53 protein-coding genes (1 of these 53 running past the window's edge) are annotated in these 57,671 nt (G+C 33.9%); 38 read left to right on the top strand and 15 right to left on the bottom strand.

Annotation, left to right across the window (positions count from 1 at the left end):
- The 17 genes from JOD96_RS11570 to JOD96_RS11490 all read left to right on the top strand — a co-directional run.
- Window positions 1-250, top strand: the end of a protein-coding gene (locus JOD96_RS11570) for an NAD(P)H-dependent oxidoreductase (RefSeq protein ID WP_209564425.1). The gene continues 383 nt to the left of window position 1, outside the view; the window shows 250 of its 633 coding nt (coding positions 384-633); the start codon falls outside the window, past its left edge; its stop codon occupies window positions 248-250.
- Between the two features lie 31 nt (window positions 251-281).
- Window positions 282-848 carry a YceI family protein gene (locus tag JOD96_RS11565; protein WP_209564424.1) on the top strand — a complete coding sequence of 189 codons (567 nt, stop codon included), beginning with the start codon at window positions 282-284 and terminating at the stop codon, window positions 846-848.
- 200 nt (window positions 849-1,048) lie between these two features.
- Entirely contained in the window at window positions 1,049-2,329 is a 1,281-nt protein-coding gene (locus JOD96_RS11560) for a hypothetical protein (protein WP_209564423.1), read from the top strand.
- Between the two features lie 299 nt (window positions 2,330-2,628).
- Entirely contained in the window at window positions 2,629-4,029 is a 1,401-nt protein-coding gene (locus JOD96_RS11555; protein WP_209564422.1) for an anthranilate synthase component I family protein, read from the top strand.
- Between the two features lie 60 nt (window positions 4,030-4,089).
- On the top strand, window positions 4,090-4,539 hold the full coding sequence (locus JOD96_RS11550; protein ID WP_209564421.1) for a hypothetical protein: 450 nt from the start codon (window positions 4,090-4,092) through the stop codon (window positions 4,537-4,539).
- 115 nt (window positions 4,540-4,654) lie between these two features.
- On the top strand, window positions 4,655-5,221 hold the full coding sequence (locus tag JOD96_RS11545) for an anthranilate synthase component II (protein ID WP_209564420.1): 567 nt from the start codon (window positions 4,655-4,657) through the stop codon (window positions 5,219-5,221).
- Between the two features lie 64 nt (window positions 5,222-5,285).
- Window positions 5,286-6,278: an anthranilate phosphoribosyltransferase gene (gene trpD, locus JOD96_RS11540; protein ID WP_209564419.1), complete on the top strand. Its 993-nt coding sequence runs from the start codon at window positions 5,286-5,288 to the stop codon at window positions 6,276-6,278.
- 73 nt (window positions 6,279-6,351) lie between these two features.
- The gene (gene trpC / locus JOD96_RS11535) at window positions 6,352-7,137 is read left to right on the top strand and encodes an indole-3-glycerol phosphate synthase TrpC (RefSeq protein ID WP_209564418.1); all 786 of its coding nucleotides are present in this window, start codon (window positions 6,352-6,354) and stop codon (window positions 7,135-7,137) included.
- A 142-nt stretch (window positions 7,138-7,279) separates the two neighbouring features.
- Complete coding sequence (locus JOD96_RS11530) at window positions 7,280-7,891, top strand: phosphoribosylanthranilate isomerase (protein ID WP_245188399.1); 612 nt, start codon at window positions 7,280-7,282, stop codon at window positions 7,889-7,891.
- Between the two features lie 10 nt (window positions 7,892-7,901).
- The gene (gene trpB, locus JOD96_RS11525) at window positions 7,902-9,083 is read left to right on the top strand and encodes a tryptophan synthase subunit beta (protein WP_209564416.1); all 1,182 of its coding nucleotides are present in this window, start codon (window positions 7,902-7,904) and stop codon (window positions 9,081-9,083) included.
- Window positions 9,084-9,210: 127 nt separating this feature from the next.
- Entirely contained in the window at window positions 9,211-9,531 is a 321-nt protein-coding gene (locus JOD96_RS11520) for a gamma-glutamylcyclotransferase family protein (RefSeq protein ID WP_209564415.1), read from the top strand.
- 12 nt (window positions 9,532-9,543) lie between these two features.
- Window positions 9,544-10,281 (top strand): carbon-nitrogen hydrolase family protein, encoded by a 738-nt coding sequence (locus JOD96_RS11515; RefSeq protein ID WP_209564414.1) that lies wholly within the window; start codon window positions 9,544-9,546, stop codon window positions 10,279-10,281.
- 103 nt (window positions 10,282-10,384) lie between these two features.
- The gene (gene trpA / locus JOD96_RS11510) at window positions 10,385-11,146 is read left to right on the top strand and encodes a tryptophan synthase subunit alpha (protein ID WP_209564413.1); all 762 of its coding nucleotides are present in this window, start codon (window positions 10,385-10,387) and stop codon (window positions 11,144-11,146) included.
- A 287-nt stretch (window positions 11,147-11,433) separates the two neighbouring features.
- Window positions 11,434-12,063 (top strand): TetR/AcrR family transcriptional regulator, encoded by a 630-nt coding sequence (locus tag JOD96_RS11505; RefSeq protein ID WP_209564412.1) that lies wholly within the window; start codon window positions 11,434-11,436, stop codon window positions 12,061-12,063.
- Window positions 12,053-13,375: a TolC family protein gene (locus JOD96_RS11500; RefSeq protein ID WP_209564411.1), complete on the top strand. Its 1,323-nt coding sequence runs from the start codon at window positions 12,053-12,055 to the stop codon at window positions 13,373-13,375. The genes JOD96_RS11505 and JOD96_RS11500 overlap by 11 nt, the downstream gene beginning before the upstream one ends.
- Window positions 13,376-13,386: 11 nt before the next feature.
- A complete protein-coding gene (locus JOD96_RS11495) occupies window positions 13,387-14,466 on the top strand; it encodes an HlyD family secretion protein (RefSeq protein ID WP_209564410.1) in 1,080 nt (359 codons plus the stop codon).
- Between the two features lie 3 nt (window positions 14,467-14,469).
- Window positions 14,470-16,059 (top strand): MDR family MFS transporter, encoded by a 1,590-nt coding sequence (locus JOD96_RS11490; RefSeq protein WP_209564409.1) that lies wholly within the window; start codon window positions 14,470-14,472, stop codon window positions 16,057-16,059.
- Window positions 16,060-16,268: 209 nt separating this feature from the next.
- Here JOD96_RS11490 and yaaA read toward each other — a convergent pair whose 3' ends face one another.
- Entirely contained in the window at window positions 16,269-17,027 is a 759-nt protein-coding gene (gene yaaA, locus JOD96_RS11485; protein ID WP_209564408.1) for a peroxide stress protein YaaA, read from the bottom strand.
- Between the two features lie 323 nt (window positions 17,028-17,350).
- Here yaaA and JOD96_RS11480 point away from each other — a divergent pair, with 323 nt between their 5' ends.
- Genes JOD96_RS11480 through JOD96_RS11470 form a run of 3 tightly spaced genes read left to right on the top strand, consistent with a single transcriptional unit; the run spans window position 17,351 to window position 20,171 of the window.
- On the top strand, window positions 17,351-18,781 hold the full coding sequence (locus tag JOD96_RS11480; RefSeq protein ID WP_209564407.1) for a CCA tRNA nucleotidyltransferase: 1,431 nt from the start codon (window positions 17,351-17,353) through the stop codon (window positions 18,779-18,781).
- Window positions 18,781-19,149: a hypothetical protein gene (locus JOD96_RS11475; protein WP_209564406.1), complete on the top strand. Its 369-nt coding sequence runs from the start codon at window positions 18,781-18,783 to the stop codon at window positions 19,147-19,149. Before JOD96_RS11480 ends, JOD96_RS11475 begins: the two co-directional genes overlap by 1 nt.
- Window positions 19,146-20,171: a COX15/CtaA family protein gene (locus JOD96_RS11470; protein ID WP_209564405.1), complete on the top strand. Its 1,026-nt coding sequence runs from the start codon at window positions 19,146-19,148 to the stop codon at window positions 20,169-20,171. The genes JOD96_RS11475 and JOD96_RS11470 overlap by 4 nt, the downstream gene beginning before the upstream one ends.
- Window positions 20,172-20,358: 187 nt before the next feature.
- Here the strand turns inward: JOD96_RS11470 and JOD96_RS11465 are convergent, their stop codons facing one another.
- From JOD96_RS11465 to JOD96_RS11430, 8 genes are all read right to left on the bottom strand, one after another.
- Complete coding sequence (locus tag JOD96_RS11465) at window positions 20,359-21,126, bottom strand: LytR/AlgR family response regulator transcription factor (RefSeq protein WP_209564404.1); 768 nt, start codon at window positions 21,124-21,126, stop codon at window positions 20,359-20,361.
- A gap of 23 nt (window positions 21,127-21,149) precedes the next feature.
- On the bottom strand, window positions 21,150-21,518 hold the full coding sequence (locus JOD96_RS11460) for a 2TM domain-containing protein (protein ID WP_209564403.1): 369 nt from the start codon (window positions 21,516-21,518) through the stop codon (window positions 21,150-21,152).
- A gap of 16 nt (window positions 21,519-21,534) precedes the next feature.
- Window positions 21,535-21,852, bottom strand: a complete 318-nt coding sequence (locus JOD96_RS11455) for a 2TM domain-containing protein (RefSeq protein WP_209564402.1) — start codon at window positions 21,850-21,852, stop codon at window positions 21,535-21,537.
- Window positions 21,853-21,896: 44 nt separating this feature from the next.
- On the bottom strand, window positions 21,897-22,190 hold the full coding sequence (locus JOD96_RS11450) for a 2TM domain-containing protein (RefSeq protein ID WP_209564401.1): 294 nt from the start codon (window positions 22,188-22,190) through the stop codon (window positions 21,897-21,899).
- Window positions 22,190-23,548, bottom strand: a complete 1,359-nt coding sequence (locus JOD96_RS11445; RefSeq protein ID WP_209564400.1) for a histidine kinase — start codon at window positions 23,546-23,548, stop codon at window positions 22,190-22,192. The genes JOD96_RS11450 and JOD96_RS11445 overlap by 1 nt, the downstream gene beginning before the upstream one ends.
- 20 nt (window positions 23,549-23,568) lie before the next feature.
- Window positions 23,569-24,192: a hypothetical protein gene (locus tag JOD96_RS11440; protein ID WP_209564399.1), complete on the bottom strand. Its 624-nt coding sequence runs from the start codon at window positions 24,190-24,192 to the stop codon at window positions 23,569-23,571.
- A 46-nt stretch (window positions 24,193-24,238) separates the two neighbouring features.
- The gene (locus tag JOD96_RS11435; RefSeq protein WP_209564398.1) at window positions 24,239-24,646 is read right to left on the bottom strand and encodes a DUF2141 domain-containing protein; all 408 of its coding nucleotides are present in this window, start codon (window positions 24,644-24,646) and stop codon (window positions 24,239-24,241) included.
- Between the two features lie 388 nt (window positions 24,647-25,034).
- Entirely contained in the window at window positions 25,035-27,200 is a 2,166-nt protein-coding gene (locus JOD96_RS11430; protein WP_209564397.1) for a TonB-dependent receptor, read from the bottom strand.
- A 163-nt stretch (window positions 27,201-27,363) separates the two neighbouring features.
- Here JOD96_RS11430 and JOD96_RS11425 point away from each other — a divergent pair, with 163 nt between their 5' ends.
- Genes JOD96_RS11425 through JOD96_RS11415 form a run of 3 tightly spaced genes read left to right on the top strand, consistent with a single transcriptional unit; the run spans window position 27,364 to window position 28,801 of the window.
- Window positions 27,364-27,822, top strand: a complete 459-nt coding sequence (locus JOD96_RS11425; RefSeq protein ID WP_209564396.1) for a DinB family protein — start codon at window positions 27,364-27,366, stop codon at window positions 27,820-27,822.
- A 14-nt stretch (window positions 27,823-27,836) separates the two neighbouring features.
- Window positions 27,837-28,412, top strand: a complete 576-nt coding sequence (locus tag JOD96_RS11420; RefSeq protein WP_209564395.1) for a sugar O-acetyltransferase — start codon at window positions 27,837-27,839, stop codon at window positions 28,410-28,412.
- Window positions 28,412-28,801 carry a VOC family protein gene (locus JOD96_RS11415; RefSeq protein ID WP_209564394.1) on the top strand — a complete coding sequence of 130 codons (390 nt, stop codon included), beginning with the start codon at window positions 28,412-28,414 and terminating at the stop codon, window positions 28,799-28,801. Before JOD96_RS11420 ends, JOD96_RS11415 begins: the two co-directional genes overlap by 1 nt.
- Window positions 28,802-28,946: 145 nt before the next feature.
- Here JOD96_RS11415 and JOD96_RS11410 read toward each other — a convergent pair whose 3' ends face one another.
- Window positions 28,947-30,128, bottom strand: a complete 1,182-nt coding sequence (locus tag JOD96_RS11410) for a hypothetical protein (protein ID WP_209564393.1) — start codon at window positions 30,126-30,128, stop codon at window positions 28,947-28,949.
- Between the two features lie 54 nt (window positions 30,129-30,182).
- On the bottom strand, window positions 30,183-31,148 hold the full coding sequence (locus tag JOD96_RS11405) for a hypothetical protein (protein WP_209564392.1): 966 nt from the start codon (window positions 31,146-31,148) through the stop codon (window positions 30,183-30,185).
- A gap of 886 nt (window positions 31,149-32,034) precedes the next feature.
- Between JOD96_RS11405 and JOD96_RS11400 the strand changes: the two genes are divergently transcribed.
- The 9 genes from JOD96_RS11400 (at window position 32,035) to JOD96_RS11360 (ending at window position 41,963) form a co-directional block, all read left to right on the top strand.
- Window positions 32,035-32,712 carry a S24 family peptidase gene (locus JOD96_RS11400; RefSeq protein WP_245188398.1) on the top strand — a complete coding sequence of 226 codons (678 nt, stop codon included), beginning with the start codon at window positions 32,035-32,037 and terminating at the stop codon, window positions 32,710-32,712.
- A gap of 235 nt (window positions 32,713-32,947) precedes the next feature.
- The gene (locus tag JOD96_RS11395; protein ID WP_209564391.1) at window positions 32,948-34,228 is read left to right on the top strand and encodes a chloride channel protein; all 1,281 of its coding nucleotides are present in this window, start codon (window positions 32,948-32,950) and stop codon (window positions 34,226-34,228) included.
- 83 nt (window positions 34,229-34,311) lie between these two features.
- Window positions 34,312-34,911, top strand: coding sequence for an HPP family protein (locus tag JOD96_RS11390; protein ID WP_209564390.1), 600 nt, complete (start codon window positions 34,312-34,314; stop codon window positions 34,909-34,911).
- Between the two features lie 283 nt (window positions 34,912-35,194).
- On the top strand, window positions 35,195-35,734 hold the full coding sequence (locus JOD96_RS11385; RefSeq protein ID WP_209564389.1) for an IS1096 element passenger TnpR family protein: 540 nt from the start codon (window positions 35,195-35,197) through the stop codon (window positions 35,732-35,734).
- 114 nt (window positions 35,735-35,848) lie between these two features.
- On the top strand, window positions 35,849-36,208 hold the full coding sequence (locus JOD96_RS11380) for a four helix bundle protein (RefSeq protein ID WP_209564388.1): 360 nt from the start codon (window positions 35,849-35,851) through the stop codon (window positions 36,206-36,208).
- Between the two features lie 42 nt (window positions 36,209-36,250).
- Window positions 36,251-37,309 (top strand): nucleoid-associated protein, encoded by a 1,059-nt coding sequence (locus tag JOD96_RS11375; RefSeq protein ID WP_209564387.1) that lies wholly within the window; start codon window positions 36,251-36,253, stop codon window positions 37,307-37,309.
- 301 nt (window positions 37,310-37,610) lie between these two features.
- The gene (locus tag JOD96_RS11370) at window positions 37,611-38,837 is read left to right on the top strand and encodes an NAD(P)/FAD-dependent oxidoreductase (RefSeq protein WP_209564386.1); all 1,227 of its coding nucleotides are present in this window, start codon (window positions 37,611-37,613) and stop codon (window positions 38,835-38,837) included.
- 39 nt (window positions 38,838-38,876) lie between these two features.
- Window positions 38,877-39,383: an RrF2 family transcriptional regulator gene (locus JOD96_RS11365; protein WP_209564385.1), complete on the top strand. Its 507-nt coding sequence runs from the start codon at window positions 38,877-38,879 to the stop codon at window positions 39,381-39,383.
- 210 nt (window positions 39,384-39,593) lie between these two features.
- On the top strand, window positions 39,594-41,963 hold the full coding sequence (locus JOD96_RS11360; RefSeq protein WP_209564384.1) for a GAF domain-containing protein: 2,370 nt from the start codon (window positions 39,594-39,596) through the stop codon (window positions 41,961-41,963).
- A 15-nt stretch (window positions 41,964-41,978) separates the two neighbouring features.
- On the opposite strand, the gene JOD96_RS11355 is transcribed toward JOD96_RS11360, so the two are convergent.
- A complete protein-coding gene (locus JOD96_RS11355) occupies window positions 41,979-43,157 on the bottom strand; it encodes a Pycsar system effector family protein (protein WP_209564383.1) in 1,179 nt (392 codons plus the stop codon).
- Window positions 43,158-43,183: 26 nt separating this feature from the next.
- On the opposite strand from JOD96_RS11355, the gene JOD96_RS11350 reads away from it, so the two are divergent.
- Window positions 43,184-46,918 (top strand): metallophosphoesterase, encoded by a 3,735-nt coding sequence (locus tag JOD96_RS11350; protein WP_209564382.1) that lies wholly within the window; start codon window positions 43,184-43,186, stop codon window positions 46,916-46,918.
- 169 nt (window positions 46,919-47,087) lie between these two features.
- On the opposite strand, the gene JOD96_RS11345 is transcribed toward JOD96_RS11350, so the two are convergent.
- Entirely contained in the window at window positions 47,088-47,948 is an 861-nt protein-coding gene (locus tag JOD96_RS11345; RefSeq protein ID WP_209564381.1) for a hypothetical protein, read from the bottom strand.
- 15 nt (window positions 47,949-47,963) lie between these two features.
- Entirely contained in the window at window positions 47,964-49,016 is a 1,053-nt protein-coding gene (locus JOD96_RS11340; RefSeq protein ID WP_209564380.1) for a hypothetical protein, read from the bottom strand.
- Between the two features lie 115 nt (window positions 49,017-49,131).
- Between JOD96_RS11340 and JOD96_RS11335 the strand changes: the two genes are divergently transcribed.
- From JOD96_RS11335 to JOD96_RS11325, 3 genes are all read left to right on the top strand, one after another.
- Window positions 49,132-50,043, top strand: a complete 912-nt coding sequence (locus JOD96_RS11335) for an ABC transporter ATP-binding protein (RefSeq protein WP_209564379.1) — start codon at window positions 49,132-49,134, stop codon at window positions 50,041-50,043.
- 3 nt (window positions 50,044-50,046) lie between these two features.
- Window positions 50,047-50,883 (top strand): ABC transporter permease, encoded by an 837-nt coding sequence (locus JOD96_RS11330; protein ID WP_209564378.1) that lies wholly within the window; start codon window positions 50,047-50,049, stop codon window positions 50,881-50,883.
- Between the two features lie 72 nt (window positions 50,884-50,955).
- Window positions 50,956-53,247: a T9SS type B sorting domain-containing protein gene (locus JOD96_RS11325; protein ID WP_245188397.1), complete on the top strand. Its 2,292-nt coding sequence runs from the start codon at window positions 50,956-50,958 to the stop codon at window positions 53,245-53,247.
- Between the two features lie 128 nt (window positions 53,248-53,375).
- On the opposite strand, the gene typA is transcribed toward JOD96_RS11325, so the two are convergent.
- The gene (gene typA, locus JOD96_RS11320) at window positions 53,376-55,172 is read right to left on the bottom strand and encodes a translational GTPase TypA (protein WP_209564376.1); all 1,797 of its coding nucleotides are present in this window, start codon (window positions 55,170-55,172) and stop codon (window positions 53,376-53,378) included.
- A gap of 168 nt (window positions 55,173-55,340) precedes the next feature.
- On the opposite strand from typA, the gene JOD96_RS11315 reads away from it, so the two are divergent.
- Both JOD96_RS11315 and JOD96_RS11310 read left to right on the top strand, forming a co-directional pair.
- Entirely contained in the window at window positions 55,341-57,053 is a 1,713-nt protein-coding gene (locus JOD96_RS11315) for a PAS domain-containing sensor histidine kinase (protein ID WP_209564375.1), read from the top strand.
- A 5-nt stretch (window positions 57,054-57,058) separates the two neighbouring features.
- The gene (locus JOD96_RS11310) at window positions 57,059-57,472 is read left to right on the top strand and encodes a response regulator (protein WP_209564374.1); all 414 of its coding nucleotides are present in this window, start codon (window positions 57,059-57,061) and stop codon (window positions 57,470-57,472) included.
- Window positions 57,473-57,671 lie beyond the last annotated feature (199 nt).

Genomic DNA, 57,671 nt, shown 5'->3' with positions numbered 1-57,671 from the left:
AAATATCTGGACAGCAAAACAAACTTACATTGCTTTAGGAACTTTGCTGGCTGCTGCTGCTGAATTAAAAATCGATGCAACTCCAATGGAAGGTTTTAATGCTGCGGCATTCAACGAAATTTTAGGTTTCGATAAATTAGGCTTAAACGCAGCTGTTATCGCAACTGTAGGTTACAGACATGATGAGGACGACGCTCAGCATTACAAAAAAGTTAGAAAATCACACGAAGAATTATTTATTACACTATAATTATTATTAATCCAAAATCAATTTTTACAACATGAAAAATTTAAAAACAATTGCAATAGCATTATTCGTAGCAGTGGCTAGCGTTTCTGTAAACGCACAAACAAAGAAAATCGACGTAAAAGCATCTACTATCAAATGGGTAGGTAAAAAAGTAACAGGAGAACATTCTGGAACTGTAAACTTTAAAGATGGTGCTGTAGTTTTCAAAGGAAAAAAATTAGTTGGTGGCAGCTTTACAGTTGACATGACTTCTTTAACTGCAACAGATTTAACTGGAGAATACCAAGGAAAACTAAACGGTCACTTAAAAGCTGACGATTTCTTCGGAACTGATAAATTCCCAACTGCAAAATTAGTTTTCAAAACTATCGGTGCTAAAGCAACTGACGTATATACTGTAACTGCAGATTTAACTATCAAAGGAATTACTAAACCAGTAACTTTTGACATCACTGTAGCTGGAAATACTGCTACAACTGCATTTAAAGTTGACAGAACTAAATACGATATTAAATACGGTTCAGGAAGTTTCTTTGAAGGTTTAGGAGACAAAACTATCAGTGACGAATTTGAATTGGCTGTAGCTTTAAAATTCTAATATTTCAGACTTACTAGTTCAAATATTCAGGAACCCCTAATAGTTTATGCTATTAGGGGTTCTTTTTTATGAAGTTTTCAAAAAAATAACGTTATTAATACTAGCGTAACGTTTTGGTAACAACGATCAGAGTTTTGATTAACATATGGCTTCTAATTTTGGGTAATTAAAAAAATCAAACTAGAAATCAAATTATAGTTATGAAAACAAAAATACAAATTGCCATTATTACTCTTCTCAGCAGTTTTTTTCTTCACGCTCAGCAACAGCAAAAAGGAATTATTGGAACTAATAACTGGATGAATAACTGGACTAATTTTAAGCCTGCTGCAAACGAATATAACGAAGCTACTAATATAATTGCCGGAATAATAGATAAAGATACCAAATTATTAAAACGCAATACTTATCAATTAGTTGGTGTTGTGTATGTTACCAACAATGCTACTTTGAGCATAGAGCCGGGAACTGTAATTCGCGGAGATGATAAAAGCTGCGGGACACTTGTGATAACCAATGGTGCAAAAATTATTGCCGAAGGTTTAGAAACTGATCCTATTGTTTTTACTTCAAATAAAGAAAAAACAGAAAGAAAACCGGGAGACTGGGGCGGTATTATTATTCTGGGAAAAGCACCAATTAATATTCTTGGAGGTGTGCACACATTGCCTTTTGATTTAGATCCAATATTAAATCATTACGGAGGTCAGGATGCAGAAGATAATTCCGGAATTTTAAAATATGTGAGAATTGAATATGCAGGAAGAAAATTAAGTGCTTTAAAAGAACTTAACGGACTTTCTCTGGCAGGTATTGGACGAAAAACCATTTTGAATAATATTCAGATCAGTTATTCGAATGATGATTCTTTTGAATGTTACGGCGGAGATTTGAATATGAGTAATTTAGTCTCTTACCGAACTACAGATGATGATTTTGATTTTACGCAAGGCGCCCAAATCAATATTAGTAATAGTATTGCAGTCCGTCATCCATTTTCGTCAGATGTTTCGGGATCAAGATGTTTTGAAGTAGACTCTTATGATAAAATTCAGAATACAGATATGAGCAAGAAAATGACCAAAATAACTGCAAGCAATATTACTTTGGTAAATCTGGAAGAAAACAATCAGGGATTGGTAAGAGAATCTCTTTTTATTAGAGAAAATACCTTTTTTAGCTTAACCAATACCATTGTTTCGGGCTTTACTCCTTTTGTTTTATTAGAAGGAAACGTGGGAAACAGTAATGAGAATTTATCTAAAATTACATTCAAAAATGTAGTTGTAAATAATTGCAATGGGGGAATTGTAAGCGAATCAAGCAGCATCAATTCTACATTGGATAACTGGTATAACAAACCTGAAAATGGGATTGGATATACTAAAATGAAAAATAATGAGCTTTTTTTAACACCAAATATTAAAGGGAGCCCAGACTTTAGAGCCAATGTAAACAATACAATTGCAATTGGAAATTAAGTACTTAAAGAGCAGGTAAAATTAAAATTTAACAAATTTTCAGATTTAGAAAAGTTTTTTTTGAATTTTTATATCTCTCAATTCAAATTACATTTATATCTTTGCTTCAACAAAAAAAGAAATGAGAACAATTTTAAACAATACTTGGTGGTGGAAGAATTTACGTCAAACGTCGTGAACAAAGCTTCCTATGGTATTGTAAAAAACTATAAATATAAAAGGCTTGTCATCACGACAAGCCTTTTTTTTTGGTCATAATCGAAACACAAAAAATACATTAAAATTAAAATCTATATACTTTGAAACCTTTTATACTCAACACACACTACAAACAAATTCTTGCAGATACTATTACGCCGGTAAGTATTTATTTTAAAATAAGAGATAAATTCCCTAATAGTTTATTATTGGAAAGTAGTGATTATCATGGAAATGACAACAGTTTCTCTTACGTTTGCTGTAATCCGATTGCAACAATCAAAATCGAAAATGAAGTAATTACAAAAACTTTCCCTGATGGAACTACTGAAATAATTCCAGTAGATGGTTCATCAAATATTCCGGAAATAATTCAGGAATTTTCAGGTCAGTTTAAATCAGAGAAAAACGATTTTAAATTTATCAATAATGGTTTGTTTGGATACATTTCTTATGATGCTGTTCGTTATTTCGAAAAAGTTACAATTGCCAAAAAAGACAATGCAACCTCAATTCCCGATGTTTTTTATGCAGTCTATCAAAACATCATTGCCATTAATCATTTCAAAAACGAAGCTTATATTTTTTGTCATAGTGTTGACGGAAAAAACAACATTGTAGAAATTGAGCAGCTATTGCAATCCAGAAATATTGCTTCATACAAATTCACCAAAGAAGGCGAAGGATTTTCAAACCTTACCGATCAAGAATTCAAACACAATGTGGCTTTGGCCAAGAAACACTGTTTCCGTGGAGATGTTTTTCAATTGGTTTTATCACGCCGTTTTACACAAGGCTTCAAAGGTGATGAATTTAATGTTTACAGAGCTTTAAGAAGCATTAATCCTTCGCCATATTTGTTCTTTTTTGATTACGGGGATTTTAAAATATTTGGTTCTTCTCCTGAAGCTCAAATCATTGTAAAAAACAGAAAAGCCGAAATTCATCCTATTGCGGGAACATTCAAAAGAACCGGAAATGACGAACGTGATGCACTTTTGGCAAAAGAACTTTCTGAGGATAAAAAAGAAAACAGTGAACATGTAATGCTTGTTGACCTGGCGAGAAATGATTTGAGCCGAAATGGCCATGATGTGAATGTAGAAAAATACAGAGAAGTCCAGTTTTTCTCGCATGTAATTCACCTGGTTTCAAAAGTTACAGGACATCTACATGAAAAAGCCACTACCATGCAGGTTGTTGCAGATACTTTTCCTGCAGGAACTTTGAGCGGTGCACCAAAACACAGAGCCATGCAGTTAATTGAAGATTATGAAAAAACAAATCGTAATTTCTACGGAGGAGCAATCGGCTTTATGGATTTTGAAGGCAATTTTAATCACGCGATTATGATTCGGACTTTCCTTAGTAAAAATCATCAATTGCATTGCCAGGCAGGTGCAGGAATTGTTGCAAGCTCAAACGAAGAAAGCGAAATGCAGGAAGTTTATAATAAATTAAGAGCGTTGAACACGGCTCTGGAAATGGCGGAGAAAATATAGTTTCAAGTTGTTGGAATGTGAAACCTGAAAACAAAACAAAACCAAAAAAACCAAAAAACAATGAAAAATATTATTCCTTTTGTTATTGCAATTTTGCTTTTCGCTTCATGCGAAACTAAAAAAGAATCAACAACAATTCCTTTAACAGGAACCTGGCGTCTTATATCAGCAGAAACAACAGAAAAAGATTCAACATTCTCGACTTTCAATTCAAAAACAAAAATGATTAAAATTATAAATGATACCCATTTTGCTTTTTTTAATCATGATCTGAATAACGGAAAAGACAGCACATCTGCGGTGTTTTTTGGCGGAGGTGGAAAATATACTTTGAAGGACAGTATTTATACCGAAAATCTGGAATATTTCAACAACCGTCAATGGGAAAATGGCAAATTTGAGTTTGTCGTTAAAATTAAAAATGACACGTTAACTCAAAAAGGAATTGAAAAAGTAGAAAAATTAGGAATAGACCGCATCATTACAGAAAAATACGTTCGGGAAAAATAAAAAAATAGTTTCAAGTTTCACGTTTCAGGTTTACTTCGTCCATTCGGCTTTCAGCCTCGGGTCACGTTGTTGGAACTTGAAACAAAAAAAACTTGAAACCTGAAACAAAAACAAAATGAAAAAGATATTAGTTATAGACAATTACGATAGTTTCACTTATAATTTAGTGCACTATTTAGAAGATTTAAACTGTGAAGTAACCGTTTACAGAAACGATGAATTTGACATTGATGAAATTGCCGCTTTCGACAAAATTTTACTTTCTCCTGGTCCGGGGATTCCGGATGAAGCAGGTTTATTAAAAGCGGTAATTGAAAAATACAGTCCAACAAAAAGCATTTTAGGAGTTTGTTTAGGACAACAGGCAATTGGAGAAGTTTTTGGAGGAACACTTTCTAACCTTGACAAAGTATATCACGGAGTTGCAACAAATGTGAAAACAGTAGTTTCAGATGAAATTTTGTTTGAAGGTTTAGGAAATGAATTTGAAGTGGGAAGATACCATTCATGGGTTGTTGACGCTAATTTACCAGATGTCCTTGAAGCAACATCAATAGACGAAAATGGGCAGATTATGTCATTAAGACACAAAACTTTTGATGTAAGAGGCGTTCAGTTTCATCCGGAAAGTGTTTTAACTCCAAAAGGGAAAAGAATTTTAGAGAACTGGATTAAGAGCTAATTTACAGTCTCAGTCAAAAAACTTAGCAACTTAGTTCCTTAAAACCTTAGCAACTTAAAAAAGAATGAAAACAATATTAAACAAATTAATCAACCACGAAGTGCTTTCTAAAGAAGAAGCCAAAGACGTATTGATTAATATTTCAACCGGTCAATACAATCCAAGCCAGATTTCGGCTTTTTTGACTGTATTTATGATGCGAAGCATTACAATTGATGAGCTTTCGGGATTTCGTGAAGCTTTGTTAGAATTGTGTGTTCGTGTTGATTTGTCGGCTTACAACACAATCGATTTATGCGGAACTGGCGGTGACGGAAAAGACACCTTCAATATCTCAACTTTGGCTTCATTTATCGCAGCCGGAGCCGGAATAAAAGTAGCTAAACATGGAAATTACGGAGTTTCATCGATTTCGGGATCAAGCAACGTAATGGAGAAAATGGGAATTAAGTTCAGCAATGATCCTTCGTTTTTAGAAAAATGTATCGATCAGGCCGGAATTTGTGTTCTGCATGCACCATTGTTTCACCCGGCAATGAAAAACGTTGGTCCTATAAGAAAAGAACTGGCTGTAAAAACCTTCTTTAATATGTTAGGTCCAATGGTAAATCCTTCTTTTCCTAACAATCAGCTGGTAGGTGTATTCAATTTAGAATTAGCCAGAATGTATGCGTATTTATATCAAAACACCAATGTCAATTTTACAATTTTGCATTCGCTTGACGGATACGACGAAATTTCCCTGACCGGTCCAACCAAAATTATAACCAGCCATATGGAGGGAATGTTGAAACCGGACGATTTTGGAGTGAGACTTTTATCCCAAACAGAAATCGAAGGCGGAAAAACAATCGAAGAATCAGCAGAAATGTTTATTAATATCATTTCAGGAAAGGGAACTGAAGCTCAGAATAATGTAGTTTTAGCAAACGCTGCAATGGCAATTTCAACTGTAACAAAATGCAGTCCGCAGGAAGGTTTTGAACTGGCAAAAGAAAGTTTATTTTCTGGAAAAGGACTGAAAGCATTGCAGATATTAAAAGAATTAAGTAAATAAAAAACAAACACAAATTTCACGAATTTGCACTAATAAATTTGCGCCTTTGTGTCTTTGTAGCAAAAATCACAAAATGAATATTTTAGATAAAATCATAATAGATAAACAACGGGAAGTCGTTCTCAAAAAATCAATCATTCCGGTTTCGCAATTGGAAAGTTCTGTTTTTTTTGAAAGAAAAACTATTTCTCTGAGCCAGAAATTAAAAGAAAGTAATTCGGGAATTATAGCCGAGCATAAACGCCGTTCTCCTTCAAAATCAATAATAAACAATAATTTTACAGTTGAAGAAGTAGTTAAAGGTTATGAAAATGCCGGAGCTTGCGGAATCTCGGTTCTAACAGACGGGAAATATTTTGGAGGTTCTTTGGACGATTTGATATTAGCAAGAGCTTCTGTAAATATTCCGCTGTTGCGAAAAGAATTTATTGTTGACGAATATCAGATTTTAGAAGCTAAAGCACATGGAGCCGATTTGATTTTATTGATTGCAGCAGTTTTAACCCGCGACGAAATCAAATCTTTATCTGAGTTTGCAAAAAAATTAGGTCTGGAAGTTCTTTTAGAAGTACACAATCAGGAAGAATTAGAAAAATCAATTATGCCTACTCTTGATATGATCGGCGTGAATAACCGAAACCTAAAAACTTTTGAAGTCAGTCTTGATTTTAGCAAACAACTGGCTTCGAAAATTCCGGATGAATTTGTAAAAGTTTCAGAAAGCGGTATTTCGTCTGTTGATGCTATTAACGAATTAAAACCTTATGGTTACAAAGGTTTCCTAATTGGAGAAAACTTCATGAAAACCGATAACGCAGGAAATGCTGCTAAAGATTTTATTAAACAATTAGATAAATAAAAGGTTGCCACGAATTTCAATAATTTTCACTAATTCGATTCGTGCTAATTCGTAAAATTAGTGGCAAAAAAAACAAAAAAACTTTGTGCCTAGCGCCTTAGTGGCAAAAACCATAAAAAAAATGAAACTCAAAATATGCGGTATGAAATATTCAGATAATATCCTTGAGGTAGGCGCACTCCTACCCGACTATATGGGATTTATTTTCTGGGAGAAATCCGCACGATATTTTAACGGAGAAATTCCGGAATTGCTTAAAACAACCAAAAAAGCAGGTGTTTTTGTGAATCAAAGCCAGGAAGAAATTCTGGAAAAGGTAGCAAAGTATGATTTACAGGCAGTACAATTACATGGACATGAATCGGCTGAATTCTGTGGAGAATTAAAAATCAAAGTGGGCAAAAAAACAGAAATTATTAAAGCATTTTCTGCAGATAATGATTTTGATTTTGAGGTTTTAAAACCTTACGAACCTGTTTGTGATTACTTTCTCTTTGACACCAAAGGAAAATTACCGGGCGGTAACGGAACCACTTTTGACTGGACAATATTAAAAAAATACAATTCGCAGAAACCTTTCTTTTTGAGCGGCGGTATCGGAATGAATGAATTAAAAGCTATCGAAGAAATTTCAAAAAGCAATTTACCTATTTATGCTGTTGATGTAAATAGTAAATTTGAAATCGAACCAGGGCTGAAAAACAAAAACCTATTAACCAATTTCAAACGAAAATTTGAAATTGCAAACTTTTAAATTTCAAAAAATGAATTTTAACGTAGACGAAAAAGGATATTACGGAGAATTTGGAGGAGCTTATATTCCCGAAATGCTTTATCCAAATGTAGAAGAATTGCGCCAGAATTATTTAAAAATCATGGCTGAGCCCGATTTTCAGTCTGAATTCAATCAATTACTGAGAGATTATGTTGGCAGACCAAGTCCGCTTTATTATGCCAATCGCTTATCTGAAAAATACAACACCAGGATTTATTTAAAAAGAGAAGATTTAAATCATACCGGAGCACATAAAATAAACAATACAATCGGTCAGATTCTCGTAGCCAAACGTTTAGGCAAAAAGCGTATTATTGCCGAAACCGGAGCGGGTCAGCATGGTGTTGCAACCGCCACAGTCTGTGCGCTAATGGGGCTGGAATGCATTGTCTATATGGGCGAAATCGACATTGCACGCCAGGCACCAAACGTAGCCCGAATGAAAATGCTTGGTGCAGAAGTTCGTCCGGCACTTTCAGGATCAAGAACCTTAAAAGATGCCACTAATGAAGCTATCCGCGACTGGATCAACAATCCCGTTGATACGCATTACATTATTGGTTCTGCAATTGGACCTCATCCTTATCCGGATATGGTAACACGTTTTCAGAGTATCATTTCAGAAGAAATTAAATCGCAGCTTAAAGAAAAAGAAGGACGCGAAAATCCTGATTATGTCATAGCCTGTATTGGCGGCGGAAGTAATGCTGCCGGAACTTTTTATCACTTTTTACACGAACCAAAAGTAGGAATCATTGCCGTAGAAGCAGCAGGTTTGGGAGTAAATAGCGGACATAGCGCTGCAACCAGCAAACTTGGCAAAATGGGCATCATTCATGGATGCAAAACTCTTTTGATGCAAACAACAGACGGCCAGATTACAGAGCCTTACTCTATCTCTGCAGGTTTGGACTATCCGGGTGTTGGCCCGATGCACGCTCATTTGGCACAATCCGGACGCGGCGAATTTTTCTCTGTTACAGATGATGACGCTATGATAGCCGGAATGGAGCTTTGCAAACTAGAAGGAATTATTCCTGCAATAGAATCTTCTCACGCTTTGGCAGTTTTGAATGATAAAAAATTTAAACCCGAAGATATTGTCGTAATAAGTCTTTCTGGTAGAGGAGATAAAGATTTAAATACTTATATTGATTATTTTAAATTATAGAAAAAAGTATAATTTTGGTGTTTTGCCGCAACGAACGGGTTGTCCGCTATATCTTTTTTATCCTAAAAGCCACAAAAAGATGCTGCTCTCATTCCCAGCGTAAACCAATAATATAAAAATAGTATTTATGGAAAAGATATTCTCATACGGAACATTACAATCAAGAGAAATTCAAATGCAGGTATTTAATAAAGTACTAACCGGAACAAGGGATCAGCTTTCGGGCTACAAACTAAAAGACCTTCAGATAGAAGAAGAATTTGGAATGACGGATTATTTTGTAGCTGTTCCCAGCGAAAATTTATCTGATTATATAAAAGGTATTGTTTTCGATATTTCTAGCTCAGATTTGGCAAAGGCAGATTTATTCGAATCTAACTCTTATAAAAGGGTTCAGATAACATTAAAATCAGGAACAATTGCCTGGATTTATATTGAGAATTTATAATTAATAAGGAAAATGATTTTAGCAGCGGCACAAACAAAACCAAAACGAGGAGATATTCATTCTAATTTATCCGATCATTATCAACTTATAAAATTAGCTGCACAAAAAGGAGCCGATTTAATCGTTTTTCCCGAATTATCAATTACAGGTTACGAAAGAGAAAATGCAGCAGACCTAGCCTTTACAATAGACGATTCCAGAATAGATCATTTAAGAAAACTGGCTGTTGAAGAAAATATTATAATTGTTGCAGGTGCTCCTATTGAGACAGCATCAGGATTGTTTATTGGAGAATTTATAATTTTTCCGGATAACTCGGTTTCGATTTATACCAAGCAGTTTTTGCACGAAGGAGAAGATGAATTTTTCCAGCCTTCTTTTGATTATAATCCAATGGTTACAATTGAAAATCAGAAAATTTCATTTGCCATTTGTGCTGATATTGATAATCCGCTGCATCCGAAAAATGCTTCCGAAAGAGAAACTTCAATTTATATTGCCAGTATTTTCTTTACTCCAAACGGCATTCCGAACGCATATAGAGATTTGCAAAGTTATGCTGAGAAACATAAAATGAATGTTTTGATGTCGAATTTTAGTGGAGAATCCTGGGAATATCCTTCGGCAGGTCAAAGCGCTTTTTGGAATAGCAAAGGAGAACTTGTTGGGCAAATGAATGATTCAGATTCTGGATTATTATTGGTAGAAAATCAAAATGATAATTGGACGAGTCGTGTTGTTCTCCATTAGCAAAGGTTCCTGCAAGGTTTAAAAACCTTGTAGGTATGAAATAAAGTATTAAGAAATACCTAACAGGTTATTGGAAACCTGTTAGGAGAAAAACATAAACGAAATGAACAGAATAACACAAAAATTACAAGAAGATAAAAAGATACTTTCAATTTATTTTTCTGCCGGATATCCTAATTTAAATGACAGTGTACAAATTATTCAGGATTTAGAAAAAAATGGTGTTGACTTAATCGAAATCGGGCTTCCGTTTAGTGATCCTCTGGCAGATGGCCCAACAATTCAGGCAAGTTCAACTCAGGCTTTGAAAAACGGAATGACAACACAAATTCTTTTTGACCAACTGAAAAACATCCGCGAAAGCGTAAAAATTCCGTTGATTATTATGGGGTATTTCAACCCAATGTTACAATATGGTGTTGAAGCTTTTTGTAAAAAATGTGCAGAAATTGGCATCGATGGCTTAATTATTCCTGATCTTCCTGTTGACGTTTATGCTGACGAATACAAAGCCATTTTTGAAAAATACGGATTAATTAATGTATTCCTGATTACGCCGCAAACTTCAGACGAACGTATTCGTTTTATCGACAGCGTTTCAAACGGATTTATTTATATGGTAAGTTCAGCAAGTGTTACAGGTTCCCAGTCTGGTTTTGGAAACGTGCAGGAAGATTATTTCGAGAGAATTGCCGGAATGAATTTAAAGAATCCTCAAATTATTGGTTTCGGAATTTCAAACAAAGAAACTTTTAATCAGGCTACTAAATATGCAAAAGGTGCTATTATCGGAAGTGCTTTTATTAAACATTTGAGTGAAAGTGGTTCTGGAAAAATTGAAGAATTTGTTGGAGCGATTCGATAATTATATCTTATAAATATTTAATGAACGCCTAGTTTGTCATTCCGACGAAGGAGGAATCGCACTAGAAACTCCCCAAGCAAATTCGCCAATCTTTGTCGAATTACGAGTGTGATTGCTCCTTCGTCGGAATGACAAAAAAACTAACAAAGCTGAAATACTAAGTGTTTCAGCTTTTTTTTGTCCAAAATTATCGAAACCGTTTTATGTTAATATTATGTTAAAATAAAATTAAACGAGTGTTTAAATTAAACAAGTGTTTAATTTTGTGTCCGATTAGAAACACTACTATGTCACAAGTCGAATTAAACGATAAAAAAATTCAGATTCTTGAGGTTGCTGAAAAATTATTTTCAGATAAAGGATTTGAGGGCACATCTATACGAGATATCTCAAAACATGCCAAGATAAACATTGCCATGGTTTCGTATTACTTTGGTTCTAAAGAAAAACTGCTCGAATCTTTGATTATCTACAAAACAGCTGATTTAAAATTACAAATCGAAAGTTTACAGCACCAAAATCTTGAACCTCTTGATAAAATAAATAAACTGGTTGAAATTTACATTAACCGAATTAATTGCAATAGAGGGATTTTCAGGGTTTTACATTTTGAACTTACAACAAAAAAAAGAGAACACAGTCTTGCCGTTTTCACAGAATTGAAAAAAGGAAATCTAAGGTCATTGGAAACAATTATTCACGAAGGCCAGTCTAAAGGGATTTTCAGAAAAGATATTATTATTCCGCTTATCACGCCGACGATTATGGGTACTTATTTTCATTTTCACATGAATAAACCTTTTTTTCAGGAACTTCTGAATTTAAAAACAGAAACTTTATATAACGATTATATAAAAGACAGTCTTACAAAGCACATTCAACAAACTATAAAAGCGCTACTTGTTTATGAAAATTAGTCAATTAATGCTCTTTGGAGTTTTCTTTATCGGAATATCTTCAATAGAAGCACAAGAAAAAACAAGTTTAACCTTAGACGAAGCCGTTAAAATGGCGTGGGAAAAGAGTAACGAAGTTACGCTTGCCAATACTAAGGTAAACTCAAAAAAGTATGAGTTACAAACCGTTAAGAACAATCAATATCCTGATCTTAAAATTCAGGGGCAATACCAACGTTTAGGAAAAGCTTCTATCGACATGCATAATGACGAAGCAAGTTCAGAGCCAACGGCTTCTCCGGATCGTGCTATGTTTGGTATGGCAAATTTAAGTCTTCCGATTTTTTCAGGATTTAAAATTCAGAGCAGTATTGATGCTTACGACAATCTTTATGAGGCAGAATCTGCAAATGCGGCTAAAACTAAAGAAGATGTAGCCCTACGTGTAATCACTTATTATACTGCTTTATACGAAGCTCAAAAAACGCTGGATCTTTTGAACGAAAACCAAAAGCAGGCTAAACAGCGTGTTACTGATTTTACAGAATTGGAGAAAAACGGAATCATTCCGAGAAATGACTTGTTGAAAGCGCAGTTACTGGTTTCTAAAACACAATTATCTATTGATGAAGCTAATAACAACATCAACAACATTAATTTTTATCTTGTCACTTTATTAAAGTTAGATCCGAGCGTAAAAATTGAAGTTAACGAAGATGATTTCTTTAGTTTAAAAACAAGTAATGCTCCAACGTCTGATGCGATTGCACTTGAAAACAGAAAAGATTTAGAGGCTCTTCGTTTCCAGCAAAAAGCCAGTGAGGCAAATATAAAAGTTGCAAAAGCAGGTTATTATCCATCACTTGCTTTGCTGGGTGGTTATACAGCATTAGATCTTAAAGATTTTATTACTGTAAAATATGCAATGAATTTTGGTGTAGGTTTAACGTATGACTTGTCGGGAATTCTAAAAAATAATGCTCATGTTCGTGAGGCAGAAAGCAGAGCACTGGAAGTGAAAAATACCGAAGCAATTATGACAGACCGTATTAAGGTTGAAGTTCAGAAATCTATTGAAGATTATAACCTGGCGATCAACCAAAGTGTTGTTTATGACGAAGCGCTTCAACAGGCAGCAGAAAACTACAGGCTTGTAAAAGATAAATTTGATAATGGTTTATCTGATACTAATGATTTGGTTGAAGCCGATGTTGAACATCTTAATGCAAAAATCAACACCGCTTTGTCTAAAGCAGCCATTATTCAAAAATATTACGAATTACTTTCAGTATCAGGACAATTATCACAATCATTCAATCTTTCTAAAATATAATCATAGCTCTCATGGAAAAGAAAAAGACAAATAAAAAATTCATCATCATACTAACCGTTTTGATTTTAGTGGGCGGAACTTACGGAATATCTAAATACTTACACTCACAGGCTCACGAAGAAACAGATGATGCTCAAATTGAGAAAAAAATGAATCCTATTATCCCTAGAGTTTCAGGATACATTAGCAAAGTTTATGTAAAAGATAATGATTTTGTAAAAAAAGGAGATACTTTATTTACTATCGATAAAAGAGATTATGAGTTAAAAATTGATGAAGCAAATGCTGCTTTACTAGGAGCTGAAGGTCAATATGAAGCAGCAAAAGCTGATATAGGAAGTGCATATGCAAGTATTTCGGTTTCTGATGCTAATATGAGATCTGCCGGCGGTTCTATCGAAAGTGCCAAAATCAGATTAAGACAATTGACAAACGATTTTAACCGTTACAACAATTTGTACAAAACACATACAATTACAAAACAACAATTTGAGCAGGCTCAGACTGCAAAAGACGAAGCAGAAAATCAGGTTCGTGTTTTAGAACAGCAACAAAGAGCAAGTTCTTACCAAAAATCGGTAATTGAATCTAAATCTAAAGTTTCTGACAAACAAACGGAAGTAGCTTCTGCAAACATCAAAAAAGCAAAAACGATGCTTGAGGTTGCAAAATTAAACCTTACTTATACTGTAGTAACTGCTGCTATTGATGGACAGGTTTCTAAAGTAGACATTCAGCCGGGACAATTGGTTCAGCCGGGACAATCTTTATTTTATATTATTAATAATAATGAAGCATGGGTTGTAGCCAACTTTAAAGAAACGCAATTAAACAAAATGGTTGTGGGTCAAAAAGTAAGCTTAAAAGTAGATGCTTATCCTAATTATGAGTTTAAAGGAACTGTGACTTCTTTTTCTCCTGCAACAGGATCTCGTTTTTCACTTTTACCTCCTGACAATGCAACAGGAAACTTCGTAAAAACAATTCAGAGATTACCAGTAAAAATCAGTTTAGATGAATCAAACGATCCTAAGAAAGTAAAATTATTACGTCCGGGAATGAATGTTGATGTAGACGTACATTTGAAATAAAAAATGGCAACAGCAGTACAAGGAGACGACGATTTAGTAGAATACGGTTACAGACGTGTCATTATCACGATTACAGCAGTACTTTGTGCATTGCTGGAAATTGTTGATACCACGATTGTAAACGTAGCACTAACAGACATGCGAGGTAGCCTTGGTGCTACTTTGACGGATGTGGCCTGGGTGATTACAGCATACGCTATTGCGAATGTTATTGTAATCCCGATGACGAGCTGGCTTTCTCAGCAATTTGGAAGACGTAATTACTTTGTAGCTTCGATTATAATATTTACCGTCTGTTCTTTTTTATGTGGAAATGCCAGTAATATATGGGAGTTGGTAGCCTTTAGGTTTGTACAGGGAATGGGTGGTGGTGCCCTTCTTGTAACCGCCCAGACTATTATTACCGAAAGTTACCCTGTGGCCAAACGTGGTATGGCGCAGGCTATTTACGGAATGGGTGTAATTGTGGGACCAACTCTTGGACCGCCTTTGGGAGGTTATTTAGTAGATAATTATTCATGGCCTTATATATTTTATATCAATATTCCACTGGGGATTATTGCTACTATTCTGGCGATTACTTTCGTAAGAAGTCCAAAATACGGAGAGAAATTAAAAGCAAATCAGGTTGACTGGTGGGGAATTATTTTATTAACCGCTTTTATTGGTTCATTGCAATTTGTTCTGGAACACGGTCAGCAGGACGACTGGTTTAACGATTCACTTATTGTAACTTTAAGTGTTGTAACTGTTTTAGGATTGGTTCTTTTTATCTGGAGAGAGCTGACTTACAAACATCCTATTGTAAACTTAAGCGTTTTAAAAGATGGAAATTTAAGAATCGGAACTGTAATGTGTTTTATTCTTGGTTTTGGTTTATACGGATCTACATTGATTATCCCGATTTATACGCAGTCAATCTTAGGATGGACCGCAACTGATGCTGGATTATTATTGATTCCGGGTTCTATTACTACTGCTATTATGATGCCATTTGTGGGTAATATGATTCAGAAAGGTGTTCCTCAGGGATATATGGTTGGAGTAGGATTTTTGATTTTCTTCTTCTTTACCTTTATGATGCAAACGCGCATGACTCCCGATACCGGTGTAGAACATATGTATTGGCCTTTAATTCTTAGAGGAGTTGGTTTAGGATTACTTTTTGTGCCTATTACAACTCTTTCTCTGTCGACATTAAAAGGAAAACAAATTGGTGAGGGAGCAGCTTTTACCGGAATGATGCGTCAGCTTGGCGGATCTTTTGGTATCGCGATTATCACCACTTTTATTACCCGTTTCAGCCAGGAACACAGAGTTGATTTGATTAATAATCTCGATCCTGCCAAACATGAAGTAAGCCAACGTGTTACGGGCATGCAACAGGCATTTATGTCTAAAGGATATAGTGCTGATGTAGCGCTTAAGAAATCGTATCAGGCATTAGAATATGCTGTGCTTAAGCAAAGTACCGTAATGGCCTACATAGATATTTTTATGTATTTAGGAATTATGTTTTTATGCTGTATCCCTATTATCCTTCTTATTAAAAAAGGAAAGAACAAAATTAATCCCGCAGATGCGATGCATTAATATTTAATAATTATTTATAATACGAAAAAGCCGGGTCAATTTCCTGTGACCCGGCTTTTTTATGTTTTTTGTTTTAGGTTTCAGGTTTCAGGTTTTCTTAACTTTGCGAACCTTGCGTAAATCTTTGCGCCTTTGTGTTTAAATAATCTCAAAGTGAAGAAACAACCTTTGTCCCTCTGCACCTCAGAACCTTAGAACCTCAAAAAAACCTATCTCGTAAAAACCAAATGATTTCCTTTAGAAAGATTAGCATCATACTGATATCCTTCGTAATTAAATCCTTTTAGGTCATCAACAGTTTCTGCATTGGTATCAATAATATAACGTACCATCATGCCTCTCGCCTTTTTTGCAAAGAAACTGATCATTTTTAATTCTCCATCTTTATAATCTTTAAAATCCGGCGTAATAACAGGAACTTTTAAAGCTTTTACATCTACTGCAGAAAAATATTCGTTACTGGCCAGGTTCACAAACAGCTCTCCTTTTTTCAACTCTTTATTTAATGCTTTTGTTACGGGAACTTTCCAGAAATCATGCAGGTTTTTATGTTCACCAATTGGAAGTTTGGTTCCCATTTCTAAGCGGTAAGCCTGCATTAAATCCAGTGGTTTCAGAACTCCGTAAAGGCCTGACAAAATTCTGAGTTTATCTTGCAAAGCATCTAATTTCTCCAACGGAATTGTATAGGCATCTAAACCTGTATACACATCACCATCAAAAGTATATACAGCCGGGCGTGCATTTTCTGAAGTAAAAGGTGTTTTCCATTTTTGATTGCGTTCCCAATTCAGATCGGCCAGTTTATCTGAAATTGACATTAATTCTGATAATTCTTTCGGTTTCTTTGGTTTTAAAACTTTATGAACCTGACGTGCTTCTTTAAGGAAAGAAGGTTCTGTATGCTGAGTTGTTGGTAATTCTTTTTCGAAATTTAATGACTTTGCAGGCGATATAACAATTTTCATTTGTGCATTTTTAATTGATTCAAAAATACAAATTGAATTTCTAAAAATATGGTATTGCAATTGATTTGTTTTATGACGTTATAAAAGTTTTTTTAGCACGAATTACACAAATTTCCACTAATTTTTATTTTTGCTTGTAAGTTCTGATTCGTGAAAATTTGTGTAATTCGTGGCAACATTTTCTCACTTTATAAAAATCCAACTCTCAAAATGCGAAATTGTTTAAAAAAGTCAGCAATAGATTATAATAGGCATTTTCTATGTTGTAAATTTGCAGTCGTTCATTCTTCCAGAATAAACATACTCTAAAAATTCGTGAATTCGTGGCTATACAAACAAATTATAAAACAGCTTTAAAAAATAAAATCTTCGAAATCATTTCGCAGGCGTCAAAAGAACTAAATGTTGATAGTTATGTAATTGGCGGATTCGTGCGTGATTTACTTTTAAACCGCGGTTCTAAAAAAGATATTGATGTTGTTGCTGTCGGAAGCGGAATTGAGCTGGCTTTAAAGGTATCTGAATTGCTTCCTAAAAAACCCAAAGTTCAGGTTTTCAAAACCTACGGAACTGCAATGCTCCGTTTTGAAGATACTGATATCGAATTTGTTGGTGCCCGAAAAGAATCTTATAACCGCGATAGTCGAAATCCGATTGTAGAAAACGGAACACTTAAGGACGATCAAAACCGTCGTGATTTTACTATAAATGCATTGGCTTTGTCGCTAAACGAAAATAACTTTGGAGATCTTCTGGACCCGTTTAATGGTTTAGCCGACTTAGAGCACAAAACTATAAAAACGCCTTTGGATCCGGATATTACTTATTCTGACGATCCTTTGCGAATGCTTCGTGCTATTCGTTTTGCCACACAGCTCAATTTTGAAATCGAAGAGAATTCACTAAATGCCATCACAAAAAATGCTGATCGCATTAATATTATTTCTGGTGAAAGAATTGTTGATGAATTAAACAAAATCCTTTCTACAGATAAACCTTCTGTTGGGTTTTTATTATTATACAAAACCGGACTTCTGGATATTATTTTGCCCGAATTAACAGCGTTGAATCAGGTTGAAGAAATTGAAGGCCATACACATAAAAACAATTTCTACCATACATTGGAAGTTGTAGATAATATTTGTCCTAATACTGATGATGTGTGGCTGCGCTGGTCGGCTTTATTACACGATATTGGAAAAGCACCAACAAAACGTTTCAATAAAAAACAAGGCTGGACTTTTCACGGTCATGAATTTCTGGGCGGAAAAATGGCTAAAAAAATATTTGAACGTTTGCACATGCCACTAAACCACAAAATGAAATTTGTGCAAAAAATGGTGATTATGAGCTCACGCCCGATTGTTCTGGCTCAGGATATTGTAACGGATAGCGCAGTTCGCCGTTTGGTTTTTGATGCCGGCGAAGATGTTGAGGATTTAATGACATTATGTGAAGCCGATATTACAACCAAAAATCCTGCAAAGTTCAAAAAATATCATAAAAACTTCGAAGTAGTTCGCAAGAAAATTGTTGAAGTCGAAGAACGCGATCACGTTCGTAATTTTCAGCCGCCAATTTCCGGCGAAGAAATTATGGAAATGTTCGATTTAAAACCTTCACGCGAAATTGGAGTTTTAAAAGAGGCTGTAAAAGAAGCTATTTTAGAAGGTGATATTCCAAATGAATATCAGGCGGCTTATGATTTTGTGATTAAAAGGGCTGCAAAGTTGAATCTAACGCTTAAAAAGTAATGGATGTTTACAAAGTAATTTTTAGAATTTTACTTGCAGTAGTTATTATATATCCAAATTATATTTTTTTTAAAGAATTAAAAAACAGTACAAAAAAACATTTTAAATATCAATTGCTATACTTTTTTATGTCACTTATTGTCCCATGTGCTTTAATTTTTCTAATTGCTTTAATAATGACAAGTCCAGCTTTAAATCAAATTATAAATTTAAAAATTGATCCTAAAAATTTAACTTCAAGAATTATTGTAGGAAGTATTATATTTCCTACAAGCATTTTACTAAACATAATTACTTCTAAATTCTATCTAAAAAGAATTTTTAAAGCAAATGGCAAAAACGAAATCGAACTAATTGGAAAAGAATGAAAAAAGAAAACAAATCAGTGATCATTTGGTTACTATCAGGCTGTGTTTTATTGTTTTTAATGGTTGTTGTGGGAGGAATCACACGTCTGACCAATTCGGGTTTATCAATGACTGACTGGCATTTGGTAACCGATACATTTCCGCCTTTAACGGAAGCTAAGTGGCAGGCTGCTTTTGATGAATATAAAAAATTTCCTGAGTACCAAAAAATCAATATCCACAACGATTTTCAATTAGCAGATTATAAGTTTATTTATTTCTGGGAATGGTTTCACCGCTTTATTGGGCGTATAATTGGTTTGGTATTTTTTATACCGTTCGTTTATTTCTTAATTCGAAAAAAATTAGATACGCCCACAATTAAAAAATGCATTGTTCTTTTGGCAATGGGAGCTTTTCAGGGATTTTTGGGCTGGTTTATGGTTCGAAGCGGGTTAATCGACAATCCGGATGTTAGTCATTTTAGACTTTCATTACACTTAACTTTTGCTTTTATAACTTTCGCTTATACACTTTGGGTTGCTTTAGATCTGATTTATCCGGAAAGAAATATCAATAAAATTTTACCACTACGTACAATTGCAAGATATGCTTTGGTCGCTTTATTAATTCAAATCATTTATGGTGGATTTGTTGCCGGACTAAACGCCGGATTAATTCATAACCACTGGCCTCTAATGAGCGATGGAGAATTTATTCACGAATCGGTCTTTATTGAGCAATCGGGTTTGGTTAAAAATCTAATTGAAGGAAAAAGCGGTGTTCAGTTTGTACACAGAACTTTTGCTTATGTAGTTGTCGCGATTATCCTTTTTCTTTTCTTTAAAAGTAAAAAATACACACTTACCAACACTCAGGCAAATGGAATAAAAACTTTGGTCGTTTTTGTTTTTATTCAGTTTTTACTAGGGGTTTTTACTTTGCTCTACAGTGTGCCTTTGGCGTTAGGATTAATTCATCAGATTATGGCGTTTTTCCTTTTGAGTGCTATGACGTATACATTGCACAGATTGAGTAAATAACAGGGTTATTAAAAATAAAAAGAGCTGAAACTTTTAAAGTTTTCAGCCCTTTTTTATTTTTATACTATTTAATATAGATTCTACGGCTCTATTGATTGGTTCTCATATTTAAACCGGATTAAAATCCGGCCCTACAAAATGAATCGAACCTATGGTTCTATGAAATTCAATTCTGATGGAATTATTTTTACCCGAGCCAGTTTTTAAAATCCTGAACTTTTTCACGGCTTACAATAACCTCATCTTCTTTGTATGTTGGCAAGATCACTTTTAGACGTGAATTGGTATAAACCTGAATTTCTTTAATGGCTTTTAGCGGAACTATAAATTTTCTGCTTACGCGAAAAAAATCCTTGCTGTCTAATTCCTGTTCCAGAATTTCGAGAGTCGAATCGATCAGGTAATCACGATTATCAAAAGTATGAATGTAAGTCCCTTTGTTTTCGCTAAAAAAACATTCTACTTCATCGGTTGTAATCACTTTTAAATGTTGTCCGATTTTAACTGTAAACCGCTTTTTGTAATTTTTCTCAAAAGGATTTGAAAGCATTTTTCTGATCTGCTCAAAATCAAGCTGTAGATTCCGGTTTTCAGATTCCGGTTTTGGCAAACGGGATTTAAATTTTGTTACCGCAACATCAAGATCATCTTCGTCAATTGGTTTAAGAAGATAATCTATACTATTGAGTTTAAAAGCTTTTAATGCATATTCATCATAAGCTGTTGTAAAAATAATGGCACTTTTAATGTCTATTTTTTCAAAAATTTCAAACGATAAACCGTCAGACAATTGAATATCCAGAAAAATTAAATCCGGATGTTCGTTATTTGAAAACCAGTCAATTGATTCTTCTACAGAATGCAACATGGTTTCTACTGCGATGTTCAGCTTTTCTAACTTTCGCTGAAGCAGCCTTGCTGCCGGCTTTTCGTCTTCTATAATTAATGTAGTCATTTATAAAAATGCAAAATTTAAAGTTATTCCCATTTGTTTTTGGCTTCTTGTTTTTTCATGTATTCCTGGATTTTTCTTTCTTCCCAGTCATCACTAAAAAATAGATCCCGCCCAAAAACCGATAGTGCGTGTGCCAGTAAACCAATTCCCCAGAAAACTGCTGTCGAATAAGTGTGCCAGCTAAATAATCCTCCGTCACGAATGTGAATGTGATCTCCGAAAATTTCTCCGTTTATACTTGCAATAATAATCAGAATATTTATAATTACATAAATTCTTAAATGCGAATAAAATCCTTTAATTCTTTTTACTTTTTTGCATGCTATATTAAAGTTTTCATCAGTACTATATTGCTGATAATCTTCGTACATGCGTCTTCTGAATCTTCCCATTTTTATTTTATTTTTATTATTGCCACTTATTTCTATTCTCTTTTTCTTTTTCCATAAACTCCCTGATTTTTCTTTCTTCCCAATCTTTTCCAAAAGACGGGAATACTTCAAAAACTTTCAATCCATGAAAAACAACTCCTAATCCCCACCAGAATAATGGCCAAAAAAACCATAAATAATCGGGTGATGTGTATAAATTAATGAAAATCAAAACCAAATTTACAGCAATAAAAACGATTAGGTTTCCATAAAATCCTTTTATCCCTTCAACTTTCTTTTTTGCTAAGAGATATTTGTCTTCTTCATTATAATTTACTTCCATGATTTCTCTCATTTTGCTCTATTATTTTTTAAAATGCTTTCAGTTCTAAATTCATTTTATTCTTTCCGGGAATCTTTTTCCATGATTTCCCTGATTTTTCTTTCTTCCCATTCCTTATTAAAAAATGGTCCGTAATTAAAAACTTTCATCCCATGCAAAGCTATCGGTATTGCCCACCCAAATACGCTGTATAAACACCATAAATATCCCGGAGAAGTCATAAGATTAACTGCAATTACAATTGGATTGCAGAGAATATAAACAGCAAGGTGCGAATAAAAATCCCTAATTTCTTTTACTCTTTTATGAGCCTGGTAATAACGTTCGGCTTCCGTATAATTTTTCTCCATTATTTCCAGGTCCTTTTATTATTGCCTTTTTCTAAAATCTCTCTTATTTTTCGTTCTTCCCAATCTGAACTGTAACCATAAACCTTAAAAGCATGCATTACAACTCCAAATCCCCAGCCCAAAGCTGAAAACCAAAACCATTGAAAACCAGGAGAAAATTTTAAATTTATAAAAATTAAAAATGGAATTATACAACAGTAAGAAATTACATTTCCGTAAAAACCCTTTAGTTCTTCTACTCTCTTTTTTGCTCTGAAATAAGATCTGTTTTCATCATTATAATCTGCATTTGCATCCATGGCTGTAATTTGTTTGGTTAAAATTGGAATCTTAACGGTAAAATTTTGTTCATTTTGTTCGATCACAACTTTTCTGTCTGTTATAATTGCGTATCTGTTTACAATGTTTTGCAAACCAACTCCCTGTCGATCCTGCAAAACTTCTTTTTTCTGGAAATCATTTTGAATAGCCAGATAATCTCCGTCGACAAAAATCCTGATGTGAAGCGGCTTCTGCTCACTTACTATATTATGTTTTACCGTATTCTCGAGCAAAAGCTGTAAAGACAACGGTACTACTCTGGCATCGGGATTGATTTCTTTTATCTGCATTTCGTAAAACAAACTGTTTTCAAAACGCATTTTCAACAGGTTCATATAGGTTTTGGCAAATGACAATTCATCTTCTACAGAAACCAGTTCTTTATCTTTTTGTTCTAAAACATAGCGATAAATCTTGGACAAAGAAGTGGTAAAACGCTGTGCATTATCCGGGTTTTCCTCAATCAGAGAACTTAAAACATTTAAACTATTAAAAAGAAAATGCGGATCGATCTGATTTTTTAAACTTTCGAATTTTGCATTTGCCGTTCCGGCGATGATCTTTTGTTGGGTCAGTTCAAATCTTGAAGCCTGTTTCCACTTTTTCATAAAACTTCTCGCCTGCATAAAAGTCGAAACACCTAAAGATAAAATGACATAAAAAAGATTGACCAGAAACATATCTTCGCTAAAGAAATTGTCTAAGGATCTTCCCTGAATGACCACAAAAACGATGTAGTTTATGCCTAATACAGCCGGGACAGTGTACAAAATAGTAACCAAAATCCCGTAGTAAACCCTTAGATTGGTTTGTTCCAGCCAATCCCACTTTTTATCCAGCAAAATATTTAGAAAACCATTTCCAAACCCAAGTCCGAAAGAATATAAACAACTTAAGAAGAACGTAATTGCTACATTTTTTACCGATAGATCGGCTCCTAAAAAAGCCGAAAATATAACTGTAAAAACCATAGAAATCTTAAAACACATGATTGTGCCACTTCTCAAATCTCCAAATGTATTTTTATATTCTTTCATTTATAACCTTAGTTTTGATATTATTTCTTGCAGCTTTTTTGAGTTTCCAAAGCTCTTTCTAATCCCCATTTTGGAGAGAATTGAGTTTCTGGTTTAAAAGTACCAAAAAGTTCGACAGCTTTATCTACTTGCGCACATAACGGTTTTGTATCAACTCCTGTCCATTTAGCTCCTCCTAACTGATAATCGGCTTCACCAAAAACAGCTCTTGGATTGTTTGGGTCTAATGCTTTTGCTTTTGCATAATTCTCCATGATTTTGGCCGAATATTTTTGAGCATTCGTCATCGGATCCTGTACAACCCAGGCCGTATAAACCAAAGCCTGTAAAACATATAATTCTGCATTGTTCTGGTCTTTTATAAATTCTACATCCAGTGCGTCTTGTGCTTTTGTCAGCAACAAATCAACTTTTGATTTATCTTTTTCTGAAAAAGCGGAAGTTGTATTCACTAAAGCCACATAATAATTAGGTAACCAGCTTGTTTTTTCTGCCGATGCAATTCTCTCAAACAATGCAGAAGCTTCTGTATTTTTACCTTCTTTCCAAAGTCCGAAGGCTTTTCCCATTCCTTGTTCAAATTGTGTTTGAGCTGAAGTTATTGCTGCTACAAATAATGCGATTGCGGTAATGATTTTTTTCATGTGTTATTTTTTTAATTATTAATTTTAAGTTGTTAGTTAAATTTTATTAATATACAATTTCGATTTTTGAGTCTTTATTGACAGTAAATTTAGCATCTTTATAAGAAGGCGGCCCCATAAATCCTTTAGCATTATTTGAGGCAGCATAATCTTCAGAAGGAATTCCCATCATATTTTTATCCAGGATTCCGTTGCTGTTTTCATCATGAAAGGTTGAGATTCCATACTCTCCTGCCGGAATACCAATGAAAGTAACTGTAGCCCGATTATTTTTTATTTCAGAAACAACGCTTTTGTAAGTTGTTTTAAGAAAAGTTTCGTCTGAGTTGTACAAACCTACTTTTACAATTCCTGTATTGTTTTTTAAACCCGAAACAGAAACGGTAAGGTTTACTTTTTGTGCAGACATTAAGCTGCAGACAAATAATATAATTGCGGTGATAATTTTGGTCATGTTTTCTTTTTTTTTAGTTGCTAAGGTTCTAAGGTTCTGAGATGCTAAGTTTTTTTAGTTTTTATCCCGATGCTTCGGAACTGAGTGACTAAGTCGCTAAGCTTTTTTCTTAGAATCTCAGCTGCTTAGTACCTCCTGATTTTGATGATTAAAACTCTGATTGTTAATTTATACTTCAAAAGTATGTCTGATTTTATTCTTTTAAAATTAAATAATACTGAGTTGTTGATTTTAGCTACTGAATTGTTTTTTTTTTAAAAGTTGCTAAGATTCTAAGATGCTGAGACGCTAAGGTTTTTAGATTCTGTTTTGAAGCTTAAACGGAATAAAATTCTGTCTTTTGAAAGTTAAGACCTAAGAATCTTAGCGTCTCAGAAACTTAGAACCTTTAAAGATTCTTCAACTGATTATCATTTTTATTCTTGCTGATTGTCCAGAAGAAACCTACGAAGAAAAATCGGTCTGCGTTTGGTGTTACGGCTTGTCTGTTGTAGACTCCGTTGGCGTCTGGTAATTTGGCGTAATCGTACCCGAAAACATTTTGAGTTCCTAAAATATTCGAAACAGAAAAATAAAGGATTTTTTGTGTTGTTAATAAATAAGCCCAGTTAAAACTTAAACTATTATAAGCTTTTGTTTTTCCGTTCATAAATTGCGTCTGGTTTGGATCGTTATAAGGACGCCCTGAACTGTAGCTGTTTGTGAATCCGATTTGTGATTTCCAGTCTGTAATAAAATATTTTGTTACAATTGACAAACTATGATTGGCTACAAAATTGGGTGTCGCCATTGTTGGAAAGTTTTTATATTGTCTTTCTGAATCGATATAAGAATATGAAATCCAGTATTCTAAGTTTTTGTACAGATTACTGTCTCTCCAAAATAAATCCAGTCCTTTTGCATAACCCGAACCGTTGTTGTTGAAAACAGAATTGTATTGAATATCTTTTGTATTGTACTGAACCAGATTTGTATAATCTTTATAATAAGCTTCTGCCCTAAAAGTCTGTCCCGGTTTTGTAAACTGATAATTCAGGATATAATGCTGCGCTTTTTCGCTTTCGAACTGATGGTATTTTGAATATTTAATGTAATCAACAACCGGAGTCTGAGAAAAATCTCCGTAAGCAAATGAAAACTGACTTGTTTTTGACACTTTGTAAGCAATAGAGGCTCTTGGTGCCAGGTTGGTTTCGTCAAGCAAATTATTGTTTGAAAGTCTTACTCCTACCTTCATTGCCAGTTTTTTGGAGAACAATATATCTCCTTCTGTATAAAAAGCAGCAATATTTGAATCGTAACCATTTGCCGCATCAATTGAAATATTGTCCCTAAAATTTTCATTGAATTTGGTAATGAAATAATCTGCTCCAAAAGACAATTTAAAGTAATTGGAAATATTCTTTCTTAACTTCAATTTCAGTTGTGCTGCATTTTCATCGGTGTCAACATCATTGATGTCATATTTTATTTTGTTTTTGCTGTACCCATAACTAATTCCGGTTGTAAGCTGCCATCCTGTGCCAAAATCACCTTTGTAAGAGCCATTCAGGTAAAAATTATTATTGTTCAAATCTGTTCTGATCGGATCAGCAAAATTTACATTTTTCTGATTTAAATCAAATTTCTCAGAATCAAAAGCAGCATATAATTTAAAGATACCGTTTGTAAAATGATAACGATATACTGCTTCACCACCCAAAGACTGATACGGATTATTCCAGTCGACATTTTGAGGAATTACAGCCTGATAAGGTGCCAGATTGATATAATTGGTATTAATACTAAAAGAACTTTTTTCCCATTTCTGCGTGTTTCCTACTCCAAGACCTACTGTCATCAAAGCAATATCTGTTTTGTTTTGATCCGGTTCATCCTGAGTATTTAAAAGTAAAACACTTGACAAGGCCTCTCCATATTCTGCAGAATATCCTCCGGTAGAAAAAGCAATTCCGCTAAACAAAAATGGAGAAAATCTACTTCTGGTCGGTAAATTATTAGTGGTTGCGCCGTAAGGCTGTGCAACACGAAGACCATCAACAAAGGTTTGTGTTTCGCTGGCTTCACCTCCACGAACAAACAAACGTCCGTCTTCTCCAACGGTTTGTGTTCCCGGCAAAGTCTGCAAGGCGGCAATAATGTTTCCGGCAGAACCCGCAGTGGTTACAATATCCAAAGGTTTAAGAACAGAAACCCTTGCTTTATCTCCCGACTCTAATGTTCCGGCAGTGATCACAACGGCATCGAGTGTATTTACACTTTCTCTTAATTTTACGGTTTGGCCTTTGTAATTTGCTACATCAATTTCCTGTCTGAATGTTTCGTACATCAAAAAACTTACAATCAAAAACTGATTTCCCGTTGCGGTTGTTTCAAAAGAAAATTCTCCTGTTTCAGAACTTGTTGCTCCATCATAAGTTCCGTCAATATAAATATTCGCTCCCGGAACGGGTTTTCCTTTTTGATCAAGAACTTTTCCTGAGATTGTATTCTGAGCAAAAAATACAGTTGTTAAAAATAAAAAGCTAATTGTAAAAAGTAATTTGGTTGTCATACCTCCCGATTTTATTTGGTTTTGGTGTTTGTTATTTTGATGTGACAAATGTATTTTAACATTTTAAGTTAAAAAATAATAAATAACCCAATTGTAGAATTTTGAGGATGAGTTGTAAATTACTTATTCGTATCTTAGCTTTCACGTTTAAAAACTATCAAATATGTCAGAAAGCAAAAGAGTTTCGAATTTATATCAGTCCATTTATAATGGAAATCCGTGGCTTGAGGTTACCTTAGCAGATACTTTAAAAGATATTACCGCAGAGCAGGCTTACAGAAAAATAAACCCTAATTTAAATACGATTTGGGAAATTGTCAACCATCTTATACAGTGGAGAAGAAATATTTTGAGACGTGTTCAGGGAGAAATAATTACAACTCCGGATCACAATTATTTTGTTCCTGTTATAGATTCATCTGAGCCGGCCTGGGAACAATCTTTGCAAAGTCTTGCAAAATCTCAGGAACAATGGACGGCTTTTTTTAATGATTTTGATGATGCTGATTTTGATAAAATAGATCCAAACAACAATCATAATTTTTATGAAGACATTCACGGCATTATTCAGCACGACGTTTATCATTTGGGACAAATTGTGATTTTGAAAAAACTACTTTAAAATAAATCACGAAATTGAAAACAGAAAAAGAAAAAATGATTGCCGGCGAATATTATATAGCCGGCGATCCTGTTTTGGTAAAAGAGCGACGAAAAGCTAAAAATCTTTTACACAGATTAAACGTTACTGAATATCGCCTGACAAAAAAAGCAAAACAAATTATAGCAGAACTGATTCCTAATACAGGAAAAAGTTTTTATATAGAACCCCCATTTCATTGTGATTATGGTTACAATATTACCTGCGGAGACAACGTTTACTTTAATGTTAACTGCGTAGTTTTAGATTGTGCCCCCGTGACTATTGGCTCAAATGTATTTTTTGCGCCAAATGTGCAAATTTATACAGCAACACATCCGCTTGACGCCGAATTGCGAAAATCATTAGAAAATGCTTTGCCTGTTTCGATCGGAGACGATTGCTGGATTGGAGGAAATTCTGTTATCTGTCCGGGCGTAACAATTGGAAAAGGCTGTGTTATTGGCGCGGGATCTGTTGTTACAAAACACATTCCCGGCAATTCACTGGCCGTAGGAAATCCGGCAAAAATAATTCGAAAATTAAATCAGGAAACTGAATCAAAATCCTAATGCTTACCTTAAACAAAATTCATCATATTGCTATTTTATGCTCTGATTACCAAAAGTCTAAAATCTTTTATACCGAGGTTTTGGGATTAACAATAATCAGGGAAATTTACCGCGCAGAACGCGGGTCTTATAAATTAGATCTGGCTTTGAACGGCCTGTATGTAGTCGAGTTATTTTCATTTCCAAATCCGCCGCAACGGCCTTCGAGACCAGAAGCTGTCGGTTTGCGTCATCTGGCTTTTGAAGTCACTAATCTGGAAGAAACTATTGCTTTTTTAAACTCAAAAAACATTGAATCTGAACCTATTAGAATTGATGAAACTACCGAAAAGCGTTTTACTTTTATCGCAGATCCTGATTTGCTGCCGATTGAATTTTATGAGAGATAATTCTTTTTGCTTTAGCTAGCTAATCATTTTTAACAATAAAAGAAAGGCTTTAGCAAAAACTATATGTTTCGGCTAAAGCCTTTCTTTATATTTTCTACAAAACCCTTAATTGAGCTTCTTAAAATCTTAAAATATATTTTTCGCCTTAATCATTAAAAACAACAACTGAAATCCTGGCTACCATAGCTTGTGAGTCAGTTGCTGCAGCACCTCCATAACCTGCAGTGACAGGATTAACATTGGTCATAGTGGTATTAAACCAAGATTTTAAATTAAGGCCTACAGTATGAAGTCCGGCAGCAAGGCTCACTATTTTTTGAGCAGTGGAGTAATTACCTAGTCTGCCTAAAACCGTAGGTGCATCAGTTGCAGAATAATAAGAAGATATTGTTTTGACATTATCTACCATCAAATCTATACTTCCCTGTACAGGTGCTCCTCCAGTTGATGGTAATGGCAACAGAGAATACGTAATAAGCACTTTTGAATGTTTAGTTAATGTAAATGAGTTTCCGTTCATCGGAACAACAGCAGTAGAACCAGCTGCAACATTTATAGTGTTCGTTCCTAAAAACTCGTACACACCATTAATTGCACCAGCAGATTCGGCCATAGCTGTCCAAACAATATCGCCATTTGCATTTGCTGCTGTAGCAATATATCCTGCTTGAGGGCTAGAACCATCTGTTCCTTTTGCAATAGCGGCAGTCTGAACAGTTGCTTTTGTACTTGCAGTTACATTTGCCGCTGCAGCCGTCCCTGTTGCAGTAATATCTTTTGCTGCTGTAATATTTTGAGTATTCATGTTTAAATCCTGGGTCGCTGTATGATTCCCTAAATTATCAGCTCCTGTAAAATTTGACCTTAATACCGTTTTTAAAACCCCATTTGAATCAGCAACAAGAACATTATCTGCTGCTGTTCCTGCCTGCAGTCCGGAAATTGCCAGAGTATTAGCTGCAGTAGTTGTCAAAGCAGTAGGTTTTGTTAATGTTCCCCCCAGTTGTATTTTACCGCCTGTTGCCGTCAATCCGTTATCTGCTGCATTTACCAAAGGCACCCACTTAGGAATAGCCGATGTACCTGCGTTCTGCAAGAAACAGTGCTGTGTAGTGTCATACACAATTAACCCTTCTGCCGGTAACGGAATGGCGTTTATTTGTGCTGTTGTAGAGCGTGGTATTAATACGCCTTTTGTATTGTCGGGAGATTTTACCTCAAGTGCCGCACTCGCATCCGGAAATTTGGTATTGATACCCATTTGGGCATTACTGTAATACGCTGTCATTAATGCAATAAATGCAAAGAGTTTAAATTTCTTTTTCATTTTATTCTTTTTTTAATTTAATTTCTTGGGGGGATGTATTTTACTATATATTCTTTATTTTAGCCTCTTTACAGAGAAAAAAGCAATTGGCCCAGTTCCAGTGCCTCCTGTGTTAAAAGCCTTAACTGTTGTGACTTCAGTATTTGTAACTCTAAAAGAGTATGTTTTTGACGTATCTAAATTAATACTAGTCATCAAAGTCAAATTAAGCATCCCACTTAGATTTCCATTAATACGGGCAACCCATTTATTATCGGTGTCACACCAAACGCCAATTACAGGAACACCTCCCACAGCAGTCAACTGTAAATTCATAGTTATGGAATAAACTCCATTAGCTTTGGCTGTAAAAGAATTAGAACTTGCAGTATGAATAAATGCATTTTTATTATCTATAATAACATTATTAATGTTACCAATAGACATTGGGCCACCAGTATTGGTACAAATAAAATCTGCATTCATCAGTGCTGTAATTTCCTGTGCTACTTCCAGTTTTCCATCGATAGCTATAACCGTTCCAACATCTGTAGGCACAACGTTAGCAACAGGAAAAGAACTTTTTTTGAGTGTACCATCTGCTGTTAACACTATAGGCGAATCAGCACTATCTGTACTATTTACCAGACCTTGTATAGCCAGAGTATTGGCTGCCGTAGTTGTCAAAGCAGTAGGTTTTGTTAATGTTCCACCCAGTTGCATTTTACCGCCTGCTGTTGTCAATCCGTTATCTGCTGCATTTACCAAAGGCACCCACTTAGGAATGGCCGATGTACCTGCGTTCTGCAAGAAACAGTGCTGTGTAGTGTCATACACAATTAACCCTTCTGCCGGTAACGGAATGGCGTTTATTTGTGCTGTTGTAGAGCGTGGTATTAATACGCCTTTTGTATTGTCGGGAGATTTTACCTCAAGTGCCGCACTCGCATCCGGAAATTTGGTATTGATACCCATTTGGGCATTACTGTAATACGTTGTCATTAATGCAATAAATGCAAAGAGTTTAAATTTCTTTTTCATTTTATTCTTTTTTTAATTTAATATTTTAAGCTCTTTTTTTGTAAGCCAATATGTTATTTGAATCCTGCAGGGTTGTCCTGAGTAATTTGCAGCATTTATTTTCGCTGCTGCAACAGACCTGATGTTTATATACCGCCTTATGGCGTTTTATACCGTTTACTCATATTATTTTTTCATGTTTTCTATATTATAATTTGATAATGTTAAAAGATATTTGTTTCTTTATGCCATCGCGCAGTCAAACGGGCAGTTTGCTGCCGCTTATACTACAGTGATTTTTTTGTTTTTAAGAAATAACAGCGGCGAAATGGTATTTTATCCAAAGATTTGAGATAGTCGCTTGTTGCTTTTTCCAATAATTTTACAATCTTTTTTTATACTGTCAGGTTTGTACCATTATACTACTGTACAAGCACTTAAGCATGTTTTTGACGCTCCGTTTTTACAAACAGGGCATCAAAAATCACTAATAGCAGGATTTGCAAACCTCGGTTTGAGTTTCATCCGTAGCTTTAATATTTAAATTGTAAAAAATGCTCTGTAATTGGAAATTATTATAGGGAGATTGGCTGGTATTCTGGAGGTATTATATTTTTCTAAATCTGCTTTCTATCGCATTCTTTACTTCGCGATATAGCACATTGTATTCGTTCTTTATTATATCACTTGTTAAACCAACCCGGTCGCCTCTAATACTCTTCCTGATATAGTCGTAAGAAAAACCATACTTTTCGTGAATAATCTTTAATAGATCTTGATTATAACTTGCTTTAGTTTTCATATTTTTACAATTTAAATTGTTTGTACTAAACACGGGACAAAGGTAGTGTAAAATCTTACAAGCAAACAAATTTTTAACGTAAAATTTTACAAATAATTTTATTTCATGGGAGCGACCGAAAGAGTGAAGGAGTTTATTGACCACAAAGGGATCACTCGATATAAATTTTGCCGACAGCTAGGCTTTTCGAATAAATTCTTAGACAATAGCAGTAATATGGGCACTGATAAAGCAGGTAAAATATTACATTATTATCCAGATCTTAATGCCGAATGGCTTCTTACCGGCAACGGAAATATGCTAAAGATTAATACTTTGACTGAAGAAGATATTTATTACAGTCAGAAAAAAGATAGTGAAGACGGCAATTTTAACATTCCGCTTTATGATATTAGTACAGCTGAAGGTATTAAAGATTTATTTGGGAAAAATAAAAATCAAGTTCCGTTAGAATACATTGGTATACCCAAAATTACAGATTGTGATGGTGCATTATACATTGCAGGCAACAGCATGTATCCTTTATTAAGAAGCGGCGATATCTTAGCCTATAAAAAAATAAATAATCCGGAAAATATTATTTGGGGTGAAATGTATCTGATCTACATCAGTAAAGATGGAGATGATTTCTTTTTTACCAGATATATACAACAATCAGATCAGGATTCGTTTGTTAGGCTTGTGCCTCAAAATTCAGACTATCAGCCTGTAGAATTCCCACTGAGCAGTATAAAAGCAATAGCGTTAGTGAAAGCTTCTATTAGAATTAATTCCCAATTTTGAGTTTTAATAAGTTCTCAGGAACTGGTTATGAGGTTTTGGGCTTTCTTATTTAAACTTTATTGTTTCCACTTTTGTGACAATATATAATCAGTATGTAACTAAAAAATACACTGAAAGAATTTTCTTGTTTATACTGAATTTAACATACTAAATTGAAGATTTCCTATTTTAAACCGATTTTGATTCTTAATTTTGTAATCCGCATAAAAAAAATGCGAATCCAAATTCACTTCTGATGAACAAAACGGCGCAAATCAAAAAGAATCATCAATTCATTAAATTCCGAAAATTAGTTATTGTTTCTATTTTAATTGGCTTCCTTTCAGCCTTTCTCGGAATTTCGCTAAAAAAAATCACTGAATATTACGAAGAGATCTTTTTTCATGAAGTCTCGGTAAATCCTGTTTTTTATATCATTTTTCCTGTTTTTGGTTTATCAGTCATTTATTTTCTGAGACAATACCTTTTTAAAAAGAAAGAAAACAAAGGCATCAAAGAGGTTTTTGAAAGTACCGGATCAACCTCAAAAAACCTGCCTTCTTATAAAATCCCATCGCACTTTATAAACGGATTATTGACTGTTATTTTTGGCGGATCAACCGGAATCGAAGTTTCTACAGTTGTGGCTACTGCTACAATTGGCTCTGTAGCGCAACAAAAAGAAAACGTTTTTCGCCAATACAAAACCGAATTAATCTGTGCAGGTGTTGCGGCAGGGGTTACTGCATTATTCAGCAGTCCGATCGCGGGAATTTTATTTGCTCTTGAAGTTATTTCACGAAAAGTGACGCGTGCTTTTATTATTTCGAATGTTATTGCTGTTTCAATTGCTTTTGGTTTGCTTACTATTTTAAAAGAAGGACCTTTATTTGCTGTTTCCATAACAACGTGGCATTTAAAAGCGATTCCGTATTTTATTCTTTTGGGAATTTTGGCCGGAATAAATTCGGTTTATTTAACGCGTTGTGTTTTATTCTTTAAATCTCAATTCGGAAAAATCGATACTCATTATTATAAAATCATTTTAGGATCAGCGGTTTTAAGTATTTCGCTTTTTGTTTTTCCGCAATTATACGGAGAAGGATACCACGCTATAAAAGGCATTTTTGCTCATTCTTCAGAACTTCCGCTGACTGTAACGTTGGCTTTTACTTTTATTGGAATTTTACTTTTAAAACCTATTGTGACGTCGATTACATTGGCCTCCGGTGGTGATGGCGGTGTTTTTGCCCCTAGCCTTTTTATTGGAGCATTTTTAGGATTATTATTGGCATCAATTTTAAATACTTTCTTTCATGTAGATGTAATTCCGGTGAATTTTATGATTATCGGGATGGCGGCAGTTTTAAGCGCCAGTATTCATGCACCGTTTACAGCAATATTTTTGGTTTGCGGCCTGACGAATGATTATACTTTGTTTTTTCCGATTTTGGCTGTTTGCCTGATTTCCAAATACACAGCAAAAATGATTTATCCTCACACGGTTTATACCTATTCTCCGGGCTTAATAAAATAAAACATAATACTGATTCTGAATAATTGCACAGGGTAATCTTTTAAACCTGTGACAAAAAATACCACAACAAATAGTAAGTTACCATGCCTGTTCAAAAAATAAAAAGAGGATATCGCAAAACACGTTACATTCTTTATAAAGAAACTTTAGTAGATTATAAAGAGCATTTTTGGTCTTTCTTAGGGTCTTTTGTCGGCATCGGAATTCTGGCTTATATTCAGTCTATACATTTTTCTGGCAATGATGCGGTTTACTTAATTGGCTCTTTTGGAGCTTCCAGCGTTTTGGTTTACGGCATTATTCAAAGTCCTTTTTCTCAGCCGCGAAATTTAATTGGCGGACATTTAGTTTCGGCACTTATAGGGGTTACAGTTCACAAACTGGCTCCGGATATTATCTGGATTGCGGCCCCGCTTGCGGTTTCTCTTGCCATTATTTTAATGCAGATAACCAAAACCCTGCATCCGCCCGGGGGCGCAACAGCTCTTATTGCTGTTATCGGTTCTGACAAAATAAAGGCTTTGGGCTATATGTATGTATTGTCTCCTGTTTTGGTTGGCGTTTTGATTTTGTTTCTGACGGCTTTGATTTTTAATAATATGACTTCAAGCAGAAGCTATCCGAGCCATAGCACTTATCATAAACATTATCATAAGATCAGAAAACGACTGGCTCGAAAATAGTAATTTTCCCGAACACAACTGTCTTCCTGAGCGAAGTCGAAGGCTTGTTAACTGGAACCGGGCTTCGACTTCGCTCAGCCTGACATTCGACTTCGCTCAGCCTGACATTCGACTTCGCTCAGCTGATATTCAACTTTGCTCAGCCTGACATTTGACTAGGCTCAGCCTTACATTCGGCTTCGCTCAGCCTGATAAAAGAAAAATCTTTTCAACAAATCGTAATTCATAATTCGTATTTCGTTTTTTATATTTTACCTTTGACCTCTCAATAAAAACAAAGATTATGGTTTATAAATTTAGAGTAATTCTAGACGCCGAAGAAGATATTTTTAGAGACATTGCAATTCTTGAAGATGATACTCTGGAAGATTTACATAATGCGATCTTCAACGCTTTCGGTTTTGACGGATCAGAAGTAGCTTCGTTTTACACTTGCGACGATACCTGGAATCAGGAGGATGAAATTCCGCTTTTTGATACAGGTGATGTTCCGGGAGAACAGCGTACTATGAGCGATTACCCATTATCTTCTATTTTAGACAAAGAAAACACCAAAATTATCTACGTTTACGATTTCATCAGTATGTGGACTTTCTTAGTTGAATTAGCCGCTATTGAAGAAGAATCTGCTGGCGCAATTTATCCTGAAACTTTATTCGCACATGGAGAAATGCCTGATGAAGCAACTGAAAAAAACTTCGAAGCAGATATGCACGATGATATCTACGGAGAATTTGAAGATGATTTAGACGAAGATGATCTTGATATGTTCGAAGGTGACGACAGTTTCGAAGATTACGGATTTGAGGAGAATTGGAATTAGAGGAAAGGTTCAAAGGTTCAGAGCAACAAAGGTTCAAAGGTTTTTATTTTAAATCTTTGATTTAAAATGTAGGAATATTTTTAGTTTTGTGCTTAATTTTTTAAACACAAAAACATGAATACTTTTAGAGGCCTTTTAATCTGGCAAAAATCAATGAATCTTGTAACTGAAATTTATCAATTAACAAATTCATTTCCTAAAGAAGAAATTTATGGTCTATCTTCACAAATTAGAAGAAGTTCCATATCAATTCCAAGCAATATTGCAGAAGGTTATGGCAGAGATGGAAATAGTGATTATCTGAGATTTTTAAATATTTCAATTTCTTCATTATTTGAAATACAGACTCAGCTGGAAATTTCATTCAATTTAAAATATATCAACGAAAATCAATTTAACAAAATAAATGGAGAAAGTAGAGAGATAGAACGAATGTTAAGTTCTTTTATTCGAAAAATAAAAGACAGAAAATAACCTTTGTCCCTTTGAACCTCTGTATCTCTGAACCTTAAAAATATGATCAACCTATTCAACACCCACATCGAGACGCTTGCGATACACCGCGTAGGGAACAAAAGCAGAAACGAAGCCATTTTTTTATCAGAACAGCCATTTAATTTAAATGACGAAATTGTTCCTTTGATAAAAGAATACTTTTTTAAGCCTTTTAGAGAAAAAGAAGAAAACTATTATCAGTTTGCACACGAAGTGGATTTGGACTATAACGACATGTTTAAGTACGCTACTGAGATTTTTAGCAATCCGGGGAATTTACAAGAGATCTCAAAAAAAATTACAACACATTTATTTGAGCAGTCAAATCATCCGCACATAAAAAACGGAGAGGTTTATGTAACGTATTTGACAAATTTAAGCATTGATAATAATGTAGTGGACGCTATCGGAATTTTTAAAAGCGAATTGCAGTCTGACTTTTTACAGTTTGAAGAAAAAGACAGTAACCTTGAAATGATTTTGCAGCAGGGGATTAACCTAAGCAAACTTGATAAAGGATGTTTGATTTTTAATTATAAAAAAGAAGAAGGATATAAAATTCTGACTGTAGACAGTAACCGTTATGATGCCCGCTACTGGTTAGAGCACTTTTTGTCTGTTGATGCTTTTGAAGACGAAAATTTCATCACAAAAAAATACTTGAAATTCTGTCAAAACTTCGCAAAAGATGTTGTTTTACCGGCAGAAGACAAAAAAGAAGAAGTAATGTTTATGAACCGGTCTGTGAATTATTTTGCTAAAAATGATCAGTTTGAAGAACAAAATTTCTTAAATGAAGTATTGGATAATCCTGACTTAATTCCTGAATTCAAAAATTATAAAGTTGATAAAGGAGAAAAATACAGCATCGAAGATGTAACCTCATTTCCAATTGCCAACGCAGCGGTTTCTGACGCAAGAAAATCGATCAAAAATGTCATTAATCTGGATACACACATTCAGATCAAAATGGATTTTATCAATCCTGAAAGCGCAGAAAAATTTGTTGAAAAAGGCTGGGATGAAGAAAAACAAATGTATTACTACTTAGTGTATTTCAATAAAGAAGAAAAAAGCTAGGAAGTTATTCATTTTCTATTACTTACTTAAAACAAAAAACGGCAACTACAGTAGTAATTGCCGTTTTTTTATATAAGTCATTTTCCATATCCAAAGCAATTAGAATTCTCTTTAGTGAAAACTTCTAACCTCTTTTTTAAATCATAGGATTAAAACTTGAACACAATACTTATCGCTTGATTTATAAGTATTTGGTTATAATAAAAATAATAATTATTTAATTTTGTAAGATTAATTTTATTTTATAGTTTTAATTTGCTTAATTTGCGATAAATATTATCGTAATTATCTATTAAAAAAAATGAAAAAACAATTATTAATTATTGGAGGTGGATTTGCTGGATTTTGGAGTGCTTTAAGCGCAATTAGACAAAGCCGCGAATTAAAGAAGGAAGATCAAATTGAGGTAACTGTAGTAAACATGGATGAATATTTAACGATTCGCCCAAGATTGTATGAGGTTTCACTAGAGGGTTTAAGAGTTGAGCTTAATAAATATTTTAAACCATTAGGAATTAAATTTATTAATGGTAAAGCAGAAATTATCAATCCTGATGAAAATCTTGTAACAATTGCAACCGAGAGCGGATCAAGAATTTTAAGCTATGATTATTTAATATTATCTTCAGGAAGCGTTTTAAAAGCAATAAATATTGAGGGCATAGAGAAGACTTTTAATGTAGATACTTTTAACGGTGCTCAAAGACTGGAAGACCATTTAATAAAATTGGCAAGTAAAAAATTTGATGGCGAAGGCGCTGCTACTTTTGTAGTTGCAGGAAGCGGATTAACCGGACTTGAAGTAGCAACAGTAATTAAAGAAAAGGCATTGAAAATATGGAGCAGATATTCTCAGGATGCAATTGAGTTTAAAGTTGTGCTTATAGAAAAAGCAAATCAGGTAGGGAATTATTATTCTCCTGAAGCACAGAAATATGTTTTAGAAACTTTAAAATCTAAAGATGTGACTTCTATCACTAACGTTTCACTGGCTGCGGTAACTTCAAATGGAGCAACTTTAAGCGACGGAACCTTTATACCTTCTCAGACAGTAATTTCTACTGTTGGATTAGTAGCAAGTTCGCTATGCAGTTTCTTTAAAGGAGAAAAGGATAAACTGGGACGTCTTCATGTAAATAAATACCTTCAGTTAGAAACATATAAAAATGTAATTGCAGCCGGAGATGTTGCCAATATTCCCGTTGATGATGAAGGCAACAGCTCACTTATGGCCTGCCAGTTCTCAATGTTTTTGGGGAAATGGGCTGGACATAATGCTGTTAATGCCTTATTTGCCCAACCATTGAAACCTTACAATTACTCAGATTATGTAACCTGCGTCGATTTGGGTCAGCAAGACGGAATGTTAACTACTGGTTGGGAACGCAGTCTGTCTGTTAGCGGTATTGAAGGAAAAAATATAAAAATGGAAGTTACTACAAAACTAATTTATCCGGCAGATGATGTTCAAACCGCATTGGAAGATTCTTTTCCTGAAGTTCCAAATGTTAGTCAAAACGCTGTATAACATTTAAATTACAATTATGGAAACATTTAAATTATTGCTATGCCAACTTTAGGAAAAAATGTTGAATATGCGATACATTCTTTGGTCTATTTAATAGATAATCCTGAGGGCAATACGATTACCGTGCGCGATTTGGCAAATTTTCAAAATATATCTGAAACTTATTTAGCCAAAGCTTTTACTAAATTAAAAAAAGCCGGAATTGTAAAATCTAATATAGGTGTCAAAGGCGGTTATAAGCTTTGCAGAAAGCCCGAAGATATTACATTTTTAGATATTGTTCTTGCTGTAGAAGGCGAGATTTCATTTTTTGAATGTGACAACATTAGAGACAATTGTATATTATTGGATAAGCAAAATCTGCCTTGGAAAAAAGATCAGTATTGTGCCATACATTTGGCAATGATCGAAACTGAGAACAAAATAAAAGATTCTTTAAGAGAAAAAAATCTGCAATGGGTGTACAACACTATCCGTAAACAATATGGACAAGTAATGATTGATGAAACAAAAAATTGGTTTCAGTTAAATGTCTTTAATAAATAGACTTAAATATTATTTTATCTCATAAAAAACCTCAATTACAATTCGTTATTGAGGTTTTCTATTATTTTTCCCTAAAGCGAAGTTTCCACAAGACTTGGATAACATAAGCACCAGGGTTTAGCATGTCTATATAACTATAAAGGAAAGAAATAGCAAAATGTCGTACATTCTTAATTTATGCTTAATTTTGTACTCTAAAAAAATACCACGATGGATCGTCATGTACCAAAAGAAAGTCCTTTCGAAACAATAATTTCATTTCATAAATTAATTGAGTCTTTTGAACAAATTGCTTTATCAGATGTTGATTACCGATCTAACTACGCAAAAGCCATTTTAAAAGAAATCGATGCATTTCCGGAATTTAGAACCGGAATCCGGGACTTAGCTACTATAAGAAAAAATGAGGCTTTAATCAAAAACATTGCTGCAGATTTATTTCCTACAGCTTTGACTCACAATGAAATAAAAGCAATTACAATTCCATTTCAGAATATATCTTTTAATTATACAGAACGTTTCAAGAAAATATTACGAAATGCGGGTGATGAGTTTTATATGGAAATTCGTGATTTTGATGATCACCAATTCTATATCAATAACTGCTGCCTGATTTTGAGCAGCTATTACAAACAAAATATCGATTTTAATAAAATATTTTTCTATGACATTCCAGACGAAAATGGAATAGAAAAACATTATCGCATTCTGTACAATGCTGATTTTATGGAAATTAATCCGTCAAAAGATTCAGTTTCGCTTACACAGGATGATATTGATTTATTAATCGATAATTATAATGATATTGAGCTTTGGAAATCTAAATTTCCTCCGGGAAGCTGGACATTAAAAGGTTTCGGAATTGTTTCTCTGTTTGATGCTACGACTGAGAGTGCTATTTCAAACCTAAAAAGCAATCTTTTAAAACCGGATACCAAAACGGTTGCCTCAAATGATATTATCGAAAACATTTTTAAATCAATATTCAAAATTCCAGATTTAAAAGTAGGTTTTATCATTTATAATTCTGAGGAGGAAAAGTTTATAAGACCGGTTAAGTATGATAATCAGCTGCAAAGTTTCCTGCTTTTGACAGATCAGGAAGTAGAATGCAAAAATGCTTTTTTTGGATGTTCTTTTGAAAATTTATTAGACAACAAAGAACCTTTTGTAATTTCTAATGTACTTAAATTTACAGAGGAATCACCAAATAAAAGGCTTGGCGAACATTTGCTAAAACAAAATATACACAGTTGCGTATTTGCCCCGGTTATTAAGGACGGACATTTGCTGGGTGTTGTAGAATTGGTTTCAGAAATACCAAGGGCTTTAAATACTATAAATGCAACAAAACTCGATTTGGTTTTGCCTTATCTTACCGATACAATTGACCGCTATAATACTGATATGCAGCATCAGGTCGAAGCAATTATTCAGCGTGAATACACTACAATTCACCCAAGTGTATATTGGAAATTTAAAAAAGAATCACAAAATTATTTTCAAAATACAAATCCTGCCAAAGATTATATTTTTAAGGAAATTGTATTTAAGAATGTATTCCCTTTATACGGACAAATCGACATCAAAGGTTCTTCTGAGCACAGAAATGATACAGTAAGAAGAGATCTGAAAAATCAGCTGAGTACGATTTTGAAAATTTTTGAAAATCAGAAACCAAATAGCAATCTGATGCTTTTGGAGCAGCGCAAATTTGAATTAGAGTCGCTTCATGATGAATTAGACCAGCCTTTAAAGGCAGATACGGAGCAATATATCCAACGTTATATCGAAGAAGAAATTCATCCGATTCTAAAAAACACAAAAGATACAGCTATAAACCAGAAACTGGAAGAAGAATACTTTGCCAGTCTGGACGAAAAAACAGGAATGTTTTATCAGGAAAGAAAGAAATTTGATAATGCGATGTCTATCATTAACAAAAAACTGGCTTCTGTTCTGGATAAAAAACAAGTTGAAGCTCAGCAGATTTATCCGCATTATTATGAGCGTTTCAAAACCGATGGTGTCGAACATAACTTATATATAGGGGCCTCGATTGCGCCAACAAAACCTTTTGACATTATGTACCTGCACAATCTGCGCTTGTGGCAATTGCAGACTTTGTGCGAAATGGAATTGGAACATCATCAACTGAAAGAGTCTCTTCCGTATGAGCTGGATGTCACGTCATTGATTTTGGTATTTAGTTCTGCGCTTTCTATCCGTTTTAGAATGGATGAAAAACGTTTTGATGTTGACGGAACTTATAATGCGAGATATGAGGTAGTTAAAAAACGTATTGATAAAGCACACATAAAAGGCAGCCGCGAAAGAATTACCGAAAAAGAAAAAATCACAATCGTATATTCTCAAAATAGTGAGGAGGCAGAGTATTTGAAATACATCAAATATTTACAGCACAAGAAAGTCTTAGAGCCTTCTATTGAGCAATTTGAAGTTGAAGATTTACAGGGTGTTTCGGGATTAAGAGCAATTCGCGTAAAAGTGATAAATAATATCACAAACGCAACTGAAAAGAAAATTACCTATCAGGATTTATTAGATGAGCTCAACTAAATAGTTGAGCTTTTCTTATATACTTTTAAAAGCGATTATAAACGAAACCACAGTTATAATAATCCCAACCATAAAAAGGTTATAGGCAATTCTAAGCAAATTATATTTGCGCTGGAGCACTAATCCTAAATAATATAAATCTTTGATCATTGTAGAATACAGATAATCCCTGTCTTTCATCATTTCATTCATTGCCCAGTCATAATCTTCAAGCGGCATTTTGTAGAAATTTCCAAAAAACATAAGATTTACTTTTTTTGCCTCAACATCGTCGCGGGTAAAGAATCCTGAAGTGACTTTTGGCCTTGTTGAAAGGATTGCAAAAATTATAGTAATAACACTCGACATCAGCATGATAAAAGTCGGAATTACTAAATGTGCATTTTTTGGGCTGTCTAATTTTGGGATAATGGACGAAAGTGCAATTGATATAATAATAGCATTTACAGACAAAAGGATGTTTGCCTTACTGTCGGCAATTCCGCTTAAACGGGTATGATTTCCTAATGTAACGCGAAATAAAGTATCTATACCCCTATCCGGCTTTTCTGCTTTATCTTTCTTTTTTTCCTCGTCTTCCAGATCTTTAGCTTTTTTTATTTCTTCCTTATTAATCTTTTTTTGAACAAGTGCTATCGTTTTTTCTTTTAGAGGCTGCCATTTCCTTAAAGCATAATCCGTGTAAAATCGGTGTTTATTTACCAGAAAATTCAAATTTTCCTGAGCCCATTCTAAAGAAGACATAGAAATATTCATTGTGTTTTTTAGTTCATATCGGAGTAATTCTCCGGTAGACTCATATTCTAAATTTGTTATATGAACAAAGTCTGCATCCTTTATAATATATTCCAGCTTATTTTGCGGCACATACGTTTTTGAAGTTGCCATAATAAGTTTTGAAACCCCGACTATAAATTCATCAGATTGTCCTTTTTCTTTTAAGAATTTTGCAGCAATTTTTACACTCTCATTCTCATGATCTTCAAATCCGTTTATATAACCCGCATCATGAAACCAGGCTGCCACTAATAGCATTTCTTTTTCGTGACCATCAACATTTTCTTTGTTACAAAGCTTTTTAACAGCATTTACAACATTAAAAGTATGGTTAAAATTATGGTAAGAATATAAATTAGAAAGTTTATCTTTGAGTAAATTACTGACGAAATCCTCGGATTGTTCTATTAGATTCATAAAGAATATTTTTATACCACGAAATTATGAAATTGTTTTTGGATAATCATTTTATTACCAAGATTAAAACCAATTCTTTGGTTATACCCCTTATATTTTTACTTACTGCCTGTGCAACACACAAAGCACAGTACGGAAAAAATGTTAGCAATAATGAAAGTGAAAACGCTACAGATACCATAAAAATTGCTCACACTCTCTTTTTGGTCGGAGATGCAGGAAATGCAGATGAAGAACAGTCTCAGCAAACCCTTGAATTATTGCACCAAAAGCTTAAAAAAGCAAACAAAAAATCTACTCTTTTGTTTCTGGGAGATAATATTTATCCGAAAGGTTTTCCGGCTGATAAAAATGACGGAGATAAGGCTCTGGCCGAAACAAAATTGACCAGCCAGTTAAAATTAACAAAAGGATTTAAAGGAAAAACAGTTTTCATTCCTGGTAATCATGATTGGTACAACGGCATTAAAGGCCTTGAACTTCAGGCTGATTTTGTTACGAAATACCTGAACGACAAAAAAGCATTCCTGCCAAGAAAATCCTGTCCTATCGAAGATGTTAAAATTGACAGTACTGCAACCTTAGTTACTATCGACAGTGAATGGTTTCTGGAGGAATGGGACAATCACCCGACAATTAATGACAACTGTGAGATTAAAACACGTGAAGCGTTTTTTGAAGAACTGGAAAATATCTTAAACAAAAATCAGGAGAAAACAGTCGTTTTAGCCCTGCATCACCCTTTATTAAGTAACGGTACTCATGGCGGACAATTTTCATTAGAAAAACAATTGTTTCCATTAGAGAAAAAAATTCCATTGCCTATAATCGGATCTTTTATCAATTTATTACGAAAAACAACGGGTGTAAGCCCACAGGATATTCAAAATAAACAATATACGATTTATGCTAAAAGGATTAAAACACTTTTGCAAAAACAGAAAAATGTAATTGTTGTATCCGGACATGATCATAATTTACAATACATCAGCAAAGAAAATATCCAGCAGATCATTAGTGGTGCCGGATCAAAATCAGAGGCAGCGCGGGCTATCAATCCGTTCGATTTTTCGTATGGCGGAAATGGTTACAGCACCTTAACTTTATATAAAAGCGGCGATGCCAAAGTTTCTTTTTTTGGAAATGAAAACAACAAAGAAAAACTTCTTTTTGAAAAAGAAATCATAAAAGCTAAAGAAATCAATTGGGCAGAAGATATTTCGAATAAATTTCCTTCGAATATAACAACTTCAATTTATTCTAAAAAAATGACCAATAAGAGCCTGTTTCACAACTTTTTATTCGGTCAGCACTATAGAGAATATTACAGCTTGCCAATTAATGCCAGAACGGCTACCATAGATACTTTGATGGGCGGCCTGAAACCTATTCGCGAAGGCGGGGGACATCAGTCAGTTTCCTTAAGAATGTCTGATCGCAAAGGTCGTGAATATGTCATGCGCGCCATGAAAAAAAGTGCTACCGTCTTTTTGCAGTCAGTTGCTTTTAAGGATCAGTATATAGTAAATGATTTTGAGGATACGTATGCTGAGGATTTTTTATTTGATTTTTATACTACTTCACATCCATACGCTTCTTTTGCTATTGGAAGTATGTCTGATAAAATAGGACTTCGACATACCAATCCTGTTTTATATTATATACCAAGACAAAATGGTTTAAAAGAGTTTAATGCCAGTTTTGGAGACCAATTGTATATGGTAGAAGAAAGACCGGCAGATAATCATCTTGATGGCAAAAATTTTGGAAACCCTACTAACATAATTGGAACAGATGATATGATGCTGAATCTTCATAAAGATGAAAAATACAGTGTCGACGAAAAAGAATATATGAAAGCCCGTTTGTTTGATATGCTGATCGGTGACTGGGACAGACACAGTGACCAATGGCGCTGGGCAGAATATAAGACTGATGGTAAGGTGATCTACAAACCAATTCCGCGTGACAGGGATCAGGCGTTTGTAAAATACGATGGGGCTTTGCTTTCTATTTTAATGAATATTCCGGCATTGCGCCATATGCGTACTTTTAAAAACAAAATTGATAACGTAAAGTGGCTCAGCAGAGAACCTTATCCGATGGATTTGGCATTTTTAAAAACTGCCGACGAAAAAGACTGGGTTGAACAGGCTAAGTTTATTCAGGAAAATTTATCTGATAGCGATATTGATACTGCTTTTAAAAATTTACCAAAAGAAGTCCAGGACGAAACTATTGACGAAATCAAACGAAAATTAAAAAACAGAAAAAAAGAGCTTCAAAAATATGCAAAACGTTATTCTGACGTTTTAAGCAAAACAATTATGATTGCCGGAACAGACAAGAAAGACAAGTTTGTTTTGAATCATAATACTAAAAATGGTATCGAAATTCAGGTTTTCAGAATGAAAAAAGAAGGCGAAGAATTGTTGTATACAAAAAATGTGACAGATGCAAAAACCCGAAATTTATGGATCTATGGTTTAGATGATAATGACGTTTTTGAAGTAAAAGGTAACGAAAAATCGAAAATTAAAATTCGTTTGATTGGTGGTCAGAACAATGATACTTATAATATCGAAAACGGAAAAAAAGTTATTGTGTACGACTTCAAATCAAAAGAAAATACTTATAACCTGGATTCTAAAACCCAGACACAATTAACAGACGATTATGATGTCAATCTGTATAACTATGAAAAGCCTAAATACAATGTAATTTCAGGGCTGCCAAATATTGGATTTAACCCGGATGATGGCGTAAAGGTTGGCGTTAATTTGAATTATACTGTTAATAATTTCAAACAAAACCCATACACGCAAAGACACGTTTTAAATGCTTTTTACTATTTCGCCACTGGTGGATTAGAATTTAATTATGCAGCTCATTTTCCCGGTTTATTAGGTAAATGGGTTATAGATGTTGAATCGTTATATACAACTCCGAATTTTGCCATGAATTACTTTGGTTATGGAAATGAAACGGTATACGATAATGATGAAGTCGGAATGGACTATAACCGTGTTCGTATCAGAAAATTTAATGCTTCTGGTGCTATCAGACATGTAGGAAGATATGGCAGTGAGTTTAGTATACAGCCTATTTTTCAGAGAATGACGGTTGAAGAAACTGACAATAGGTTTATTGATATCCCAGGAATTGTGAATCCAGATGTATTTGACACCAGGAATTATGGAAGTTTAAAAATAAAATATTTATTTAAAAATTCTGATTTTGCGGCAAAGCCAACGTTAGGAGTTTATTTTATGATTGCCGGAACCTGGACAACTGATTTAGACGAATCCAAACAAAATTTCCCAACTCTTGAGAGCGTTTTAGGATTTACGCATAAAATTGACCACAATGGAAAATTGGTTCTGGCTACGTTTCTTAAAGGAAAAGCAATTTTAAATAATAACTATGAATTTTATCAGGGTGCAACACTGGGTGGCGATACTGATTTGAGAGGATACAGAAACGAGCGTTTTTTAGGAAGTTCTTATTTTTCTCAAAGTTCTGATTTGCGTTTAAGTCTGGGTAAAATCAGAAAAACGATTGTACCGTTTACGTACGGAATTCTTGGTGGTTTTGATTATGGAAGAGTCTGGCTTGATGGTGAAGATTCCAGAAAATGGCATCAGGATTACGGCGGTGGACTTTGGCTGAATGCCATAAATGTAATCACTGCAAGAATCTCTTATTTTAAATCTCCTGATGAAGTAGGAAGAGTTATTTTTGGAGCGGCATATAGTTTTTAGGAAAAGGTTCTGAGGTTCTAAGATTCTGAACTTCTAAGTTTTTTTGCCACGAATTTCACGAATTTAGACTAATCTATAATTGGTGTAAATTCGTGAAATTAGTGGCAAACTTTTTTTACTTTTAAGTGTCTTAGTCCCTCAGAACCTTAGCATCTCAGAACCTAAAAAATCATTTAAGTTTAAACTCGTACACCTTTCCTCCTATTTTATTCGTTTTTTCATCAGAAACCAACAATGTATTGTTGTCCTTAAAAACGATGGCTTCTTTTTGTGAAAAGTGATCCAGGCTTATTTCGGTTTGTGTGCCTTTGTGGAATAAATCTCCTTTAAAATCCTTAAACAAAACAATTTTGTCGTGACTTAACAAAACTACTTTTTTTCCGTCCGGACTTATGGTAGCACTTGTCAGAACACAATGATTGTAATTACTGCAGGTTTTAAATTCTCCTGTTTTAACTGCTTTTTGAGTTCCCGGAGCATTTTTAATTTTATAAATAAAAGCTGTTCCGTCAAAACCTTTGCTTCTGTTTTTTGTAAAAAGATAAAAATAACCATCCTTCTCAAAAAAACCTTCAACGTCATAAAACAGCTCTTTTTTCTTTGGAGGAAATTCGGTTTGCTCCGGATAAGAAAAAGAAATTTTATATTCCGCTTTTGCAACATCCTGATTCAATTGATTTTTGGCAACTTTATAAATACATAAATCCCTTCTCTCATTATCATTGTTTCCAAAATCCCCAATATAAATATTACCTTTTTTATCTTTAGTAATATCTTCCCAATCAACATTGGCTGCATTTGAGATGGTAATTGTCTTTTCTAATTTTCCTTTTGAATTTATGGCATAAATCGCGTTTTCATTTCCGCTGTCTTCCAAAGTATAAATCGAATTTGTTTCCGGAAAATATGTAATCCCCGAAACTTCTTTTAATTTTTTTGGTAGTGAATAAAGCTCCTTTAAGTCTGAATCAGATTGCTGTTGACAAGCTAATAAAACAATTGAAAGGGCTAATATAAAAGGCTTTTTCATAATATTTTGTTTAGTTTAAACCAAATTGGTATTTTTAAAGTTACGTGTAATAAACTCAAATGCCGCATGCATGATATGTCCCATTGATTTGGCATTTTTAAACTTCATATCGTTTGTATATCGGTACAATTCCATCTTCAGCTGATCCAAGTGTTCTTGTGTCGAAATAGTATCGTGACACATTATATTCAATAACTTTTTGATCCTGTTTTCGGCAGAATGGATTCGTTTTGCCAAAATGGCTCTTTCTTCATCTTTGTACTGAAGGATTGAACGTTCTTCGAGTTTTTCCTTAATCAATTGGATCATCGGGAAGTTTTCCTTAAAAAACTGAGGACGATACACTTTAAAATTTCCTTCATAACATTGCTGGTCAAAATCTATCGGGCGGATTTTGTATACCACCTGATCAAAATCATGAATTGGGACAATTACGTAATTATATGCTCTCATATCTCCCAAAAGCCTTATCATACAACGTTCATTAAATTTAACAAACTCTTTTGCAATTTGAGCTTTTTCGGTTTCTGTACACGAGTCCAATAACGTATCCATAAAAACATCACCTGGAATCCCGATAATGTGCTCTTCTATCAGGGTGTCGTTATACACCAGAAAATTGATTTTATCAGGCGAAAGAATATCTTCTAGTTCTAATCCGTAAATTCTCGATGCATCGGCTTTTTTAATATAGAAATGAACATAATTGTCATTAAGAATATTTCGTACTTTGATACGGAAAGGTTTAGAGTTTCCGAAAGTGCAATAATCAATTGCATCAATATTCAGAAACTGAATAATCTCACTATTACCGTCAGAATGCAGGAGCGAATAAATCTTTTTTAAGTTTAAATCAATTTCATTTCTTTCAAATTCATTGTAATAAACCCGAATCCATAAGGTGTCGGTATCATTTTTATCGTAAACATTTATAGAGCCCGTAAACCGCAATAAATCATCATAGAACACAGATACTTTTGAAATTCGTTCGTATCGTTCTAAATAACTTAAAAGGGTTTGCGTTAATGGATAAGACGGTTTTTTTAAAACCATTAAAGGTTCGCTCATTTTGAATATCTTTAATACAAATTTACAGTAAATTATAATTTTAGACACATAAATAAAATTTAACGTAACAATACTGCATTTGATTCGTCATACTAAAAATTAAAACCGAAATAATTTGGAAACCATACTTACAATCGAAAATCTTAATAAAAGATACGGCCGTATTCAGGCTTTGAAAAATGTATCTTTTGAAATAAAAAAAGGCCGCGTTTATGGCATTTTAGGCCCAAACGGAAGTGGAAAATCAACTACTCTGGGAATTGTCCTGAATGTTGTAAATCATACTTCTGGCAATTATCGCTGGTTTAACGGACAATTGCAGACGCATGAAGCCTTAAAAAAAGTGGGCGCCATTATCGAGAGACCCAACTTTTACCCCTACATGACAGCCGAAGAAAACCTGAAACTGGTTTGTAAAATAAAAAGCATTAAATATTCTAAAATAGAAGAAAAGCTTGAGTTAGTTGGCTTAACAGAGAGAAAGAATAGCAAGTTCAGTACTTTTTCATTAGGAATGAAACAACGTCTGGCAATCGCATCGGCACTTTTGAATGACCCTGAAATCTTAATTCTTGATGAACCTACAAATGGTTTGGACCCACAGGGAATTCATCAGATTAGAGATATCATAAAACAGATTGCCTCACAGGGAACGACTATTTTACTGGCATCACATTTATTGGATGAAGTCGAAAAAGTATGCTCGGATGTAATTGTTTTAAGAAAAGGTCAAATTTTATATTCAGGTTCTGTTGACGGAATGTCTTCTAATGAAGGTTTCTTTGAAGTTCAGTCTAATGATAATGAAGCGCTGAAAAATGCTTTAAAAGCACACTTAGCTGTTGACAAAATTGCAGAAGAAGACGGAAAAATTCTGGTGTATTTAAAATCCGAATTATCAGCGTCTGAACTGAATGTGTATCTGTTTTCTAAAAATATTGCACTAAGTCATTTAGTAAAACGCAAAAATAGTTTAGAAGCTCAATTTTTAGAATTAACCAAAAACACCACTATCCAAAACAATTAAGCCATGAAAAGACTTATATCTATAGAAATACAAAAAATCTGGAAAAACAAAGCCAGCCGAGTTCTTACTTTAACCTATTTCATTTTACTTTCTTTCATTGCCTTAATTGCTTCGATAAAGTTTGACATTGGCCCGTTTAAGTTTCATTTGGCCGACATGGGAATTTTCAACTTTCCTTTTATATGGCATTTTAATACCTATGTTGCTGCCTGGCTGAAATTTTTTCTGGCTATCGTTATCGTTTCCATGATGGCAAATGAATACAGTTATGGTACTTTAAAACAAAATTTAATTGATGGTTTAAGCAAAAAAGAATTTATACTTTCAAAATTTCTAACCGTTGTGGTTTTTGCTTTTTGTTCTACCGTTTTTGTTTTTGTAATGAGTTTAATATTAGGATTAAGTTTCTCGTCATACAACGAATTCGGTATAATTTTTTCAGACCTGGAATACCTTTTAGCGTTTTTTGTAAAATTAACAGGATTCTTTTCTTTATGCCTATTCTTAGGGATTTTAGTAAAACGGTCAGCATTTGCTTTAGGTTTTCTTTTGGTTTGGAGTATTTTAGAAGCAATTATCAAAGGGCTTTTGGTTTTTAAAATATTCCCTGATAGCAAAACAGGCGATTATATTATGCAATTTCTGCCTTTAGAAGCGATGTCTAACCTAATAGTTAATCCTGCTCAAAGATTATCGGTAGTTAAAAATATTGGAACACAAATGGGTGTCGACACCAACTACGACTTTAGTGTACATTCCCTTTCTGTTTTAATTGTTGTGATCTGGACATTTATTTTTGTTTATTTTTCTTACAAATTATTAAAAAGTAGAGATTTGTAGTATATTTGTTATACTATGAATTATTTAAAAAATATTCTAATTCGGCTGTTCATCTGTTGCTCTTTTATACAGATGAACAGTCAAAATATCGTTGTTGATGATACAAAATCAGCATTAGAATTAGTTCAAAATGTTTTAATTAATAGTTCCTGTATTAGTATAGAAAATATCAGCGCATCTGGCAATCCCAAAGTTAATGAATCGAGTTACGCTTCATTCAGTTCAGGAACAGCAAATTTTCCTTTTACCAATGGTTTAGTCTTATCCACATCACCGGCCAAAAATGCTGAAGGCCCATTTACAGAAGCAACATCGGTTGGCGTATCAAATCGTAACTGGAACGGTGATACTGATTTAAACACAGCATTGGGCAATTCCGGAAGTACACAGGCAACAGTCTTAGAATTTGATTTTGTGTCACTGACCAATGCCATCAGCTTTAATTATATTTTTGCTTCTAATGAATACCAGTGGTATTATCCTTGTGAATTTTCAGATGGTTTTGCTTTTTTAATAAAAGAATCAGGCAGCAGCGATGCGTACAAAAATCTGGCTGTATTACCAAACACTACAACACCTGTCTCCTCGACCACCGTTCATCCCAAAATTAATCCAATTACTACTGAAAAAGGAGAGACATATGAGTGTGATGCCTTAAATGAAAATTATTTTAATGGTTATAATACTGCTGTAAGTCCGGTAAATTATGCAGGACAGACTATTGTAATGAACGCACAAACAGAAGTAATACCAAATAAAAAATATCATCTTAAGCTGGTAATTGCCGATGACTTAACAAGACAATTCAATTCTGCCGTCTTCATAGAAGCCGGAAGTTTTCTTTCTAAAGTGAGTTTTGGAGAAGACAGAACTGTCGCCAATAACAACCCCGCTTGTTATGGAGAAAATGTAATTTTAGATACAAAGTTAGATCCTGCTGTCAATACTTTTAAATGGTTTAAAAAAGATGCCTCAAACAACTATGTAGAAATTCCTTCTGAAACAGCCTCAGTTTATATTGCTAAAACTACAGGAGATTATAAAGTAGAGATAACACTATCCGGAACTTCGTGCACCTCTGAAGGGGAAATTAAAATTGAATTTGCTCCTGAAATTTTGTCAACTAATACAACATTATTACAATGTGATGATAATGCAGATGGAATTTCAGTTTTTAATTTGACAAAAGTTGCAGAAATTGTAAAGAATAATGTCCCGGAAATTACCAACAATGGGTATTACGAATCTTTGGCAGATGCTAAAGCCAAAACAAATAAAATTGCAATTCCTGAAATGTATAGCAATAAGAGTAATGGCCAAATCGTTTTTGCCCGAATAGAAAACAAGTATGGCTGTTTTAAAATTGCAGAAATTACATTGCAAATTTCAAGCACAACGATACCTGCTCAAAACCCAATAGTGAAATGTGATTCTGATAATACTCAGGATGGAATAAAGGAATTTGACCTAAATACTGAAATCACTCCAAAAATAGCCGGAATCCCGAATGGTATAATTCTAAATTATTACCTAACTGAAAATGATGCTTTGACAGAAGCAAATCGATTGCCTAATATTTTTAAAAACACAACAGCTTTTTCTCAAATTATTTATGCCCGCGCCACAAATGGGGCCGATTGTTATGGGATCACTCCAATTACTCTTGTTATAAATACTTTTGATCCTCCAAATTTTGAGGATGAAACTAAATATTTATGCAAAGATGATCAAATTGAATTAACGGTAGATTCTAATTTTAGCAAATACTTATGGACAACAGGATATGCAGGTAACTCTATTACAGTTTCTACTCCGGGAGTTTATACGGTAACTGTTACAGATGCAAATGGTTGTGAGAAAACTAAAACTTTTAATATTATTCTGTCCGCAACGGCATTTATCACAGAAGTCCTTGTAAAAGACTTTTCTGCTACTGAAAACTCTATTTTGATAAAATACACAGGAGTGGGAAATTATGAATTTTCGATAGACGGAAATGTTTTTCAGGATGAACCCTTATTTACCAATGTGAATCCGGGAATTTATAATGCAATTGCCAGAGACAAAAATGGTTGCGGCCTCTCCAATTCATTTACAATATACGTTTTGGATTATCCGAGGTATTTTACACCAAACGCTGATGGTTTTAATGACGTGTGGTATATTAAAAATATAGATATGCTGCCTGATTATACTATTTCTATTTTTGACCGTTACGGTAAATTATTAAAACAAATGAATCAAAAAAGTCCGGGTTGGAACGGACAATTTAACGGACAACAATTACCTTCTGATGATTATTGGTTTACTTTACTTTTTGTAAATGGTAAAAATGTGAAAGGCCATTTTAGTCTTAAAAGATAATTCCCTTTAAATTTCAATTTTAAAAATCTAAATTCCAAGGTTTAAAATTGAGTAACATTGAACATAAAAAAAATCCCAAAGTCCTTAAATTGGAATTTGGGATTTTTATATTGAAAATTAAAATATAATTAGATTTTATATCTTTTTCTATCAGTTTCAGTTAAATAAATTTTTCTTAAACGAATAGATTTTGGAGTAACTTCTACATATTCATCTTTCTGAATGTACTCTAAAGCTTCTTCAAGAGAGAAAATGATTGGTGGAATAATTCTTGCTTTTTCATCATTTCCAGAAGAACGAACGTTAGATTGTTTTTTCTCTTTAGTTACGTTCACACACATATCATCACCACGAGAGTTTTCTCCAATTACCTGACCTTCGTAAATTTCTGCATTTGGTTCAACAAAAAACTTACCACGATCTTGCAATTTATCGATAGAATAAGGAATAGCTTTTCCTTTTTCCATAGAAATCAATGAACCTTTGTTACGTCCGGCAATTTCTCCTTTGTAAGGCTCATATCCTATAAAACGGTGTGCCATAATAGCTTCACCAGCAGTAGCTGTAAGTAATTGGTTACGCAATCCAATAATTCCACGTGATGGAATATTAAATTTCACAATCATACGTTCACCTTTAGTTTCCATGCTTAGCATTTCACCTTTACGCATAGTAACGAACTCTACCGCTCTTCCAGAAAGTGCTTCTGGCAAATCGATTGTCAATTCCTCAATTGGCTCACATTTTTTACCATCAATTTCTTTGATGATAACTTGTGGCTGACCAATTTGTAATTCATACCCTTCTCTTCTCATTGTTTCAATAAGAACAGATAAGTGAAGTACTCCACGGCCAAAAACCATGAATTTATCCGCAGAATCAGTTTCACCTAACTTCATAGCTAAGTTTTTCTCTAATTCTTTTGTCAGTCTTTCTCTAATATGACGAGAAGTTACAAATTTACCCTCTTTACCAAAGAAAGGAGAGTCATTAATTGTAAACAACATACTCATAGTAGGCTCGTCAATATCAATCGTTTTTAAACCTTCAGGATTTTCAAAATCAGCAATAGTATCACCAATTTCAAAACCTTCAACTCCAATGATTGCACAAATATCTCCGGCAATAACCTCTTGTACTTTTTTACGACCAAGTCCTTCAAAAGTATGAAGTTCTTTGATACGGGATTTAGATACAGTACCATCTCTTTTTACTAATGAGATTGGCATACCTTCTTTAAGAATACCTCTTTCAAGACGACCAATAGCGATACGACCTGTAAAAGCTGAGAAATCTAAAGAAGTAATTAGCATTTGTGGTGTTCCTTCAGAAACTTTAGGAGCAGGTACATTTTCAACAACCATATCCAATAATGCTTCAACATTGTCAGTTACGTTTTCCCAATGATCAGACATCCAGTTGTTTTTAGCAGAACCATAAACTGTTGGGAAATCCAACTGCCATTCTTCAGCACCTAATTCAAACATTAAGTCAAAAACTTTTTCGTGAACTTCTTCAGGAGTACAGTTTTCTTTATCAACTTTATTAATAACTACGCAAGGCTTAAGACCTAAGTCAATCGCTTTTTGTAATACGAAACGAGTTTGTGGCATCGGACCTTCAAAAGCATCCACTAGCAAACATACACCATCGGCCATGTTCAATACACGTTCTACTTCTCCTCCAAAATCCGCGTGGCCAGGAGTGTCAATAATATTGATTTTTGTTCCTTTATATTGAACTGATACGTTTTTAGAAGTAATAGTAATACCTCTCTCACGCTCTAAATCGTTATTATCAAGAATTAAATCACCTGTGTTTTCGTTGTCACGAAATAATTGACAGTGATACATAATTTTATCAACCAAAGTGGTTTTACCGTGATCGACGTGGGCAATAATTGCAATGTTTCTAATAGATTCCATCTGAGATTTTTAATGGGTGCAAAGGTACACTTTATTTTGATATAAAAAACGTTTCTGCGATAGTTTGCGTATAGACAAGGAATTAGTTCTTTAAATCAATGTAAATTTAAGGGCCAATTTCAAATTTAAATGTTGTTTAATTATGGTTAATTTAACTATATTTGAGTAATGAAAAGTAAAACTGTCCAAATTACTCTAATTTACATTATCATTTCGTTATTTATGGCTATAATCTGCCATAAGTTACTCTCCACATTTATCACCTCCAAAGAAAATTTTTATTTATTTTTCATAAAAGACATTACGTTCATTCTCGTAACAGGACTCATCTTTAGATACATATTGTCAAAAAATGAAAATAAAAATGTTGTTGTTTTTGAAAAACTAAGACAAACTAATGAAGACATAAAAGAGTCTAACGAAAAATATGATATTGTAGCAAAAGCAACAAGCGATACGATTTGGGACTGGAAAATACAAGAAGACAGCATTGGATGGAATAAAGGAATTGAAAGTGTTTTTGGATACAAACAGGAAGAAGTCGGAAACACATCAAAATGGTGGTTTGACAAAATCCATCCCGAAGACAGTATCAGGATGTCTATTAAACTTTATTCCTTTATTGAGCAAAAAACCGAAAAATGGCAGGATCAATATCGTTTTAGATGTGCAGACGGATCGTATAAATATGTTTTGGACCGGGGTTTTTTATTAAAAGATGAAAACGGGAGAGCTATCCGGATGATTGGTGCCATTCAGGATATTACCAAACAAAAAGAAGAAGAACAACGATTAAAACTCTTAGAAACGGTAATCACACAATCTAAAGATTCGATATTAATTACGGAAGCAAATTCTGCTAATGGAAGAATTCCTAAAATAGTTTACATAAACCCTGCATTCTCACAAATGTCAGGTTATCAGCCAAACGAAATTATTGGAAAATCAACTAATATTTTTAATAAAGGCCCAAATTCTGATTCTGAGGAATTAAAAAAATTATTACGAGCAATCAAAAATGAAGAAGAATGCCTAATAGAAGCTATTAGTTACACAAAACAAGGAGAAGAATACTGGGTTCGTTTTTCAATGATTCCCATTTTTAATAATGAAGGAGTAATTTCACACTGGATTTCTATACAAAGAGACATTACTGATGAGAAAAAACTCGAAGCAGAAAAAGAGCATCTTATACGCGAATTAACACAAAACAATAAAGACTTAAAACAGTTTTCTTATATAACATCGCATAATTTGCGCGCTCCCTTATCTAACTTAATTGGGCTGCTCAATCTTATAGAAGATATTCCGATTGAAAACCCGGAACTTCAGGAAATTCTGACTGGTTTTAGTAAATCAACCCATTTGTTAAATGAAACAATTAATGATTTGGTAAAAGTGATCATAATCAAAGACAACCCTTCAATGCAAAAAGAAGAAGTTTCTCTGAAAGAAGTTTTTGAAAATGTCTTTAGTCAGTTATCATTTCAAATAGAATTACACAAACCAATTATCAAGCTCAAATTCGAAAGAGTTCCGGTACTTAACATTAATAAAGCCTATATAGAAAGCATTTTACTTAATTTGCTCACCAATTCAATCAAATACAAATCTGAAAACAGAAAGCTGAAAATTTCAATTACGGCCGAACAAATTGACAACACAGCGGTTATAACCTTCAAAGATAACGGGATCGGAATTGATTTAGAGAGAAACAGAGATAAGGTATTTGGGCTTTACCAAAGATTTCACAACTACCCTGACAGCAAAGGATTAGGTCTGTATCTGGTAAAATCTCAGGTAGAAACAATGGGCGGAACAATAAATATAGACAGTGAAGTCAATAAAGGAACAACATTTACAATAACATTTAAAAACTAATTAATATGCTTGAGCAAATTTTATGCATTGACGACGATCCAATTACGTTAATGCTATGCAAAAAAGTAATTTCAAAATCTTCATTTTCAAAAGAAATTATTACAGCGCAAAATGGCGAAGAAGCATTGCATTATTTTAATACTCTTAAATACAACAACAATAAAAATAAAGCAAATAAAAAACCAGAATTGATTTTTTTAGATTTGAATATGCCCGTTATGGGCGGCTGGGAATTTCTGGATCATTTTACTTCATCTGACTATTCTGAATTCAATAAAGCAAGTGTAATAGTCTTATCATCCACAATTGATCCCGATGATTTAGCTAAAGCAAAAAAATACCCTATCATTATAGACTTTCTTTCTAAACCAATCACTCAGGACATGCTTGAATATCTTAAGAAAAAGATAGATCTTTAAACGTAAAACCCAATTCTTAAAGATTTAATATAATTCTAAAACCCTGATATAAACAAACAGAATTTCATTTATTAAGTTTTAGTTTATTTGAATCCCGTAATTTAGGATCAATACATATTGTTGTGGGGAAATATTAAAATCTAGATATTTGTATTTTAAAAACACATAGAAATGCAGGATTCTTTTATTGACCTTCTCA

This window comes from Flavobacterium sp. 1355 (assembly GCF_017833415.1).
Lineage (GTDB): Bacteria > Bacteroidota > Bacteroidia > Flavobacteriales > Flavobacteriaceae > Flavobacterium.
The sequence above is the reverse complement of the archived record's forward strand: the minus strand, read 5'-3'. Positions and strand labels throughout refer to the sequence as shown.

What these genes read in the sequence shown, in the direction of transcription:
- JOD96_RS11515 (WP_209564414.1), top strand. Translation starts at nt 9,544, where the DNA reads ATGATTTTAGCAGCGGCACAAACAAAACCAAAACGAGGAGATATTCAT.
- trpC (WP_209564418.1), top strand. Translation starts at nt 6,352, where the DNA reads ATGAATATTTTAGATAAAATCATAATAGATAAACAACGGGAAGTCGTT.
- JOD96_RS11315 (WP_209564375.1), top strand. Translation starts at nt 55,341, where the DNA reads ATGAAAAGTAAAACTGTCCAAATTACTCTAATTTACATTATCATTTCG.
- JOD96_RS11365 (WP_209564385.1), top strand. Translation starts at nt 38,877, where the DNA reads ATGCCAACTTTAGGAAAAAATGTTGAATATGCGATACATTCTTTGGTC.
- JOD96_RS11390 (WP_209564390.1), top strand. Translation starts at nt 34,312, where the DNA reads ATGCCTGTTCAAAAAATAAAAAGAGGATATCGCAAAACACGTTACATT.
- JOD96_RS11550 (WP_209564421.1), top strand. Translation starts at nt 4,090, where the DNA reads ATGAAAAATATTATTCCTTTTGTTATTGCAATTTTGCTTTTCGCTTCA.
- JOD96_RS11405 (WP_209564392.1), bottom strand. Translation starts at nt 31,148, where the DNA reads ATGAAAAAGAAATTTAAACTCTTTGCATTTATTGCATTAATGACAACG.
- JOD96_RS11465 (WP_209564404.1), bottom strand. Translation starts at nt 21,126, where the DNA reads ATGACTACATTAATTATAGAAGACGAAAAGCCGGCAGCAAGGCTGCTT.
- JOD96_RS11360 (WP_209564384.1), top strand. Translation starts at nt 39,594, where the DNA reads ATGGATCGTCATGTACCAAAAGAAAGTCCTTTCGAAACAATAATTTCA.
- JOD96_RS11530 (WP_245188399.1), top strand. Translation starts at nt 7,280, where the DNA reads ATGAAATATTCAGATAATATCCTTGAGGTAGGCGCACTCCTACCCGAC.
- JOD96_RS11520 (WP_209564415.1), top strand. Translation starts at nt 9,211, where the DNA reads ATGGAAAAGATATTCTCATACGGAACATTACAATCAAGAGAAATTCAA.
- JOD96_RS11345 (WP_209564381.1), bottom strand. Translation starts at nt 47,948, where the DNA reads ATGAAAAAGCCTTTTATATTAGCCCTTTCAATTGTTTTATTAGCTTGT.
- JOD96_RS11330 (WP_209564378.1), top strand. Translation starts at nt 50,047, where the DNA reads ATGAAAAGACTTATATCTATAGAAATACAAAAAATCTGGAAAAACAAA.
- JOD96_RS11475 (WP_209564406.1), top strand. Translation starts at nt 18,781, where the DNA reads ATGGATGTTTACAAAGTAATTTTTAGAATTTTACTTGCAGTAGTTATT.
- JOD96_RS11355 (WP_209564383.1), bottom strand. Translation starts at nt 43,157, where the DNA reads ATGAATCTAATAGAACAATCCGAGGATTTCGTCAGTAATTTACTCAAA.
- JOD96_RS11350 (WP_209564382.1), top strand. Translation starts at nt 43,184, where the DNA reads ATGAAATTGTTTTTGGATAATCATTTTATTACCAAGATTAAAACCAAT.
- JOD96_RS11395 (WP_209564391.1), top strand. Translation starts at nt 32,948, where the DNA reads ATGAACAAAACGGCGCAAATCAAAAAGAATCATCAATTCATTAAATTC.
- JOD96_RS11410 (WP_209564393.1), bottom strand. Translation starts at nt 30,128, where the DNA reads ATGAAAAAGAAATTTAAACTCTTTGCATTTATTGCATTAATGACAGCG.
- JOD96_RS11400 (WP_245188398.1), top strand. Translation starts at nt 32,035, where the DNA reads ATGGGAGCGACCGAAAGAGTGAAGGAGTTTATTGACCACAAAGGGATC.
- trpB (WP_209564416.1), top strand. Translation starts at nt 7,902, where the DNA reads ATGAATTTTAACGTAGACGAAAAAGGATATTACGGAGAATTTGGAGGA.
- JOD96_RS11440 (WP_209564399.1), bottom strand. Translation starts at nt 24,192, where the DNA reads ATGAAAAAAATCATTACCGCAATCGCATTATTTGTAGCAGCAATAACT.
- JOD96_RS11490 (WP_209564409.1), top strand. Translation starts at nt 14,470, where the DNA reads ATGGCAACAGCAGTACAAGGAGACGACGATTTAGTAGAATACGGTTAC.
- JOD96_RS11450 (WP_209564401.1), bottom strand. Translation starts at nt 22,190, where the DNA reads ATGGAGAAAAATTATACGGAAGCCGAACGTTATTACCAGGCTCATAAA.
- JOD96_RS11435 (WP_209564398.1), bottom strand. Translation starts at nt 24,646, where the DNA reads ATGACCAAAATTATCACCGCAATTATATTATTTGTCTGCAGCTTAATG.
- JOD96_RS11385 (WP_209564389.1), top strand. Translation starts at nt 35,195, where the DNA reads ATGGTTTATAAATTTAGAGTAATTCTAGACGCCGAAGAAGATATTTTT.
- JOD96_RS11495 (WP_209564410.1), top strand. Translation starts at nt 13,387, where the DNA reads ATGGAAAAGAAAAAGACAAATAAAAAATTCATCATCATACTAACCGTT.
- typA (WP_209564376.1), bottom strand. Translation starts at nt 55,172, where the DNA reads ATGGAATCTATTAGAAACATTGCAATTATTGCCCACGTCGATCACGGT.
- JOD96_RS11460 (WP_209564403.1), bottom strand. Translation starts at nt 21,518, where the DNA reads ATGGGAAGATTCAGAAGACGCATGTACGAAGATTATCAGCAATATAGT.
- JOD96_RS11470 (WP_209564405.1), top strand. Translation starts at nt 19,146, where the DNA reads ATGAAAAAAGAAAACAAATCAGTGATCATTTGGTTACTATCAGGCTGT.
- JOD96_RS11545 (WP_209564420.1), top strand. Translation starts at nt 4,655, where the DNA reads ATGAAAAAGATATTAGTTATAGACAATTACGATAGTTTCACTTATAAT.
- JOD96_RS11310 (WP_209564374.1), top strand. Translation starts at nt 57,059, where the DNA reads ATGCTTGAGCAAATTTTATGCATTGACGACGATCCAATTACGTTAATG.
- JOD96_RS11340 (WP_209564380.1), bottom strand. Translation starts at nt 49,016, where the DNA reads ATGAGCGAACCTTTAATGGTTTTAAAAAAACCGTCTTATCCATTAACG.
- JOD96_RS11500 (WP_209564411.1), top strand. Translation starts at nt 12,053, where the DNA reads ATGAAAATTAGTCAATTAATGCTCTTTGGAGTTTTCTTTATCGGAATA.
- JOD96_RS11505 (WP_209564412.1), top strand. Translation starts at nt 11,434, where the DNA reads ATGTCACAAGTCGAATTAAACGATAAAAAAATTCAGATTCTTGAGGTT.
- JOD96_RS11380 (WP_209564388.1), top strand. Translation starts at nt 35,849, where the DNA reads ATGAATACTTTTAGAGGCCTTTTAATCTGGCAAAAATCAATGAATCTT.
- JOD96_RS11425 (WP_209564396.1), top strand. Translation starts at nt 27,364, where the DNA reads ATGTCAGAAAGCAAAAGAGTTTCGAATTTATATCAGTCCATTTATAAT.
- JOD96_RS11370 (WP_209564386.1), top strand. Translation starts at nt 37,611, where the DNA reads ATGAAAAAACAATTATTAATTATTGGAGGTGGATTTGCTGGATTTTGG.
- yaaA (WP_209564408.1), bottom strand. Translation starts at nt 17,027, where the DNA reads ATGAAAATTGTTATATCGCCTGCAAAGTCATTAAATTTCGAAAAAGAA.
- JOD96_RS11445 (WP_209564400.1), bottom strand. Translation starts at nt 23,548, where the DNA reads ATGAAAGAATATAAAAATACATTTGGAGATTTGAGAAGTGGCACAATC.
- JOD96_RS11430 (WP_209564397.1), bottom strand. Translation starts at nt 27,200, where the DNA reads ATGACAACCAAATTACTTTTTACAATTAGCTTTTTATTTTTAACAACT.
- JOD96_RS11565 (WP_209564424.1), top strand. Translation starts at nt 282, where the DNA reads ATGAAAAATTTAAAAACAATTGCAATAGCATTATTCGTAGCAGTGGCT.
- trpA (WP_209564413.1), top strand. Translation starts at nt 10,385, where the DNA reads ATGAACAGAATAACACAAAAATTACAAGAAGATAAAAAGATACTTTCA.
- JOD96_RS11455 (WP_209564402.1), bottom strand. Translation starts at nt 21,852, where the DNA reads ATGAGAGAAATCATGGAAGTAAATTATAATGAAGAAGACAAATATCTC.
- JOD96_RS11325 (WP_245188397.1), top strand. Translation starts at nt 50,956, where the DNA reads ATGAACAGTCAAAATATCGTTGTTGATGATACAAAATCAGCATTAGAA.
- JOD96_RS11560 (WP_209564423.1), top strand. Translation starts at nt 1,049, where the DNA reads ATGAAAACAAAAATACAAATTGCCATTATTACTCTTCTCAGCAGTTTT.
- JOD96_RS11415 (WP_209564394.1), top strand. Translation starts at nt 28,412, where the DNA reads ATGCTTACCTTAAACAAAATTCATCATATTGCTATTTTATGCTCTGAT.
- trpD (WP_209564419.1), top strand. Translation starts at nt 5,286, where the DNA reads ATGAAAACAATATTAAACAAATTAATCAACCACGAAGTGCTTTCTAAA.
- JOD96_RS11375 (WP_209564387.1), top strand. Translation starts at nt 36,251, where the DNA reads ATGATCAACCTATTCAACACCCACATCGAGACGCTTGCGATACACCGC.